The organism is Paenibacillus athensensis, from assembly GCF_004514475.2.
GTDB lineage: Bacteria > Bacillota > Bacilli > Paenibacillales > NBRC-103111 > Paenibacillus_AL > Paenibacillus_AL athensensis.
The window spans coordinates 1-57,671 of the sequence record NZ_MYFO02000019.1 but is presented as its reverse complement, the minus strand read 5'-3'; the positions used below and the strand labels follow the sequence as shown (position 1 = coordinate 57,671).

General features: G+C 58.4%; 38 protein-coding genes and 1 pseudogene (1 of these 39 running past the window's edge). 29 read left to right on the top strand and 10 right to left on the bottom strand.

From position 1 onward, the window contains the following. A protein-coding gene (locus tag B5M42_RS23490; RefSeq protein ID WP_230633164.1) for a SulP family inorganic anion transporter crosses the window boundary here: on the top strand, positions 1-253 show its 3' end. 1,493 nt of this gene lie to the left of the window's left edge; only the last 253 of its 1,746 coding nucleotides appear in the window; its start codon lies beyond the left edge, outside the window; the stop codon is at positions 251-253. A 674-nt stretch (positions 254-927) separates the two neighbouring features. On the opposite strand, the gene yicI is transcribed toward B5M42_RS23490, so the two are convergent. Then, entirely contained in the window at positions 928-3,252 is a 2,325-nt protein-coding gene (gene yicI, locus B5M42_RS23485; RefSeq protein WP_134756387.1) for an alpha-xylosidase, read from the bottom strand. A gap of 147 nt (positions 3,253-3,399) precedes the next feature. On the opposite strand from yicI, the gene B5M42_RS23480 reads away from it, so the two are divergent. From B5M42_RS23480 to B5M42_RS23410, 15 genes and pseudogenes are all read left to right on the top strand, one after another. Next, on the top strand, positions 3,400-4,299 hold the full coding sequence (locus B5M42_RS23480; RefSeq protein ID WP_134756385.1) for a helix-turn-helix transcriptional regulator: 900 nt from the start codon (positions 3,400-3,402) through the stop codon (positions 4,297-4,299). An 85-nt stretch (positions 4,300-4,384) separates the two neighbouring features. After that, positions 4,385-4,471: pseudogene (locus B5M42_RS25800) on the top strand (helix-turn-helix domain-containing protein); the annotation flags it as partial. A 176-nt stretch (positions 4,472-4,647) separates the two neighbouring features. After that, positions 4,648-5,517 carry a DUF2167 domain-containing protein gene (locus B5M42_RS23470; protein ID WP_134756383.1) on the top strand — a complete coding sequence of 290 codons (870 nt, stop codon included), beginning with the start codon at positions 4,648-4,650 and terminating at the stop codon, positions 5,515-5,517. A gap of 169 nt (positions 5,518-5,686) precedes the next feature. After that, positions 5,687-9,046: a glycoside hydrolase family 2 TIM barrel-domain containing protein gene (locus B5M42_RS23465; RefSeq protein WP_134756381.1), complete on the top strand. Its 3,360-nt coding sequence runs from the start codon at positions 5,687-5,689 to the stop codon at positions 9,044-9,046. Positions 9,047-9,186: 140 nt separating this feature from the next. Then, complete coding sequence (locus B5M42_RS23460; RefSeq protein WP_134756379.1) at positions 9,187-10,968, top strand: sensor histidine kinase; 1,782 nt, start codon at positions 9,187-9,189, stop codon at positions 10,966-10,968. Beyond that, positions 10,965-12,677, top strand: coding sequence for a response regulator (locus B5M42_RS23455; RefSeq protein ID WP_134756377.1), 1,713 nt, complete (start codon positions 10,965-10,967; stop codon positions 12,675-12,677). Before B5M42_RS23460 ends, B5M42_RS23455 begins: the two co-directional genes overlap by 4 nt. Positions 12,678-12,832: 155 nt before the next feature. Further along, positions 12,833-14,164 (top strand): ABC transporter substrate-binding protein, encoded by a 1,332-nt coding sequence (locus B5M42_RS23450; protein ID WP_134756375.1) that lies wholly within the window; start codon positions 12,833-12,835, stop codon positions 14,162-14,164. A 692-nt stretch (positions 14,165-14,856) separates the two neighbouring features. Continuing rightward, a complete protein-coding gene (locus tag B5M42_RS23445; RefSeq protein ID WP_134756370.1) occupies positions 14,857-15,753 on the top strand; it encodes a carbohydrate ABC transporter permease in 897 nt (298 codons plus the stop codon). Positions 15,754-15,770: 17 nt separating this feature from the next. Then, positions 15,771-16,598, top strand: coding sequence for a carbohydrate ABC transporter permease (locus B5M42_RS23440; RefSeq protein WP_134756368.1), 828 nt, complete (start codon positions 15,771-15,773; stop codon positions 16,596-16,598). A gap of 31 nt (positions 16,599-16,629) precedes the next feature. Next, the gene (locus B5M42_RS23435; protein WP_134756366.1) at positions 16,630-17,727 is read left to right on the top strand and encodes a Gfo/Idh/MocA family protein; all 1,098 of its coding nucleotides are present in this window, start codon (positions 16,630-16,632) and stop codon (positions 17,725-17,727) included. A gap of 5 nt (positions 17,728-17,732) precedes the next feature. Beyond that, the gene (locus B5M42_RS23430) at positions 17,733-18,818 is read left to right on the top strand and encodes a Gfo/Idh/MocA family protein (RefSeq protein WP_167690209.1); all 1,086 of its coding nucleotides are present in this window, start codon (positions 17,733-17,735) and stop codon (positions 18,816-18,818) included. Between the two features lie 18 nt (positions 18,819-18,836). Continuing rightward, positions 18,837-19,787, top strand: coding sequence for a dihydrodipicolinate synthase family protein (locus B5M42_RS23425; protein ID WP_134756362.1), 951 nt, complete (start codon positions 18,837-18,839; stop codon positions 19,785-19,787). Continuing rightward, positions 19,784-20,494 (top strand): N-acetylmannosamine-6-phosphate 2-epimerase, encoded by a 711-nt coding sequence (locus B5M42_RS23420; RefSeq protein ID WP_134756360.1) that lies wholly within the window; start codon positions 19,784-19,786, stop codon positions 20,492-20,494. The genes B5M42_RS23425 and B5M42_RS23420 overlap by 4 nt, the downstream gene beginning before the upstream one ends. After that, the gene (locus tag B5M42_RS23415) at positions 20,487-21,470 is read left to right on the top strand and encodes an ROK family protein (protein WP_167690207.1); all 984 of its coding nucleotides are present in this window, start codon (positions 20,487-20,489) and stop codon (positions 21,468-21,470) included. The genes B5M42_RS23420 and B5M42_RS23415 overlap by 8 nt, the downstream gene beginning before the upstream one ends. Further along, positions 21,467-21,952 carry a YhcH/YjgK/YiaL family protein gene (locus B5M42_RS23410; RefSeq protein WP_167690205.1) on the top strand — a complete coding sequence of 162 codons (486 nt, stop codon included), beginning with the start codon at positions 21,467-21,469 and terminating at the stop codon, positions 21,950-21,952. The genes B5M42_RS23415 and B5M42_RS23410 overlap by 4 nt, the downstream gene beginning before the upstream one ends. A gap of 284 nt (positions 21,953-22,236) precedes the next feature. On the opposite strand, the gene B5M42_RS23405 is transcribed toward B5M42_RS23410, so the two are convergent. The 4 genes from B5M42_RS23405 to B5M42_RS23390 all read right to left on the bottom strand — a co-directional run bounded on the left by B5M42_RS23405 (position 22,237) and on the right by B5M42_RS23390 (position 27,008). Beyond that, positions 22,237-23,862: a patatin-like phospholipase family protein gene (locus B5M42_RS23405; protein ID WP_167690203.1), complete on the bottom strand. Its 1,626-nt coding sequence runs from the start codon at positions 23,860-23,862 to the stop codon at positions 22,237-22,239. Positions 23,863-24,019: 157 nt separating this feature from the next. Continuing rightward, complete coding sequence (locus B5M42_RS23400; protein ID WP_134756353.1) at positions 24,020-25,027, bottom strand: FecCD family ABC transporter permease; 1,008 nt, start codon at positions 25,025-25,027, stop codon at positions 24,020-24,022. Further along, positions 25,024-26,040, bottom strand: coding sequence for a FecCD family ABC transporter permease (locus B5M42_RS23395; protein ID WP_407946143.1), 1,017 nt, complete (start codon positions 26,038-26,040; stop codon positions 25,024-25,026). The genes B5M42_RS23400 and B5M42_RS23395 overlap by 4 nt, the downstream gene beginning before the upstream one ends. Beyond that, complete coding sequence (locus B5M42_RS23390; protein WP_134756351.1) at positions 26,040-27,008, bottom strand: iron-hydroxamate ABC transporter substrate-binding protein; 969 nt, start codon at positions 27,006-27,008, stop codon at positions 26,040-26,042. Before B5M42_RS23390 ends, B5M42_RS23395 begins: the two co-directional genes overlap by 1 nt. Before the next feature lie 224 nt (positions 27,009-27,232). On the opposite strand from B5M42_RS23390, the gene hmpA reads away from it, so the two are divergent. Beyond that, the gene (gene hmpA / locus B5M42_RS23385; RefSeq protein ID WP_134756349.1) at positions 27,233-28,522 is read left to right on the top strand and encodes an NO-inducible flavohemoprotein; all 1,290 of its coding nucleotides are present in this window, start codon (positions 27,233-27,235) and stop codon (positions 28,520-28,522) included. A gap of 101 nt (positions 28,523-28,623) precedes the next feature. Here hmpA and B5M42_RS23380 read toward each other — a convergent pair whose 3' ends face one another. After that, positions 28,624-29,127, bottom strand: coding sequence for a Crp/Fnr family transcriptional regulator (locus tag B5M42_RS23380; protein ID WP_134756347.1), 504 nt, complete (start codon positions 29,125-29,127; stop codon positions 28,624-28,626). Positions 29,128-29,408: 281 nt separating this feature from the next. Here B5M42_RS23380 and B5M42_RS23375 point away from each other — a divergent pair, with 281 nt between their 5' ends. Together B5M42_RS23375 and B5M42_RS23370 are read left to right on the top strand one after the other, a co-directional pair. Beyond that, positions 29,409-29,888 (top strand): DUF6323 family protein, encoded by a 480-nt coding sequence (locus B5M42_RS23375; protein ID WP_134756345.1) that lies wholly within the window; start codon positions 29,409-29,411, stop codon positions 29,886-29,888. Beyond that, entirely contained in the window at positions 29,878-31,317 is a 1,440-nt protein-coding gene (locus B5M42_RS23370; protein WP_134756342.1) for a DUF6179 domain-containing protein, read from the top strand. The genes B5M42_RS23375 and B5M42_RS23370 overlap by 11 nt, the downstream gene beginning before the upstream one ends. Here the strand turns inward: B5M42_RS23370 and B5M42_RS23365 are convergent. After that, the gene (locus B5M42_RS23365; protein WP_134756340.1) at positions 31,304-32,167 is read right to left on the bottom strand and encodes a DUF2334 domain-containing protein; all 864 of its coding nucleotides are present in this window, start codon (positions 32,165-32,167) and stop codon (positions 31,304-31,306) included. The two genes, B5M42_RS23370 and B5M42_RS23365, sit on opposite strands and share 14 nt — an antisense overlap. A 176-nt stretch (positions 32,168-32,343) precedes the next feature. Between B5M42_RS23365 and B5M42_RS23360 the strand changes: the two genes are divergently transcribed. From B5M42_RS23360 to B5M42_RS23350, 3 genes are all read left to right on the top strand, one after another. Continuing rightward, positions 32,344-33,048 carry a thioesterase II family protein gene (locus B5M42_RS23360; protein WP_134756338.1) on the top strand — a complete coding sequence of 235 codons (705 nt, stop codon included), beginning with the start codon at positions 32,344-32,346 and terminating at the stop codon, positions 33,046-33,048. A 96-nt stretch (positions 33,049-33,144) separates the two neighbouring features. Then, positions 33,145-33,417 carry an alpha/beta hydrolase family protein gene (locus B5M42_RS23355; protein ID WP_134756336.1) on the top strand — a complete coding sequence of 91 codons (273 nt, stop codon included), beginning with the start codon at positions 33,145-33,147 and terminating at the stop codon, positions 33,415-33,417. A 93-nt stretch (positions 33,418-33,510) separates the two neighbouring features. Next, complete coding sequence (locus tag B5M42_RS23350) at positions 33,511-33,726, top strand: hypothetical protein (RefSeq protein WP_134756334.1); 216 nt, start codon at positions 33,511-33,513, stop codon at positions 33,724-33,726. Between the two features lie 351 nt (positions 33,727-34,077). On the opposite strand, the gene pdxR is transcribed toward B5M42_RS23350, so the two are convergent. Continuing rightward, positions 34,078-35,523: a MocR-like pyridoxine biosynthesis transcription factor PdxR gene (pdxR, locus tag B5M42_RS23345; RefSeq protein WP_134756332.1), complete on the bottom strand. Its 1,446-nt coding sequence runs from the start codon at positions 35,521-35,523 to the stop codon at positions 34,078-34,080. A 78-nt stretch (positions 35,524-35,601) separates the two neighbouring features. On the opposite strand from pdxR, the gene B5M42_RS23340 reads away from it, so the two are divergent. After that, positions 35,602-36,549, top strand: a complete 948-nt coding sequence (locus B5M42_RS23340) for a carbon-nitrogen hydrolase family protein (protein ID WP_134756331.1) — start codon at positions 35,602-35,604, stop codon at positions 36,547-36,549. Positions 36,550-36,603: 54 nt separating this feature from the next. Here B5M42_RS23340 and B5M42_RS23335 read toward each other — a convergent pair whose 3' ends face one another. Further along, the gene (locus tag B5M42_RS23335) at positions 36,604-38,160 is read right to left on the bottom strand and encodes a stalk domain-containing protein (protein ID WP_134756329.1); all 1,557 of its coding nucleotides are present in this window, start codon (positions 38,158-38,160) and stop codon (positions 36,604-36,606) included. Continuing rightward, a complete protein-coding gene (locus B5M42_RS23330) occupies positions 38,153-39,691 on the bottom strand; it encodes a stalk domain-containing protein (protein WP_167690201.1) in 1,539 nt (512 codons plus the stop codon). Before B5M42_RS23330 ends, B5M42_RS23335 begins: the two co-directional genes overlap by 8 nt. Positions 39,692-39,891: 200 nt before the next feature. Here B5M42_RS23330 and B5M42_RS23325 point away from each other — a divergent pair, with 200 nt between their 5' ends. The 6 genes from B5M42_RS23325 to B5M42_RS23300 all read left to right on the top strand — a co-directional run. Then, positions 39,892-40,827 carry an ADP-ribosylglycohydrolase family protein gene (locus B5M42_RS23325; RefSeq protein ID WP_209280777.1) on the top strand — a complete coding sequence of 312 codons (936 nt, stop codon included), beginning with the start codon at positions 39,892-39,894 and terminating at the stop codon, positions 40,825-40,827. Between the two features lie 469 nt (positions 40,828-41,296). Beyond that, positions 41,297-45,490 carry a glycosyl hydrolase gene (locus tag B5M42_RS23320; protein WP_230633163.1) on the top strand — a complete coding sequence of 1,398 codons (4,194 nt, stop codon included), beginning with the start codon at positions 41,297-41,299 and terminating at the stop codon, positions 45,488-45,490. Positions 45,491-45,776: 286 nt separating this feature from the next. Then, positions 45,777-47,240 (top strand): sensor histidine kinase, encoded by a 1,464-nt coding sequence (locus B5M42_RS23315; RefSeq protein WP_134757810.1) that lies wholly within the window; start codon positions 45,777-45,779, stop codon positions 47,238-47,240. Beyond that, complete coding sequence (locus B5M42_RS23310) at positions 47,237-47,869, top strand: response regulator transcription factor (protein WP_167690378.1); 633 nt, start codon at positions 47,237-47,239, stop codon at positions 47,867-47,869. Before B5M42_RS23315 ends, B5M42_RS23310 begins: the two co-directional genes overlap by 4 nt. 339 nt (positions 47,870-48,208) lie before the next feature. Continuing rightward, positions 48,209-56,374 carry a X2-like carbohydrate binding domain-containing protein gene (locus tag B5M42_RS23305; RefSeq protein ID WP_230633162.1) on the top strand — a complete coding sequence of 2,722 codons (8,166 nt, stop codon included), beginning with the start codon at positions 48,209-48,211 and terminating at the stop codon, positions 56,372-56,374. 324 nt (positions 56,375-56,698) lie between these two features. Beyond that, the coding region (locus B5M42_RS23300; protein ID WP_230633161.1) for a chitobiase/beta-hexosaminidase C-terminal domain-containing protein at positions 56,699-57,671 on the top strand (973 nt) is incomplete at its 3' end.

Sequence of the window (57,671 nt, the reverse complement as noted above, 5' to 3'; positions counted from 1 at the left end):
CCATTTCGGCAAGCTCGGCGGTATCGTGCTGCTGTCGGAGGTGCAGGCGCAGCCGCGCAGCCTGCTGCGCCGCACCGGGCTCGCCGCGCGGATCGGCGAGCAGCGGATTTTTGCGCAGACGGGCGAAGCGCTCGTCTATGCGCTGGGCTGCCTCGCGCCGGAACGCTGCGCGGGCTGCCGCCAGCTCGCCTTCCGCGAATGCGGCGAGCTGTCTGCGGGCGCGGCGGCTGCGGGGCAGACGCGCCAGGGGTAGCGCAGGCGGCGGTCGGCAGGCTGGGGCGGGGCAAGGCCCGGCAAGGCAGGAGCAGGAGTAGGAGCAGGTGTAGGGCAAGGTAGGGCAGAGCAAGGCAGGGTAAGGCAAGGCAAGGTAAGGTAAGGTAAGGCAAGGCAAGGCAAGGCAAGGTAGGAGCAAAAACTGGGCAGGGAAGGAGGAAGCGGGACAAGATCAAGATCAAGATCAAGATCAAGATCAAGATCAAGATCAAGATCAAGATCAAGAGCGGAGCGCAGATGCTCTGTGGCCTGGTCCGACCCAGCGGGCTTTTGCTCGCCGGCGGCGCAAAACAAACGGCCTTTCGCGCAGACGCTGATGCAGTCTGCACGAAAGGCCGTTTGTTGTTGGGCTGAAGCCGCTCGCTCGCGGAGGCGGCTTCAGCCTGGCAAGTTGCCCCTGCGGGCAGCCTGATTTCGGCACGGGCTTGCGTCCCGCCCAGTTCTGAGGTGCGTATGTGCTGCGCTTGCACGCTCTATGCGCTGGCGGCTACGCTGGGCCACTCGCGTAGCCCACCCGCGCTTGTCCTGGCCCTCAAGCTCCCTCGCTCAGCCCTTCCGCGTCTGTCCTAGCGCCTGCGTCCCGCGTACAGCCCGCGCCCGTCCCAGCGTCCGCGCGTCCTCGCAGAGCCCACCGCGCCCGGCATCTCCCGCGCGCTACAGCTCCACGAGCACGCGCCGCGCGCCACGCTCCGGCGTCACCGCCGCGCCGAGCTCGTGGCGCGCCCACGCGCCGCCGTGCACAGCGGCGAGCTGCGTTACGCCGCGCAGCAGCACGGTGAACGGGGCGTCGCCCCGTTCTACCGTAATCTCGATGCGGCGTCCCGAACGCGCCGCACGGACGGCGAGCGTCGCGACGCCGTCAGGATCATGGACGGCGGCTGCAGCCGTTGCGCCGTCCGCCAGCTCGAACAGCTGCAGCGTCACTCCGTCGGCGTAGTCGTAGTCCGGTCTCCGGTCGTTGGCGCCAACGGCAATCAGGCTGTTCGGACGCACCAGCAGCGGCAGCGTCATGTACCCATGCTGCTCGTCATACCAGCGCCCGCCCTCTACGATGCGGCCGGTCAGCAGCTCCGTCCAGCGTCCGGCCGGGACGTAGTAGCTGACAAGACCACGGTCGTTGAATATCGGAGCAACGAGCAGCCGCTCGCCCAGCATGTACTGCGTATCCAGCGGCAGGCAGGTGCGGTCCTCGGGGAACTCCAGCGCCATCGCCCGCAGCAGCGGCACGCCGCTTGCCGTCGCTTCCACGGCTCCCGCAAACAAATACGGCATCAGCGAGCATTTCAGCCGCGTAAAATGCCGCAGCACGTCCACCGCCTCCTCGTCAAACAGCCAAGGCACGCGATACGATTCATTGCCGTGCAGGCGGCTATGCGACGAGAGCAGGCCAAAGGCGACCCAGCGCTTGTAAATGTCCGGCGGCGCGGTCCGCTCAAACCCGCTGATGTCATGGCTCCAGAAGCCGAAGCCGGACAAGCCGAGCGACAAGCCGCCGCGCAGCGTTTCGGCCATAGAGGCATAGGTCGCCGAGCAGTCGCCGCCCCAGTGGACGGGGAACATTTGGCTGCCGGCGGTAGCAGAGCGGGCAAATACCATCGCCTTGTTTGGGCCGAGCGTCGCTTTCAGCGCTTCAAACACCGTTTGATTATATAAAAACGAATAATAATTGTGCATTTTCAGCGGATCGGAGCCGTCATGATAGACGACGTTGTCCGTAGGGATACGCTCGCCGAAATCGGTCTTGAAGCTGTCCACGCCCATTGCGATCAGCCGGCGCAAAAACGCCTGATACCAAGCGGCCGATTCGGGGTTGGTGAAGTCGACAATGCCCATGCCCGCTTGCCACTGGTCCCACTGCCAGACGTCGCCATCGGCCGTCTTGAGCAAATAACCGCGCTCCATTCCTTCGCGGAACAAGGGTGATTTTTGCCCGATATATGGGTTGATCCAGACGCATATGCGCAAGCCCCGTTCCTTCAAGCGCTGCAGCAAGCCCGCCGGATCGGGGAACACGGCCGGGTCCCACTCAAAATCGGTCCACTGATATTCCTTCATCCAGAAGCAGTCAAAATGGAACACATGCAGCGGCAAATCGCGCTCGGCCATCCCGTCGATAAAGCGGTTGACCGTCGCTTCATCGTAATCCGTCGTAAACGACGTCGTCAGCCACAGCCCGAACGACCACGGCGGGGGCAAAGCCGGCCGGCCGGTCAGCGCCGTATAGCCCTTCAGCACATCCTTGGGCGTCGCGCCTCCGATGATACAATAGTCCAGTGTTTCGCCCGGTACGCTGAACTGCACCTTGGATACGACCTCGGAGCCGATTTCGAACGAGACGCGCTCGGGATGGTTGACGAACACGCCGTAGCCGGCGCTTGACAAATAAAACGGCACGTTTTTGTACGCCTGCTCGCTGCTGGTGCCCGGATCTTCGTTCCAGATATCGACGACCTGACCGTTTTTGACGAACGGGGTAAAGCGCTCGCCGAGGCCGTAAATATGCTCGCCAACGCCCAGATCGAGCTGCTCGCGCATGTAGGTCAGCTTGTCCGCATCGGTGATGTGCGCCGGTCCTTTAACGCCCGAGCCGGTCAAACGGCGCCCGTCATAGCGAAATTCCGCCGACCAGGGGCCGGTTTTGGCGATCGTGACGCTCAGGCGTCCGCTTGTCAGCGTCACGCTGTTTGCGTCTTCGGTGACGGCTGCGGGCGAATTCGGCTCCAGATGAAGCGTAAAAGCAGGTCCGGCCGTTCGCCGACCGCTATGCCGCGTCCAGCGCACGCGGATGACGTCGGGCCGGGGCGCGCTGATTTCGGCTGTCAGCAGCGGACTGTTCAGCGTATCGCCCTTGTGGCGAACGGCGCGTGTAGCGCTGAATACGGTGAGGCTCTCGCTAGTGGTTTGCAACTCGCGGACCTCGATTGCCGGCTGAACGGTGAAGCCATCCTTCACCAGCCAGTAGCCATGAGAAAATTTCACGGGAACTACCTCCTTGTTCCGATCTATACTATAATCATATTGATACTTAGTGACGTTTTCTTTTATTATTTTGTGCAAAAATAACAGGATTTTGACATATGCGGCCATCTAAAATCAGGATGCTGTCGTACCGGGGAGAAAAGTCCGATGAACAAGGAATTGCTGCGTGAAAAAAGACAACATGGCAGCCCGCTGCACCCTGTAAGCGTCTACGATATCGCTTGTCCGCCGGATGTGCCGTTATTGCCCCTGCATTGGCACGACGAGCTGGAGCTGTTTATGCTGACGCAGGGGCGGGCGGTGCTGCGCGTCGGCTTGGCCGAATACGAGCTGAAGGCGGGCGAAGCGGTGTTCATCAACAGCGGCGAGCTGCATGCCGGATTCGCAACGGACGGGCAGGAATGCTCGTTTGTGGCCGTTGTGTTCCATTCCGGCCTACTGGGCGGTCCCGGTGATCCGCTTTATGAAACGTATCTGGACCCGCTGCTGCGCGGGCGTTATACCGTGCCCGTCCACTGGCGGCCGGGCGAACCGGAACATGCCGGGCTGCTCGCGCTGCTGCAGCAGGCAGCCGAAGCGCAGCGAGCCGCTGCGCCGGTGTTCGAGCTGCTGACCCGCGGTCTGCTGCAGCAGCTTGTTGCGAATCTGTTGCGGCTGGGCGGTCCCGCGCCGGGCGCGGCGGCGTCCGCTGCCGACCGTTTGAAGCTGGAAAGGCTGAAAACCGTCGCCCGTTATATGCAGGAGCATTACGCCGAGCCGATCCGCCTCGGGGAGCTGGCCGCGCTCGTGTCGGTGAACGAGTCGTATTTATGCCGTTTTTTCAAAGAGCTGACCCAGCAGACCCCGATGGAATATTTGCATCAGGTGCGAGTGCAGCAGGCGGCGCTGCTGCTGGCCGGAGGCTCGGCCAAGGTGATGGATGTGGCGCTGGATACCGGCTTCCATCATTTGAGCTATTTTATCGCCGTGTTCAAGCAGCATTTCGGCTGCACGCCGTCGGCGTATCGCAAGCGGGAGCAAGCGGCGCAGGGGAGCGGCCAAGGCTGAGCAGTGCCTGTAGCGCCTGTTTTTCAAGCTGTTTTATTACGAAAAACAATAATTATTTATTGTAAAACGATAAATGATTGGATATATTCATTTTTCCACGCTGGAAGCAATTTGCAAAGCTTTGGATTGGCAGCCGGGCGATATTCTGGAGTACGAGAGCGACGGGGAATGAAGTTGATAAAAGATCGCTGACCATTCGTTCAGCAGCACGCATGACGACAGAGCCGCCTGGGTATAGGCGGTTTTTTTTTGATATTTGAAAAAAGCTGGATTTTTATGGAGCCATGTACTATAGTGAGAGCATATTGTTTGATATATCATACAGAAGAAGATCAGGGGGATTTGAACATGAAGGTTTGGAAAGCAGCGGCAATAGCTTTGATCGGGGCCGTGGCGCTCAGCGGCAGCGCGGGAGCCGAGAGCGAAGCGCAGTATCAATGGACAGCGGGCGGTAAGACAGTATCGCTCGGCAAGATGGCGACGCTGGATTTGGGCAGCGAATTCGTATTTCTGGATGCGGACAATACCCGCAAGATGCTGACCGACAGCCACAATCAATCGTCCGGTCAAGAGATCGGCGCGGTATTTCCGCTTGACGAGCAGGCGGGCTGGGAGGTGCTGTTTGAATATGAGGACGCCGGTCATATCAGCGACGAAGAGAAGACGGAGATTGACGCCAAGGGCATTTTGAAGGCCTATCGCGAAGGGACGGAGAAAAGCAACAAGGAGCGGGCGGCCGAGGACCAACTGTTTGTTACAGGCTGGGATATTGCGCCGTTTTATGAGGAGCAGCACCATAATTTGACGTGGTCGATGCTGGGAGAAGATGCGCAGAAGCAAGAGCTTGTGAACTATAATGTGCGGCTGTTGACGCGCACGGGTTATATTTCGGCTGTGCTCGTGTCCGACCCGGCGCACCGGGCTGCGGATCAGAAGGTGCTGGCCGAGCAGATTTTGCCCAAGCTGAATGTTGTGCAGGGCCAGCGTTACGAGGATTTCAATCCAGCCAAGGACAAGGTGTCCAAATACGGCCTGACGGCATTGATTCTGGGGGGAGCGGGACTTGCTGTCGCCAAAAAGGTCGGGCTGCTCGCGGTGGTGGTGCTGCTGCTCAAAAAGCTGTGGATTGTGCTGATCATCGGCTTTGGCGTCATCGCCCGTTTCTCCAAAGGGCTGCTCGCCCGCTTCCGCAACCGTTCCTCGTCGCGCGGATTGTAACTCTATAGGCAAGAAGCCGCCTGCCGGCGGGAAGCTCGTTTCCACCCGTGCGGGCGGTTTGTCTTTGGACGCGTCCCCCGTTCATGCTACAATGTGGTAGAAGATCGGCCATTTCGAGCGACGGAGGAGCCGATTTCAGTTGAAATCGTTTCCAAGGGGGAAGCCGCATATGAACAACAACAACGACGATTTACTGGCTTGGCTTGGCGATACGGGCGTTTATCGGGTCCATCGGCTCGATGCGCATTCCGATCACCGCTATTACAGTACGCTGGCCGAGGCTGAAGCAGATGGCCCGATGCCGCTGCGCCACAGCTTGAACGGGGCGTGGCAGTTCAGCTATTCCGAGCATCCCGATCAACGACCGGCGGCGTTTTATCGGACCGACTACTCCTGCCGGGATTGGGCTGAGATTGAAGTGCCCGGTCATATTCAGCTGCAGGGCTGGGGCGCACCGCAATACGTCAACACCATGTATCCGTGGGATGGCACGGAGGATATCCGCCCGCCTGCGCTGCCGCGGGGACGCAATCCGGTCGGCAGCTATGTCAAGCATTTCGAAGTCCCGCCCGCGCTGGCCGGACAACCTTTATATATTTCGTTTCAAGGTGTGGAATCGGCTTTGTATGTGTGGCTGAACGGCGAATTCGTCGGCTACAGCGAAGACAGCTTTACCCCGTCCGAGTTTGAGCTGACACCGTTTATCTGCGAAGGCGAGAACAAGCTGGCTGTCGAGGTGTATCAATACAGCACGGGCAGTTGGCTGGAGGATCAGGATTTCTGGCGGTTTTCCGGCATTTTTCGCGAGGTGTATTTGTTTGCCGCCCCCCGTTTGCACGTATGGGACGTGCGGGTGCAGGCCGGTCTGGACGATACGTATGCCCGCGGGCTGCTGCGTCTGGAACTGGATATGCGTGATCCCGGCGCCGGTCCGGCCGCGGCGGAGCTGGAGCTGCGCGATGCTGCGGGCCGGGCGGTGGCCGCGGGGCGCGGCACGTTCGAGGGCGGCAAGCTGACGCTGACGGCGGAGCTGGATGGGGTGCGCACGTGGAGCGCAGAGGACCCGTATTTGTACCGCGCCTATGTAACGGTGCTTGATGGCGACGGCCGCACGGTCGAAGCGATCGGGCAGCCCGTCGGCTTCCGGCGTTTTGAAATGAAGGACAAGCTGATGCAAATCAACGGCAAGCGGATCGTGTTCAAGGGCGTTAACCGCCACGAATTTAACTGCCGCCGCGGGCGGGCCATTACGGAAGACGATATGCGCCGCGATATTGCGATGCTCAAGCGCCATAACATCAACGCCGTGCGCACGTCCCATTACCCGAATCAGACGCTGTGGTACGAGCTGTGCGACGAATACGGGCTGTATGTGATCGACGAGATGAATCTGGAGACGCACGGCTCCTGGCAGAAGCTGGGCGCGGTTGAACCGTCGTGGAACATTCCCGGCAGCAAGCCGGAATGGCGGGATATTGTGCTGGACCGGGCTGTGTCGATGCTGGAGCGGGACAAAAATCATCCGTCGATCGTGATCTGGTCGTGCGGCAATGAATCGTATGCGGGCGAGGTGCTGCTGGAGGTGTCGAATTATTTCCGCGTTGCCGATCCGGGCCGGCTCGTCCACTACGAGGGCGTGTTCCACAATCGGGCGTTCAACGACACCAGCGACATGGAGAGCCGGATGTACGCCAAGCCGGCCGATATTGAGGCGTATTTGGCGGCGGAGCCGGACAAGCCGTATATCAGCTGCGAGTACATGCATGCGATGGGCAATTCCGTCGGCGGCATTCACAAATATACGGAGCTTGCAGGCAAGTATCCGATGTATCAAGGCGGATTCATTTGGGACTACAGCGACCAGGCTCTGGTCAAAAAAGACCGCTACGGCCGCGAATTTCTCGCCTATGGCGGCGATTTCGGCGATCGGCCCTCCGATTACAGCTTTTGCGGCAACGGCATCGTCTATGCCGACCGGACGCCGACGCCCAAGCTGCAGGAGGTGAAATTCGTCTATCAGAATTTCCGGCTGGAGCCGCAGCAAGACAGCATTCGCATCGTGAACGACAGCCTGTTCACGAACGGCGACGGCCTGCTGCTGGAATACCGGCTCCTCCGCGACGGGCGGGAGCTGGGCGTCTGGCAGGCCGACGTGCGCGTCGAGCCGTTAAGCGAGACGCGCGTGACGATTGCGCTGCCGGAAGCGGCGGCGCGCGGCGGCGTTGCACCTGTGGGCCGCGGCGAAGACGGCGAGCTGGTGCTGCACGCGTCGCTCAAGCTGAAGGCAGCGTCGCCGTGGGCCGAAGCGGGCCACGAGGTGGCCTTCGGCGAAGCCGCTCTGGCTACGCCGCGGGCGGCGGGTGGCGCAGAGGGCGCAGCGGCGGGAGCGGCGGCGGCACGCGACTACGCGGGCGGTGGAGCAGGCAGCGCGGAGGGCGGTGCGGTCGGCGATGAGGCGGGCGATGCTGCCGGTCGTGATGCAGGCGATGCGGCCCCCATCCCGGCGGGCAGCGAAGCGGCGAACGATGCCGCGCCAGCCGGACGCAGCGGGGCCGAGACAACGCAAGTCGCCGCGGCAGCCGGCGCTTGGGCCCATGCAGACGGGACCGCGCCCTGCCCGCCTGCGCCCGATCCGGCCCCAACAGCGCTGGAGGTTGTCGAAGGCGACGTCAACATTGGCGTGAAGGGCAATGGCTTCACCGTTTTGTTCTCGCGTGCAGTCGGTTCGCTGGTTTCGCTACGCTACGGCGGGCGGGAAATGATCGAGGCTCCGCCTGTGCCGCTGTTCTGGCGGGCCACGACCGATAACGATAAGGGTGCGGGGCTTGGCTATACGGCCGGTCTGTGGTATGCGGCCAGTCTGGCCCGCCGCTGCGCGGGCATCGAGCTGAACCGCGAAGCGGCGGACCGCGTCAGCGTGGCGTTCGATTACCGCTTTGCGATCCATCCGGACATCCGCGTGCTGGTGATTTACATGGTTCACGGCGACGGTCGCGTCAAGGTAGAGAGCCGCTATCACGGCGCTGCCGGCTTGCCTGAGCTGCCGATTTTTGCGCTCTCGTTCAAGCTGTCGGCCGAATATAGCCAAACGGACTGGTACGCGCTCGGCCCGGAGGAGACTTACGCCGACCGGCAGCACGGCGCGCGTCTCGGGCTGTTCCGGCGCGACGTTGCCGAGCTTCCGGCACGTTATCTCGTGCCGCAGGAGTCCGGCAACCGCACAGGCGTACGCCGCGTGACGATTTCCCGGCCGGAGGACGGCAGCGGGTTGCGCATAGCGGCATCGCCGGGAGCGCCGGTCGAATGCAGCATCTCGCCGTATACGGCCTTCGAGCTGGAGCACGCCGCGCACGCCCATGAGCTGCCGCCGGTGCATTACACCGTCGTTACCGTGGCCGGCCGGCAGATGGGCGTCGGCGGCGACGACAGCTGGGGCGCCCCCGTGCATGCCGAATACCGCATTCCGTCCGACAGCGATCTGGCGTTTACGTTCTGGCTGTCCGCTGCCGGGCCGGAGGAGGCGGAGTAAACGACGATAACAGCGGCCCGAGATCAGCGTGCGCAGGCATGACTGCCCTCGGGCTTTTTGCCGTCGCGGCGGGCTAGTGAGTCGTAAACGGGGCAAGCTACAATCGACATTCTCATTCTGAAGCAAACGGGGCCATCATCATGAAGCTGCTGCAAGGCTGGAATTCCATACGCAACCGCATCTTTTTTTCCATATTGTTATTTCTGATTTTACCTTTTCTTGTGAGCTATTATTGGCTGGATCGTCCGCTGGAACGGGTGATTGAGCAAAAGATCGGCGACGCTTCCCAGGAAGCGCTGACCCAGGTGAATTTCGATATCGCGCTGTTTCTCGACGATATGCTGCGTCAGGCTGTAGCTATTTCCACGCACCCGGAGGTAACCGAGCTGCTGCAGCACCCGGAGCACTACAGCGATTACGAGCGGCTAAGGCTGCAGGACGTCGTAATCAATAAGCAGTTCAGCTCTTATTTTACGGAAACCTATGTGACATTGCTCGATTTGAACGGGCATTGGCTGAGCAACCGTTACATGACCGAGGATTTGTATAGCGCTTATGTTAACACTTCATGGTATCGGGAGGCGGCTGAAGCGCCTTTTCAATTACAGTGGAAGCTGCTTGGTGAGCCTTACGTGTATTCCGATAAAAAGCCGCTAATTACGCTGGTCAAAAGCATGACCGATCTGCAGACGAACCGCAACATCGGCGTGCTGCTGTTTGCTGTAGCCGAACCGGATTTGCGCAAATATTTGACGCCGCTCGACGGCGAGGTTGCGCTGCTGGATGCAAGCGGGCAGATGATTGCCGGGCCGTCCGCTGCCGGCGGCGAAAGCGGATCGGCCGGTAAGGCGTATTTGCAGGAGGCGCTCAAGCAGCGCAAGGGTCAGTCGATCGTCAGCGATGAGCGCGGCAAATGGATTGTCAACTATGATACGATTACCGAAACCGGCTGGAAGCTGGTGCAGCTGATTCCTTACGATACGGTTTTTCATGAAATTTTTGCGATTCGTCGCACGAATGTAGCGATTGTGCTCGGAATTTTCCTGCTGTTTATGGCGATTACGCTCAGTATTTCCTGGGGGATTACCAAGCCGCTCAAGCTGCTCAACAAGCGGATGGAGGATATTCAAGAGCGCGAATTCCGCAGCGTGATCGCTGTGTCAGGGCCCAGCGAGGTTGCCACGCTGATTCGCACCTACAACGAGATGGCAAGGCAAATCCGCGAGCTGATCCAACGGCTGAAGGAGCAGTATCAGCAGCGGGAGGACTTGCGTTTTCGTGCGCTGCAGGCGCAGATTCGGCCGCATTTTATTTTGAACACGCTCAATAACATCAAATGGATGGCCTATATTCGCAAAGAGTCGGACATCGGCGATATGCTGTCAAGCCTTGGCGGCATGCTGGAAGCCAGTATCGGACGGGGCGGCAATTTGATTTCGCTGGAGCAGGAAATGCAGTATATTGAAAACTATATCGCGCTGATGAAGCTGAAATACGACGACAAATTAACGCTCATCACCACTCTGCCGGCTGAGCTGCGCGCGCAGGAAATGCTGAAGTTTACCTTGCAGCCGCTGGTGGAAAACTGCATTCAGTACGGCATTGAGCCGTTGGACGGCGCAGGAATTATCGAAGTCGAAGCTGCTGTAGCGGATGACTGCGTGCTGCTGACGGTGCGCGATAACGGAGCGGGCATTTCGCCGGCACGGCTGGAGGAGCTCGAACGTCTGCTGGAGAGCGATCTGCACGGAGAATGGTCGACGCGAGTCGGGCTCAAAAATGTCCATGATCGCATTCGGCTGCACTTCGGCGAGAGCTTCGGGCTTTCGCTGCGCAGTGAACCGGGCGCAGGGACGGAAGTGCTCGTTCGGCTGCCGCAGAAGCTGATGGAAAAGGGGCTAAAAGGGGAGGCAAGCCGATGAAGGTTATGCTAGCTGATGATGAAATTTTGGTGCGGCTTGGCGTCAAAACGATGATCGATTGGAGCGCGCACGGGTTCGAATATGTCGGCGATGCGCCCGACGGCCGGCAGGCGCTGCAGCTGATCGAAGAGAAGCGGCCCGATATTTTGCTCACGGATATCGTCATGCCGCAAATGAACGGTCTGGAGCTGATCGAGCGGGTCCGGGAAGCATTCCCGCAGCTGCGGATCATTGTGTTGAGCAGTCATGACGAATATGATTATGTGCGCAAGGCGATGAAGCTGGGCGTCGACGATTACTTGCTCAAGGCGTCGATGAAGCCGGACGAGCTGCTGGAGCTGCTGCAGGAAACGGCGCACAAAATCAGGCAGAGTCAGCTTGCCCCGCCGCAAGCTGTGCAGCTGCCTGAAGCCGCCAGCGAAGAGGAGCGGGCTAGGCGTTGGCTGCGTACGCTGCTGGAAAGCGATCGCGCAGCAGCCGCTGCGGCGGTAAGCGCAGCTACAGGTAACGCACCTGCCGGCACGGACGCTGGGGCCGCTTCGACTGCGGCAACGGTGCCGCCAGGGGCGAATGCCGCCGCAGCCGCAACAGCTGCGGCGTTCGCTGCCGATGAAGCTGCCGCCGCTTGCCCGCTGCCGCTTGGCGCGATCAATAAAGCGATGCGGCTTATCGTGCATCCGGCCCCTGATAAAGCCGAAGGCTCGGTTCGGCCGGTCGTGCTCCAGCTTGTCGGGCAGGAGCTGGAGCGCGTGGCGGCGGCTGCGGTTGTGGCCGATTTGGGTCACGACGGGCTGGCCGTCTGGCTGCCTTTGGACGCCGCGGCGCAAGCCGACGGGCTTGAGATGGCGTGTCGGGCGATCGTGCAGGCGGTCAAGCGCTTCCTCAATTTGACCGTTAGCATCGGCATCTCGGATGTATGCTCCGGGTATCGGCAGCTGCGGCGGGCGTTCGAGCAAGCCGACGCAGCGGCTGGCCGCTCATTCTACGAAGGGATCGGGCGCGTCTATACCTGGAAGGGCGACATAACGCGGGCGGACGTTGAGTCCGTGCGGATCGGCAAAGCAGATGAGCTGGTCTTCAAGCGCGAGCTAGGCCAACTCCAGCTGCCGCAGCTCAAGCAGCGGCTGCACGAATGGTTTGAGCGCCTGGATCGCGCCCGGCTGCCCAAGGACGCCTGCATCCAGTGGTGCTTGCAGCTGTGGTCCATGATCCAGGCAGAGTGGGAAACCGCGTTTAGCGAAGAGCCCTGCGGGCAGCATGACGCCGCGGAACGTCCGGCGTATCGGCAGATCATCGAATTTCAGCAGCTGGCTGATGCGCTGGACTGGTTCGAGCGGCTGCTCGATAGCGTTGCGGACAGCGAAGGCTTGCGGCATCGCGAGTCGCATCGCGAGGATATCCGTGAGCTGCTGCGCTTTTTACAGGAGCATTACGCTGAAGAAATCAGCTTGAAGCTGGCCGCAGACAGGCTGAAGCTCAACGAAAGCTATTTGTCTTATTTGTTCAAAAAGGAAACCCAGATCGGTTTCTCGGAATATATCAACCAATTGCGTGTCGACAAAGCCGCCGAGCTACTGCTGCATACGGATTTGCCGGGCTATGCGATCGCCGAGCGGGTTGGATACGAAAACGTCAACTATTTCGGGCGGATTTTCAAAAAAATCAAAGGTTTAAGCCCCCAGCAATTTCGCGCTGCCTACCGCATCTAAAGAAAATGAACATGGATCTTTATTTTGTGAATATACGGGCACGGCAGCCAAGCAAAGTGAAGATTTCTCCAAGATCCGTTTCTTCTGAGGATGCAGCCGGCTCGGTATAATGAGGCATGTAAGAAGAAACTTTATCTAACAGGAGGGTCACTCAAATGAAGAAAACGCTTGCAGGTGGATTGGCGATGCTGCTTGCGCTCGGACTGCTCGCAGGCTGCGGCGACAAGCCGGCCGCAACCCCGAACGGTGCGGAGAACCAGCCGCCGACCGCAGCCGCAACGCCGGTGAATTTGACGTGGTGGGTTATTCAGGACGTTGAAGCTTACGGCAAGTTCTATGACGACATGGTTGCCAGCTTCCAGCAGGAATATCCGAACGTTACGATCAAACGCGAGATTGTTCCGGTGGACAAAATCAACGAGAAGCTGAGCATTGCCGCCAACACGGGGCAGCTGCCGGACGTGCAGCAGGGCTCGATTTTCTGGCCGTTGTCTTATGCCTACAAGGATCTGCTCGTGCCGCTGGACGATATCATCGACAAGGCGGATTTTGACGATGCGATTTTGAAAAGCGTTTCCGTAAACGACAAGGTCTATATTTATCCGAACAATACAACGGCGATCGGGCTCGTCGTCAACAAAGATTTATTCAAGGAAAAAGGCGCGCTCGATCTGTTACCGAAAAACATGGAGCCGTGGACGACAGACCAGTTCCTCAAGGCGGCTCAAGCGGTGACCGATCCGGCCAAAGGGACGTACGGCTATGCGATGTATGCCGCGGACACCGGCGGCGACCAAGGGCACCACGCGATGCTGTGGGGCTTCGGGGCGAAATCGTTCAGCGACGACAACAAGACGGCGGTGCTCAATTCGCCGGATGGTGTCGAGGGGCTGAAATTTTATACAAGCCTGGTCGATCAGAAGCTTGTGCCGCCCGGTGCGGCTGGCCTGAAGGCGACCGAGGTGATCAACAACATGTTCCCGCAGGGCAAAATCGGGATGACGATGGGCAATATCGGTCATATCGACGCTTTCCAGAAATCGTTCAAGGACGGTACGAACAAGCCGTTTGAGCTCGATCTGGTCCCTTATCCGACCAAGGACGGCAAAGGCACGAACTCTGTGCTGTTCGGATACGGCACCTGGGTATGGAAGACGAAAAACGATGTCAACATCGAATGGGCAAAAAAATTCGCGCAGTTTATCAACAGCAAGGAAAATATGGCCAAATTCGCCGAGCTGCCTTCGGTCGTGCCGACTCGCAAATCGCTGGCGACGCAGTATAAGGAAGATTCGTTCCAGGCCAAGACGATTAAGCTGTTCCAATACGCCGGCAACGTTGGCGTGAACGTTCCGGGCTATGCGGAAACGCGCGCGGCGTTTTATCCGGAGCTGCAAGCGGCGCTGACCAAGGCGAAAACGCCGGAGCAGGCGCTGAACGACTGGGTGAGCAAAGCGAACGAAATTATTAGCCGCAGCGCCAAGTAATTCGCAGCGATGATGCGAAGAGTAAGGGGTGGCAGGGACGCCGTAGGGCGCGCAGTTTTTTTGCATCGCGTATTCCGTGTACCGCAGGGAGCTCGGCGTGCATAACGTACCGCGTTGCGTGCCACGTACCGCGTCGCGTGCCACGTACCGCGTCGCGTGCCACGTACCGCGTACCGCATACTGCGTACCGCATACTGCGTACCGCATACTGCGTACCGCATACTGCGTACCGCATACTGCGTACCGCGTACCGCATACTGCGTACCGCATACTGCGTACCGCATACTGCGTACCGCATACTGCGTACCGCATACTGCGTACCGCATACTGCGTACTGCATACTGCGTACCGCATACTGCGTACCGCATACTGCGTACCGCATACTGCGTACCGCGTACTGCGCACCGCGCACCGCGCACCGTGTACAGCGTACAGCGTACAGCGTACCGCGCACCGCGTACAGCGTACTGCGTACTGCGCACCGCGTACCGCGTACTGCGTACCGCATACCGCATACCGCATACCGCGTACCGCATACTGCGTACCACGCACCACGCACATCCGGAGCGCTGCGCCTGCCACACCGCTGGCCGGCAGACCGTCAAGGCGGCCTTGTCGGCCTCATTTTATACAATACGGGGGTATAGTATTTGATCGTTTCAAAGAAAGCAATAGAAAGGAGGGGCTTTTGAATGGCTGCCATCAAATCGGCTTTGCCGGCCAAAGCCGCGCGGCGTTCTTGGCACGGACTGTTGTTTTTCGCACCCTTTGCTGTGTTTTTTCTCGGCTTTGAAATTTATCCGATGCTGCGGGCGTTTTATTTGAGCCTGTTCGATTACGGCCTCGGCCAGCAGTCGTGGGTCGGTTGGGGCAATTACACACAGCTGCTTCATGATCGCGTATTTATTCGTTCCGTCGTCAATACGCTTGGCTTTGTATTCGGCTCTGTGCCGCTGACGTTTATTTTTGCCATGTTTGCAGCAATGGTCATTTACAACAAAAGCAAGCATGTGGCGTCGTTTTTCCGCGGCGCATTTTATTTGCCGATCGTCGCATCACAGGTGATTTTATCGATCGTTTGGGCGTGGATTTACAATCCGGTCAGCGGCGTAGCCAACTATTTGTTGTCGTTTGCCCATTTGGGACCTTTTTCGTGGTTGTCCAGCGAGCATTTGGCGCTTCCGGCGCTCGTGCTGATCGTTGTGACGTTTAATGTCGGTCAGCCGATCATTTTGCTGCTGGCGGGCATGGGGAACATCTCGCCGGATTATTACGAGGCGGCCGATCTGGACGGAGCTTCCGTCTGGTCGAAATTCATACACATTACGGTGCCGCTGCTGAAGCCGACGTCGCTTTATATTTTGGTTATGACGACGATTTGGGCGTTCCAGACATTTATCGTGGTGCAGATGCTGACGGGCGGAGGTCCGAATTATGCGACCTCGACGATTATGTATTTGCTGTATAATACCGCGTTTGTGTACGGACAGCTGGGTCTGGCCTCGGCGATGGGGATCGTGATTACGGCGCTGATTTCCGTCGTTGCGCTGCTGCAATTCAAGCTGATGAAATCCGACGTGGAGTATTAAAGAAAGGAGGCTTTCATATGGGAATCGCTGTGAGGGCGGGCAAGCTGGCCGCCGATGCGATCTTGCTGGTTTTTGCCGTATTTTTTATATTTCCGTTGTATTGGATGATCACAGGCGCATTCAAGGACCAGACCTCTTCAATGAAATTTCCGCCGGAGCTGATTCCGTCGTCGCCGACGCTGGCGAATTTCCAAAAGCTGATTGCCGACGGCGAGATCTTTCGCTGGTTGTATAACAGCGTGGTCGTTTCGGCCGTATCGACGGCTGCTGTGCTGCTGGTTGCGGCGATGGCGGGCTATGCGCTGACCAAACGCAAGTTTCCCGGCGCCGGCTGGGCGTTTACCGTTATCGTCGTCGTGATGTTCATTCCGCGGCAGATCACGCTCGTGCCGCTGTTTACGATGATGCGCGACCTGCATCTGGTCGGCACGCTGGCCAGCGTCATTTTACCGACCGTGTGCTTGCCGTTTGGCGTATTTATGATGAAGCAGTTCAGCCATTCAATTCCGACGGAGCTATTGGAGGCGGGCAAAATCGACGGTTGCAGCGAATTAGGCTTGTTTTTCCGCATTTTTGTGCCTGTGGTCAAGCCGGCGCTGGCAGCGCTCGCGATTTTTACGTTTACGTATGCATGGAACGATTTTTTATGGCAGCTGGTGATGCTGAGCGATCACACTCGCATGACGATCAACGTCGGTATCGCCACGATGGTGACGGAGTATGTGGCCAATTACGGCCTGCAGATGGCTGCTGCCGCGTTCGGTTTTGTGCCGGTGTTCGTTGTGTTTGTCGCATTTCAGCAATATTTTGTGAAAGGGATTACGCTCGGCAGCGTGAAGGGCTGATCTGATCCGTAGATAAAAGGAGTGGAAGGCAATGAACATCATGGGTATTGGCGTCGTGGGTTGTGGCTATTTCGGCGCTGAGTTGGCCCGCGCGGCCAATGGAATAGCGGGGCTGCGTGTAGCGGCTGTATATGGAGGAAGCCGGGCCGCGAGTCTGGCGGAGGAGTTGGGCTGCGCCGAGGAGCAAGAGCTCGAAGCGCTGGTCAAGCGCGACGACATTCAAGCGGTGATAGTTGCCAGTCCCAGCCATTTGCATGCAGAGGCGGCGCTGCTTGCGGCCAGCTACGGCAAACATGTGTTTTGTGAAAAGCCCGTGGCGCTGACACTTCGCGATTGCGCGGCGATGACTCGCGCTTGCAAGGATGCCGGCGTCCTGTTGATGGCGGGACATATTATGCATTTTATGCATGGGGTGCGCCAGGCCAAGCTGTGGATCGAGAGCGGCGAAATCGGTCAACCGCTGGTGGCTCACGCCGAACGAACGGGCTGGGAGGACAAGCAGCTCAACGTAAGCTGGAAAAAAAATCAGGCGACCTCAGGCGGTCATCTGTTTCACCATATTCATGAGCTTGATCTGTTGCAATCGATCATGGGCCCGGCTGTGGCCGTCACGGCGGCAGGCGGCAATCTTGCTCATCAAGGCGAAGGCTACGGCGATGAAGACGATGTGCTGCTGCTGACGCTGGAGTTTCCGGACGGGGCGCTCGGGACGATGCAGTACGGATCGGGCTTCCGCTGGCCGGAGCATTACATCAAAATCGGCGGTACGGAGGGAGCGATCCTGCTCGATATGCAGCGGGCCAAGGTGCATTTGCGCAAGCCGGGTCAGCTGACGACTGTCAATCTGCACGCGAATGATGCCGAGGATCTGGAGCGCGCGTCGTCTTACGAAACGATGGACGGCGGCATCGCTTACGGAACGGCGGAGAAGCGCACGCCGGGCTGGCTGCGGACAGTCATCAGGCTGGAGCTGGAGGCGTTTGGCCGGGCGCTGCACGGCGAGACGCCGGAGCCGTCGGTTCGCGCCTTGTTTAACGGCAGCGCCGGACTTTCGTCGGTCGCTACGGCGGAAGCGGCGATGGCTGCGCTGCGGACGGGCTGCCGGATCGTCATTGCCGAAGGAGAGTGAGGTCTGTGGGAAGCAAGCGGCTGCGTGTAGGAGTAATCGGCTGCGGCAATTTCGGCAGCGAGCTGGCGCGGATCGCCTGCGAAACCGCGGGCGTGGAGCTGGCAGCCGTTGCCGGCGGCTCCGACGATACGGCGGCTCGGCTGGCTGCTGAGCTTGCGTGCGCCTGCGAGCCGGACGCGGAGGCCCTGATTCGCCGGACGGATGTCGATGCGGTAATTGTCGCCAGCCCTAACTATTTGCACAAGCAGCATGTCCTGCTGGCGGCGCAGCGAGGCAAGCATGTGTTTTGCGAGAAGCCGACAGCGCTCTCGTACGCCGATTGCTGCCAAATGGTCGAGGCGTGCCGGGAAGCGTCCGTTGTGCTGATGGCCGGGCATATCCTGCATTTTATGGACGGGATCGACAAGGCGAAACGGCTTGTGCGTGAGGGCGCGCTTGGCCGATTGTTAACCGCTGGCGTCGAGCGAACGGGCTGGATGAGCCAAGCGTCCGGCGCGGGCTGGAAATACCGCCCCGAGCTGACGGGCGGGTATGTGTTCCATTTTATTCATGAGCTGGATCTTGTGCAGTCGTTTTGTGGCCCGGCGCTTGGCGTATCGGCCGTTCGGGCGGCGCGGGACGGGCGCGAGGCGCTGCAGCTGCAGCTGGCTTTTGCCGGCGGTGGCGTCGGTGCGATGGAATACGGTTCGATGTTCCGTTGGGGTGAGCACCGGATGACGTTGAATGGCACGGCTGGAGCGCTGCAAATCGATTTCTCGCGTTCGCTGGTGACGTTGCGCCGACCTTCCGGGACGGAGAAGTTCGGGATTAACGGCAGTGAGAACGAAGACGCGGCCCGAGTCCGCAGCTATGCGGCTGCAGGTGGCGAGATTGCGTTTACCGGCGCTGCGGAGCGGCCGCCGCTGTTTTTGCGCGGTCCGCTCCGCAGGGAGCTGGACGCTTTCCGCGCTGCAGCGTTGGGGCTGCCTGCTGCTCCAAGCTGGCTGCCGCTGCTTGACGGCACTGCGGCGTTATCGTCCGTGGCGACAGCGGAAGCCGCTGTGAAGGCGCTGGAAACAGGCAAGCGTGAAATTATCCAAACTTTTAGATGAGAAAAAGGAGACATTTCGATGAAACCCTATGATTTGACCCGATTCCACGGAATTACAATTGCCATGTACGGCTGCTACGATTCGGAAGGACGAATCAGCCCGCAAGCAGTCAAACGCTTGGCCCGCACTTACGCCGACGCCGGCGTGAAGGGCTTGTACATCGGAGGCAGCAGCGGCGAGGGCATGCTGCAAAGCGTCGAGGAGCGCAAGCAGGTGCTCGAAGCCGTCATGGAGGAAATTCGCGGCGAATTGACGGTCATCGTTCATGTTGGCGCAGCGGCGACCCGAGACGGCATCGAGCTGGCGGTTCATGCCGAGCAATGCGGAGCGGACGCCGTGTCCGCTGTCCCTGCCATTTATTACCGGCTGTCGGAAGCAAGCGTTGAAGCGCACTGGCAAGCGATTATCGACAGTACGGAGCTGCCGTTTATCATCTATCATATTCCGCAAACGACGGGCTTCCAGCTGACCAGCGCGCTGCTCAGCAGGATGGCGAAGCAGGATAAAGTCATCGGGGTAAAAATTTCCGCCGACAGCGTCTTCGAGTTGCAGCAGTTCAAAGCGGCGGGCGGCGACAGCTTCCTCGTGCTGAACGGACCCGACGAGCAATACGTGGCTGGGCGTAGTATGGGCGCAGACGGCGGCATTGGCGGCACATACGGCGTGATGCCGGAGCTGTTTTTGCATCTGGAGCGTTGTTTTGCCGACAATCGGTTGGCGGATGCGCGTCGCTGGCAGTACCGGATCAACGAAATTATCGGCGAGCTGCTGAGCTTTCCATCGTTGTACGGGGCTTGTAAAGCAATCCTGAAGCAGCGTGGACTTCATATCGGTGAGCCGCGCTTGCCGCTGCTGCCGGTGGGAGAGAAGGATCTGGAGCGCATTGCCGAGCTGGAGCTGAAAATCGCCCGCTACACGGCCTTGGCCAGAGAAGAGGCCGGGACGGGAGCAAGCGGAGGCCGCCGATGAGCGCCGGCAGGCTGCCTGCGGTCCGGGGATTGATCGTGTCCTGTCAAGCGCTGGAGCACGAGCCGCTGTTCGGCGGCGGAACGATGGCGCAAATGGCCAGAGCAGCCGAGCAGGCCGGGGCAATCGCCATTCGCACGAATGGTGTTGATGACATTCGCCGCATCAAGAACGTCACGGCGCTGCCGGTGATTGGCCTGATTAAGCGCGACGTGCCCGGTTCCGCCATCTTCATCACCCCGACGCTGGACGAGGTGGAGGCCATTGTCGAGGCTGGAGCCGATATTGTTGCGCTCGATGTGACGCTGCGGGAGGAGCGGGACGTGACGGCCCGGGAGCTGATCCGCTACATTCACAGCTGCGGCAGGCTGGCGATGGCCGATGTCTCGACGCTGGAGGAAGGATGGGCTGCCGACCGGATGGGTGTCGACTACATCGGCACGACGTTGTCCGGGTACACGCCCTACAGCCTGCAGTCGGAGGAGCCCGATCTGGAGCTGGTCGCACAGCTGAAGCGGCGGGTCCGGGCCGGCGTTATCGCCGAAGGCCGCATCTGGACGCCGGCGCAGGCCGCGGCGGCGCTTGAGGCTGGAGCCGACTATGTTGTTGTCGGCAGTGCGATTACGCGTCCGCAGCTCATTGCCGCCCGATTCGTTGAGGCGGTTCGCGCAGCAGCCGATAGCACTGGGGGAGGCGAGTCTCATGGCTAAGCCGATGGCTGACGAGACGGCGGAGCTGGCGGTTGGCGTCGATGTCGGCGGCACGAAAATTCACGCTGCGCTGGTTGACCGGACCGGAGCGATCCGTCGGCGACTGCGGATAGCGACGCAAGCAGCCGACGGCCGCGCCGCCGAGCGGATCATGGAGGCGATTGCCCGGCTGCTTGCCGAGACGCCCGACGATAGCGTTCGCTTGCGCGGCATTGGCATCGGCACGGCCGGTCAGGTCGATTGGCAGCGAGGCGCAGTGCGCTTTGCCTCCGATCTGCTGCCGGGCTATACCGGCACGCCGCTGCGCGACATCGCGACCCGACGATTCGGCTTGCCCGTGTGGGTTGACAACGATGTCAACGTACTGGCGTTGGCCGAACAAAATCTTGGCGCCGGCCGCGGCAGCCGTCATATGGTCTGCTTAGCGATTGGCACCGGCATTGGCGGCGCCGTCGTCAGCGGCGGCAAGCTGCTGCGCGGCTGCTGGGGCGGCGCCGGCGAGCTCGGCCACTTGTCCGTGCGCTTCGACGGCCAGCCGTGCCGCTGCGGCGGAACCGGCTGTCTGGAGCTGTACGCTTCGGGTACGGGCATTGCCGAGCAGATGCAGCGCAAGCTGGCAGAAGCCGGGGTAACGGACCGTCCGGCCCGCATTGGCGCGCGCGAGGTGATCGCCGGCTGGAGGAGCGGCGAGCCGTTGGCGCAAGCCGTGCTGGAGCAGGCCTTCGCCGCGCTGGGAGCGGCTACGGCTTCGCTGATTCATACGTTCAACCCCGAGGTTGTTGTCGTCGGGGGCGGCGTAGCCGAGGCCGGGGCCGATTTCCTGCAGCGTATCCGCGAAGAGACGCTGCAGCGGACGATGCCTGCATTACATGAGCGCGTAAGCATCGTCGGGGCAGCTCACGGCAACGACGGCGCTGTCATTGGCGCTGCGCTTCTGGCATGGGAAGAGACGAAGAAAGAGGAGGAAGTCCGATGATCGTCGGTCAACTTGCAGGCCGCCAGCCTGAGCTGTACAGATTGCCCGCGGCGCTGGAAGAAGCGTTACGCGAGCTACTGACCCGGGACTGGGATTCGCTTGCGCCGGGGCAACACGCGCTGAATGGCGAGGAGCTATTCGCTGTCGTACTCGATAGCCGGACGCGCCCGGCAGAGGGAGCGCTGGCGGAGAACCATTTTGATTACGCGGATATTCATTATTTACTCGAAGGGACGGAGCGCATTGGCTGGACATCCAGCAGCGGGGGCAGGTCCCCCGTCAGCGTCAACCGTTCCGAGGATGTCGAGCTGTACGAACCGCCGGCTGCAGAAAGCGGCTTGCTGATGCTGCCGGGCATGTACGCGATTGTGTTTCCCGGTGAGCTGCATCGGCCGGGGCTGTGCGCTGACGAGCCCGAGCCTTTCAGGAAAGTGGTGCTCAAGCTGCACCGCTCGGCGCTCAGCAGAGAATCCACCGAATGACCCCGACTGCTGCAGATGCCCCAAAAACAAAACCCTTCTCTCGCCATAGCTGGTGAAAGAAGGGTTTTCCGCGTTGCGCCAATGGCCGGATAAAAGCGAGGGGGGTGCCCGTCTGAAGGCTGCCCGACGGTCGGCCCCGCGCTTAGGGTCGTGCTCGGCCCCCCTAAGCCAGAGGCCGCGCTCCCGCACCGCTCCTCAGGGCCGCACTCACCCCCCATGCCCAAAGACCGCGCTTCGTGCGGCAAGCGCCAGTCATCGGTTCCAACGGACTAACGGGCGTTGGCCTAGGCGGCGTTGTGGCCGCGCAGCTCCGCCATCGAGCCCTTGCCGTTGCCTCGCCGCGCCAGCCGCAGCAGCAGGATGACGCCGGCCACGGCTGCGACGGCGAGCGGAATGACGCCGAGGTAGAGCAGCGCCTGCAGCACGCCGCGTTCGACGCTGATGTAAACAAATAACGCAATGTACAAAAGCAGATACAGCAGGCTGATGGCGGCGGAAAAAGAGAATCCCCCAGCGGTTGGCGTCGGCTTGCTTTTGCTTCCCATCAGCGATAAATATTCGGCGGTCGGCTGCTGCATATACGGACGGATCTGACCGAATTCCCAATCGTCCGCGTCAGGCGCCGGCGCAGCGGCAGGGGTAGAAGCCCCGGACCCAGCGGTTGTTGATGTCCCGGTGCCTGTCGAAGCGCCCGCCGCAGCACCAACCGCAGCTTCAGTCCGAGCCGCAGCCGCCGCGCCCGCCGAGACCCCGGTGTCAGTAGCATTCCCAGCCGCGGCTCCAGCGCCCGTGTCAGCCCCCGCGGTGCCCGCACCCGCCGCCGCTCCGCTATCAGCTCCAGCCGCCGGCGCTGGCTGATGCAGCTCCGCAATCTGCCGGTTGCAGGCGCAATATCCGGCGTACATCAGCGAATACGCTTCGACTTCGCTGAACGCGTTCAAATCGGTGCGCAAGCCCGCCGTCAGCTGCCGGGCAACAGCATCGATGCCGGGAATGTCATCGCGCATACCAACGAGCGTTTCGACGCCGCTGGCGAGCCGCAGCTCGCGAATGGCATCCATAAACAAGTCCTGGATGCGGAAAAACGATTCCGCTCCATTCACCTGCGCATAGCTCTCTGTGCTGATCGGCTTCGATGCGTCGCTGAGCAGCAGCTTCATTTCGCTTTGTCCGAGCAGCTGCAGGGCATGACCGCCCAGATTGTCGAGCACGCCGCCATCTACGCCGTGCACGGCTTCACCGTCGCCGAACGACAGGGCAATCGGCGTGAACAAGCCCGGCACACAAGCCGAAGCAGCGGCCATCCGGGCAATCGGCATCGCGGCGGCATCGACGGACGTGACGCCGTGCTTGCGCTCGTTGTGACGCCACAGCGGGCTCGCAACGTCCGTTGAGAAAAACAGCTGCTGGCCGTTTTCGAGGATCGACGTATTCAGGATCAGCTCGGGCTTGCGGTTGGCGGGATGCGCCGGCGGTTCGAGCAGCTCGCTGAACGTGCCCGACGCAAACAGCAGCTTGTTCATCACCAGCTCCAGCTGCGATTCAAGGGCGATATTCAGCCTCCGGGCCAGCCCGCGCTTCAGCAGCATGCGGATCAGCTGTGCGGGGATGATCCGCGCAACGACGCCGCGATAAAGCACGCGGTCGCGCACGTCTTTTTGCACAAAAGGCAGAAATTCAGCGATCACCTCGCGCACGAGTCGGCGGTAATCGTTGTCGTCCAGCGGCGCTTCCCGTTGGAGCAGCTTGCACAGCTTCTGGTAATAAAAAGCCCCGACAATCGAGCCGCCCGACACGGTGGATATGGCGCCGACCTCCTTGAGCAGCCCTTCGTCGGCCAAGCGGGCGAGCACGCCCAGATGAAACAACGAGGCGCGATAACCTCCCCCAGATAAAGCCAAACCGATCATGTACATCACCTTTCGCACTGCAAGTTTTTTCTATTATTGTAATCAATGGATGCGGGGGCGACAATATGAATATCGTTGGCGGCACAAGCTCAAGCAACGGATCAAGCCAATTGCAGAAGCAAAAGCCCTACGGCCAAGGGCGCGAAGGGCTTGCGGTTTATTTTTTCATCATCAGGTACAAAAAGTAGGGCGCGCCGATAAAAGCAGCCATGCTCCCGGCGGCAATGCCTTCCGGCTCGGCAATGTTGCGGCCGATCGTGTCGGCAATCAGCAGCAGCAGACCGCCCAGCAGCAGGGCGACCGGAATCGCCAGCCGATGGCGCGGACCGACCAGCGCCTTGGCGATATGCGGAGCGAGCAGGCCGACGAAGGCGATGCCGCCGGTCACGGACACGGCCGCAGCCGCAAGCGCGACAGCCGTCAGCAGCAGCACGATTCGCTCGCGCTGGACGGCGACGCCAACGCCGACCGTGACCGGCTCGCTAAGCGTCAGCAGGTCAAGTCGGCTGGCTTTGTAGATCGCAAACGGCACCAGCACGATCAGCCAGGGCAGGAGCGCCAGCACGAACGGCCAATCCGCGCCCCAGATCGAGCCGGCCAGCCATTTGACGATGAAGGTCACTTTGACCCGCTCGGCCGAAGAGATCAGCACGACCATCAGACCTGAAAAGGCAGTTGCAAAGCCGATGCCCGTCAGCACCAGCCGCACCGGCTGCAAGCCGTCCCGACGACTGTACGAAAAGAAGTAGATCAGCATTGTCGTCAGCAGCGCGCCGGCAAAGGCGACGACCGGCAGCCAATAGATGAAGGCGCCCGCCTGAATCGGGAAGTAGAGGAAAAAAATCGCCACGGCGACGCCGGCTCCCGAATTGATGCCCATAATGCCCGGATCGGCCAGGTCGTTGCGGGTAATCCCCTGCAAAATCGCTCCCGAGAGCGCCAGCGCCATCCCGGCGAGCAACGTGATCGCAATGCGCGGCAGCCGGACCGAATACAGCACGAAATGCTCTTTGAACGTGCCGTGTCCGAGCAGCGTAGGCAGCAAGCGTTTGTAGGAAAGCGAAGAATAGCCAAGCCCCATGCCGATGACGACGGTGATCGCGATCAGCAGCAGCAGGATCAGCAGCACGAGGCGCTGCTTGCGGATAAGCGCTGGCAGGATCATGAGGTCGACGAGCCCCCTTTACGCAGGATCAGCAGAAAAAAGGGCAGGCCCAGCACCGCGATAATCGCCGTAACCGGCGTTTCATACGGCGCGTTGATCGTCCGCGCCAGCGTATCGGCCAGCAGCAGGAAGCTGGCTCCCGTCACCGCGCATAGCGGCAGCACGAAGCGGTAGTCGGCGCCGACGACGCCCCGCACGATGTGCGGAATCATCAGGCCGACGAACGCCAGATTGCCAACGAGGGCAACCGAAACTCCGGCCAGCAGGACGGTGACAAGGAACAGGATCGTTTTGATCAGCCGGGTCCGTTGGCCGAGGCCGACGGCGGCTTCTTCGCTGAGGCTGAGCATGGTCAACTGGCGCGCGTAGATCAGCGCAACGGTTATGCCGAGCACGACAACCGGAACGATCACCTGCAGCTGCTGCCACGAAACGCCCATCATGCCACCGGCGGTCCACAGCGAAACGTCTTTGGAGATTTTGAAAAAAATGCCGATCTGGTCGGCGAGCGCGTACAGGAACGCCGATACGGCGGCTCCGGCCAGCACGATGCGATAAGACGCTTGGCCGCCGCGCTTGAGCGAGCTGAGACCGAGCACGAGCAGCGAGCCGACGGCTGCGCCGACGAAGCAAACGAACGTGACGGCCAGATAGCCGGCTGCGGGCAGCAACGCCAGCGTCACGGCCAGTGCGGCGTCAGCGCCGGCCATGAGCCCGAACAGGCCGGGATCGGCCAGCGGATTGCGGGTCATCCCCTGCATGACTGCGCCGGAGACGGCGAGCGCTGCGCCTACGAAGATCGCGGCGACTTCCCGCGGCAAGCGAATCTCGCGGATCAGCGAAAGCTTCTCGCCGCTTTGCTGCGTAGTCAGAGCCAGCCAGACGTCGCCCCAGCTCGTATCGGCGGCGCCCAGCAGCATGGAAATGGCGAACGTGGCGATGAACAACGCCGCTGCGGCTGCACAGGTCAAACCGAAGCGGACGGAACGCTTGGCGAGCATCGTCGTGTTCATTATTGGCCGAGGAAGCTCTTGATGAAGAAATCCAACTGGAAGTCCAGCGTCAGCGGATCGTTGAAGTAAAACTCCTTGGCGTTGGCCGTGTATACGCGGTTGTTTTTGACGGCCGGCATGTTTTTATACGTATCGGTTTGTTCGTAGGCGTTGTCGGTATCTTTGTTGCGGCTGACGATCAGATAATCGCCGGCGTATTGCGGCAGCACTTCGGTCGACAGGGCGTAATAGCCGTCTTTATCGGTCATTTCCTTGACCTTGGCCGGCATTTTCAGCTTCATTTCCTGATACAAAATTTCCGTGCCGCGGCCCCAGTGGTCGCCGAAGACGTACAGCTGCTTGTCGAAATTCTCGACGACGGAAACGGTGGCGTCCTGGCCGATTTTTTCGCGAATCTGGTCACCGGCTTTTTGCGCGCGTTGTTTGAAAGAGTCGATCCATGCTTTGGCTTCCTGTTCCTTGTTGAGCAGCTTGCCGAGCTCCAGGTGCTGGGTCAGATAGTCGACCTTGCCGTATGTATAGACGACGGTTGGCGCGATTTGCTTGAGCTTGTCGAGGTTTTTGAGCCCGTCCAAGCCGATGATCAGATCGGGATTCAGCTCAATGATTTTCTCCAGATTTTCTTCGGACGCTTCCTGCACGTTTTGCAGCTGGCTTTCGAAGCGCGGGTTCATTTTCGACCAAGAATCGACGCCAACCAGCGGAACGCCGAGCGCCATGACGTTGCCGGCAAAGCTGGACAAGACGACGACGCGCTGCGGATGGGCCGGAACCTCAACAGGGCCTTGCTCCGATTGGTAGGTGCGTGTGGCCGAGGCGTCGGCGGCTGCAGTGGCGGACGGCGTAGCGGCGTTATCGGCGGGCGATGCCGCCGGGGATGCTTCCGGGCTCGGCGAAGCGGCTGGTGTGCCGCATGCGCTGAGCAGCAGCAGGCACAACAAAGTGAGGGGCAGGAAGAGCTTGTTCATGGTTGAGTAATCTCCTTTTGTATGATGTAGAGTTTTATTGATAATGATTATCAATATCATATAATAAGATAAAGCGAAAACGGCGGCTTGTCAACAGCAGTTTGTTGAAAAACAGGCCCCGTTCACAGATCGTTTTGTTTTGCTGTGAGCGCAGTCACACAGGGACGGGCGTTTTTTTCGTTATACTGAGCCCATTCCACATTGACGAAAGCGGGGAAATGAACATGCTGAACGAACAAACGATTCGCCTGATTCAATCGACGGTGCCGGTGCTGGAGCAGCGCGGGCAAGCGATCACACGGCGCTTTTACGAGCTACTGTTTGCCGAACATCCGGAGCTTTTGAACGTATTTAACCATGCGCATCAAAAAATGGGCCGGCAGCAAGCAGCGCTTGCCAACGCGGTGTACGCGGCGGCTCTGCATATCGACAAGCTGGAGACGATTTTGCCGGCGGTGCGGCAGATTGCCCACAAGCATCGCAGCCTGGGCGTCAAGGCGGAGCATTATCCGATTGTCGGGCAAACGCTGCTGGCTGCGATCAAGGATGTGCTGGGTGAGGCGGCGTCGGAGGAGGTGCTGGCGGCGTGGGCGGAAGCTTACGGCGTTATTGCCTGCGCCTTCATCGGCGTTGAGGCCGGCATGTACCGTGAAGCGGAGGAGCAGGCTGGCGGCTGGGCCGGTTTCCGGCCGTTCAAGGTGACCGCCAAGGTGCGGGAGACGGAAGCGATTACGTCGTTTTATTTGATGCCTGCGGACGGCGGCGCGTTGGCGGCGTTTGAACCAGGACAATACGTCAGTGTAAAAATGGCGCTGCCAGGGGACGCGTTTACGCATATCCGCCAATATAGCCTGTCCGACGCTCCCGGCCGGCCGTATTACCGGATTACCGTCAAGCGCGAGGATGCCGTCGACGACCGTCCTGCGGGTCGGGTATCGACGTATTTGCACGAGCGCGTCGCGGTGGGCGACGAGCTGCAGCTGTCCGCGCCGGCGGGCGCGTTTACGCTTGACCGGCAAGCCGCGGCGGTGAAGCCGGTCGTGCTGATCAGCGGCGGCGTCGGGCAAACGCCGCTGGTGAGCATGCTCGCCGCGCTGGCCGAGGACCGCACGCAGCAAGCGGTCACGTTCATTCACGCGGCGCATAACGGACGCCTGCACGCGCTGCGGCGGCAGGTGGAGGAGCTGGCCGGTGCGCTGCCGCGCGGCGCGGCGTTCTGGTGCTACGAGCAGCCGACGGAGCAGGATCGGGCGGACGGATCGTTCGATAAGGCGGGACGGATCGATTTGGCTTGGCTGGCGAGCGTGCTGGAGGACAATCAGGCGAGCTTTTATTTGTGCGGGCCGGAGCCGTTTATGCGGGCGACGTTCGGGTTTTTGCGGGAATGGGGCGTGGCGGAAAGCGATATCCATTACGAATTTTTCGGACCGACCGGCAGCTTGGCGGCATCGCCGACGGCTGGAGCGGATGAGGAGGCGGGACTGGCGTCCGGGAGGGCCGGACGCCGGGCGTAGCGGAGCTGGCGCGGTACCGGGAGCCGTTCGCTGTCCGATCTGCCAGCCGCCGTAAGGCCGGCACTTCGCTCTGGCGGCGCGTGGTGGGCGTAAACTTTGCTTCAGATTTTGCGCTCGGCGCGCAGCAGCCGGTTGATCGTTTCGCGGCGCAAGCCAAGCAGCTGGCCGATTTCATCCTGCGTCAGCACCTCGGTCAGCGAATCGGTCGAGATATACGCTTGAAACCAGCTTTGCAGCTTGCGCAGCTTTTCCGCTGGCGTCACCTCGGTCAAATGGTCGATTCTGCGCTGCATCGTGCGCAGCCTGTCCTGCAGCAGCAGCGCCACGTCGCGATACAATTCGGGGCAACGCTCCAGCTCCCGGTACCACTGCTCGGCGGGCAGCGTTGCGATTTTGCAAGTCGTCAACGCCACGGCCGTGCCGAAATAAGGGTTCGGGCTGATCAGGGAATGATGCGGCACGGTTTCGCCGGGCACGATCAGATTGACGACGAATTGCGCGCCGTCCTCGTGAACGCGGACGATTTTGAGCAGGCCGCTTTCCAGCCGGAAAAGCGGGCCGGTTTCGCCTTGGCGAAACAAAACTTCGCCCTTGTGCAGCAGCATGGGCTTACCTCCTATACGTACAGCGAGGCCTGGCGAATCTGCCGGCGCTTCGCTTTTTTTTGTTGTGCAAGCAGCAAAAAGCGCCTGCCGCGGCAGGCGCCGACCCGTCTGCCTCGACATGCAGGCCGATTCCGGTTTCAGTCATAACAAAAAGCCATAATCCCTTGACAATGGCTTGTAATTTCAATAAAATAGATGAACTATTAATTTTAAACGTATTTATACAATCATATCACAAATTCAATGAAATGTCAATATCTTTTTCGAGGAGGATGCTTGTCATGCTGTTACCGCGATTGCTGCACGCGCTCAGTCATTCCCTGGAGGATCAGGCGGTGTTCACGCTGCTGGAACAAAACCGCTATACGCAGCCCCACGGCTTGACGTTAAGTCCGGACGATGCCCATTTGCTGCTGGCTGTACGCGAGCAGGCGCTCGGTCATTACGACCGCGTTGAAATTGGCGTTGGCGCTGCTGCAGCGCTGATTGAGGTTTTCGCTGCGTCTGTCCACATGGAAGCGGACAGCTTTGCCGGGACGCTGGCAGAGCTGCTGGAGCTGTTTTACGCGATCAAGAGCGACACGGAGGACCGCATCGGCGACCTTGTATTGATTGAAGCGATGAAGGAACGCTTTGACGGGGAGTGCGGCGGTGCGATCGAGCTGCTGCGCGGCAGCATGGAGGAGTACGCTTCCCGGTTCAGAAGCGGCTTGACGCCAGGCGAAGAAAGCGAAGACGAGGAGGATGCGTATGAACGCTGATCAAACGGGGGCTTGGCCGGCTGTGCAGTCCGGCAAGCGGCTGCACCCGGAACGGCTTGCTCGGGGCAGTTATACCGTGGCGCTGCTGGCGGAAGGGCAGCGGGCCGGACGGCTCGGCCGCACTGAGGCGCTGGAAGCGCAGAGCGGGCTGATGAGGGTACTGGAACGGTTGATCCGCCAGCGCACAAAGGGGGAAAGCTCGTCGATTGCTGCAGAAACGGCGGAAAGCCTGCTGGCTTCCATCCTTTATGCGACGGATCTGGAGCTGCGGATGGCCGGAGAGCCGGAACGGGCATTGGAGCGCTTGCGGACGGAAGGCATCGTGCGGATTCATCATTGCGGCGTCGAACGGGTCGCCGGATTGTTTACCGATGCCAAGCGGCTGTACGGGGAGCTTCGGCGGAGCAAGCTGGCTTTGCCCGTAGATGCCTATCAGCTGACGATCGATGAGTCGCTGCCGGTTTTTATGAAGAAATACGATGTGGTATTCGAAGCGCACAATACGATGGCGAGCATCGATTATCCGTTGGCCGCAGACGATACGAGCCTGACAGGCATCACCTACATTCATCAGTATATGGAACGCTTGCTTCTGGAGACGCGCCTGGTCGGGCTATTTCCCCTGGAGGATGTGCTGGGACTGCTGGCGGACTATGGAGACGTATGCCGCTTCGACTACCGGATCGAGCTGTTTAATATATTTGAGCTTGTGTTGGAGATGGCGTTGTTTTCGCTGCTCAGCGGCGGTTCGGCCCGCGAATTGCGCCTTGCTCCCGAACGGCTGCCCGGTATCAAGCTCAGGCTGGCTGCTTGGGATTTGTCCACGATACGCGCATGGATTAACCGGGCGCAGGAAGAGCTGTGCCGTGAGTGGGCGTTGTCCGATCCACAATGGCTGGCGTATATGCGGCTGGGTGAAAGCAATCTGGCGCAGCGGCTGCATCACGCCGTCCGTCACGACAGTCTGGAGGCGGTTGTAATCACGACCAGAGCGCCGCGGTCCAAGCCGGAGACGATGTCTTTCGGGGCAGCGGACCGGATGAGCGATATGCAGCTGCGCAAGCGGCTCGAACAGCTGGCCGATTGCGCTTCGGCAGAGGCCAAAATCAAGCTGATTCAAGCCAATTTCCGATCACTGCATGACTATCTCGACATGCTGGAAGCAGACATCTTGTATGGCGCTGAATACGAAACGCTGTTTGCGGCGTTTGGCGATACGGAGCTGGCGGTTCTGGCCAAAATCACGCTCTACGAGGAGCTGCGCGGCTCCTCGTCCGATCTGCTCGCTGCCGTGCACGCCAAGCGGTCGGCAGAGGCGGAGTGGCAGCAGCGGCTGCTCGATTTCCTCAACGGCTTGAGCGCGCGCCGATTGGCAGCGATTGGCGAACGGCTTGAAACGCTCGATGTCGGCGAGTTCAGCTTCCGCTGAAGGCGCGTATCGTCACAAACTGTCGTCCTGCCGCTTTCAGTCCGGCAATAAGAGTGCGCAGCGGCGAACGCTCGTCATACACGGTCCGGCCGTTTACAGCTATGCGGATATACGGAAATTCGAGAAACGGATGAAAAAAGAACGAAGCCAGCTCGTCAGGCGCATACCGGGCCGCCTCCTCCACGATGCGCGCGGTGTCGCGTTCTGGGTCTGTGCCGTCCACGTAGCCCAGCGGCGTCGGCACATACCATGTACGGCCATAACGATTGGCAGAGGCCCGTGCCGTCACCTGACGGCTGCCCGGCGCATCGGGATTGTCTTCGTACATGAAGCGCGTACACGCTTCCAGGATGCGGCGCTGCGCGGGCGAAGCGGCGTAATGCGGCGTTTCGAACCAGTCGGGAGCGAGGCCGACCGCGCGGAATTCCGCGAACGCCAGCGCCAGCCGCCGGTAAGCGTAGGAATTCGCCAAACCCGCCGTCGTGCCGAGCGCTTGCGGCGAATCGTCCGGCGGGCAGTCCCCGCGGCAGCCAGCATAGGCGAATTCGAAGCCTTCGCCGCTAATCGAGCGGCCGTACTGGTGTGTGTAGCCGTGCAGGCCCAGCGAAACGCCGTCGTCGCGCCATTTGTGCAGATGGGCCGCCAGCTCGGCCGCGGCGGGAACGCCGGTGGCGCTTAGCGGGCAGTCGACGCCGCGAAGCGGATCAACAAACCGCGAGATGATCGCGGCGTGGAACGGCACCCCGAGCCGGTGCAGCATGTCGCCGACGGCGGCCAGCTTTTGCCGTGATTGCCCATCCCCATAGTACCCCCCGGGACCGATGTCCTCCAGACGCAGTAATGCTTTCATCGCAGCAGCTCCTTTCGCATCCGCATGGAATGAGAATCGCGGTTCAGCTCTATAGTATGACGGACGGCCTGCGGGACGACCCTAGCCAGCGGCTGTTGTTCGGGTTGTCAAAGCGCTTGGCAGGCAGTATTGTTAAGATGACTGACCGTACATGAGCGGGTAAAGGAGTGCAAAGCATGAATGTGATTTGTTTGCCGTATGCCGGGGGTTCGGCGCGGATTTTTCACGGCTGGGATCAGGCGCTGGGCCACGGTCTGGAGTGCCGGGCGGTGGAGCTGGCGGGGCGCGGCCGCAGGTACCAGCATCAGCCGTATGCCCATGTGCAAGAGGCTGTCGATGATTTGCTCAAGCTGATTGCTCCTTATATATCGGACGAGCCTTATGGCATTTTTGGCCACAGCATGGGCGCGCTTCTGGCGTTTGAGCTGATGCACCGGCTGCAGCAGTCCGGCGAGCAGCTGCCGGCTTGCGCGTTTGTATCGGGCCGCAACCCGCCGCATATGGCGATTCCCGAAATGTTTCATGCGCTGCCGCAGGCGGCTTTTATCGAGAAGCTGAAGGAGCTGGACGGCACGCCCGCCGAGGTGTTTGAGCATGAGGAGCTGCTGCAGCTGTTTTTGCCGATTATCCACAATGATTTCAAATTGGTGGAGACGTACAGCTACGTAGGGGGCCGGCCGCCGCTGCGTTGCCCGCTTGTCGTGTTCCACGGCTCGCGCGATTCGTTTACGACAGCGGAGACGGTGCAGGGCTGGGCGCTTCATACGAGCGCCGGCATCCAGACACACGAGTTGGACGGCGGACATTTCTTCCTTCACGACCGGCTGCCCGAGCTGGCTCAAGTAATCCGCGATACGCTGATTCGTTTGACGATTGCTTAGGCTGACAAAGGGTAATGGCAGGGCCGGGGCATAGGCAGAAGGCGGTCCTGCCGCTTTGCGGGGCGGGCGAGCGGAGGAAGGTCTGTGGAGGAACAAATGATGAGACTCACGGTTGCGGTCAAGGGCATGGCCCCGCGGCCACATCTGTTCATTCACGGCGACGCCGATCGCACGAATCCGCTTGAGGACAGCCGCGAGCTGCTGGCTGCGGCGAGGGGATGGAATGAGGATGAAGATGAAGATTCGCCCGCCGAGCTGTGGGTGGTTCCCGGCGCGGCGCATCTCCGCGCTTATGCACTGGAGCCGCATGCTTACCGCGACAAGGTCGTGGCTTTTTTTGGCCGGGAACTGGATGGGACGAACAAGTGAGCAAGTGGATGGCGATCTTCCGGTCCTTTTAGGGTAAGCTGAAGATAGACAGAACGCACGGGCGCGAGGGCCCGCAGGGAAGGGGAGCTTGCGATGAACGCAAACCTGTTTTATGTGATTTTTACGGTGATTTTATTGGCTGGCCTGGCAGGTACGCTGATGGTTGGCTTTTCGAAAAAAAATCGGGACGGCGACCAGACGTATTTTCAAAAAACAGGCGCCAAATGGGTTCGTCTGACCTCTTTGTACGTGGTGGCGATTGCGTGCGGCGTTGCTGCGCTGATCGCTTTTGTCAAAGGCTGGCTGTAGCCGTTGCACCGGCAGCCTGCGGCTGGCGACGGCGCGACGCGGCGGGTCTGACAGTCTCGGTGTGGCCGCGGAGGCGCTCCGGGCGGCGTATTCCGGCCGCGTCGGCGTTCGCTCTTAGCGGGTCTGCGGCGTGCCGCTGCAGGCATGCTGGCGTGGTCATGCTTTCACGCTGCGATGCTGCACTGTTAAACTGCTGCACCGTTACACTGTTATACAGTGCAAGTCGAGTGCCATCTGCATCAGCGCCAGCCACGTATAAGTTGTTTCGCCCCGCAGACGGCCTGGCGCTTTGCACACGGCGCTTGGCGTTGCTCGACGCGGCTGGGGCTGGCGCCAGCGTCAGGGCGCAAGCTATGCCTGCTCCAGCGCCTGCCATGCCGCGAGTAGCCGCTCGACGCCGTGCGGGATCTCCGCCAGCGTCGGGCGGGCGAAGCTCAGCCGTACATAGCGGCGCTCCGAGCCGTACACGCTGCCTGGCGTGAACACGACGCCGTGCCTGATCGCTTCGTCGAGCAGGCGCGCTTCGTCCGCCGGCCGCTCCATCCGGCACCAGAGCGTCAAGCCGCCGGCAGGCGGCTCGAAGCTGAGCAGCTCGCCCATATGTCGACTCAGCGCTTCGGTGAGCGCCGCTTTCTTGCGCGCCAGCTCGCCGCGCAGCCGCGCCAGCTGCCGATCCATGCGGCCGTCCGCCAGCAGATGTTGCGCGGCCCATTGCGGCAGGCTGCTGAGGCCAAAATCCATCTGCTGGCGCGCGTCGGTCAGTCGCTGGACGATGGTTTGCGGAGCCAGCAGCCAGCCGATGCGCAGGCCGGAAGCGGCGATTTTGGAGAGCGAGCCGACGTAGAGTACGTTGCCTGCCGTATCGAGCGATTTCAGCGTCGGCGGCGGGCTGCCGCTGGAAGCGGTCAACGTGAACGGGTCGTCTTCGACAATCGGGATGCCAAGCTCGGCTGCGATGTCCAGCAGCTCGCGACGCCGCTCGGGAGCCAGCACGCTTCCCGTCGGATTCTGAAAATTCGGATTCACGAAAATCATCCGAATGCGATGCTGCTTGTACAGCGGCACGATGTCCTGCGGGCGGATGCCGCTGCGGTCGACCGGCAGCCGGAACAAGCGTAGCCCGGCCGATTGAAACATCGGCAGCGAATAGCTGTAGGACGGGTCTTCAATGGCCACGGCGTCACCGGGGCTGAGCAGACATTGCGTGATCAAATACAGCGATTGCTGCGAACCTGAGGTAATCAGCATCGAAGATGCGGTTGTGCGGATGCCGAGTCCGCGTTCGAGGAACGCGACCAGCGACTCGCGCAACGGTAGGAAGCCTTGCGGATCGTCATAGCCAAGCGGCTCGTCGAAAGGCTGCTCGCGCAGCACCTGCTGCAGCTGCTCGCCAACGAACAGATCCGCCGACAGCTCGCCGCTGGCGAAATCGATCAGCGGCTGCGCCGACGATTGGCGCAAAGCTTCGCGAATGCGGCGGATGGCCGGCAGGTTCGGCAGGAAGGCGCCGCCTTCGGCGTATTGCTTCCAGTTCGGCGTTATTTTCGGGACGATGCCCCATTTGTGCGTGATGACCTTGGTGCCGCTGCCTTGCGAGCTTTCGACGAGGCCGGATGCGCGAAGCTCGTCATAGGCCTGCACGATTGTGCTGCGATTGACGTTCAATTGGCCGGCAAGCTTGCGCTCCGAGGGCAGCAGCGTGCCTGGCGGATATTCACCTCGCGCAATGCGTTGTTCGAGATCGGAGGCAATTTGATGATAGAGCGGGGTTTTGCTTGTTCGATCGAGATTCCACATGCGGGCCGTTCCCTTCAATGGCGTAAGATATGGCCCTAGTATATCATGTGCAAACGAGGTTTCAAGAGGAGGCGGAATATGCAGCAAAAGCAAGTCCGCGTCGCGGTTGTCCAAGCCGCGCCGCAGCTGTTTGATACCGGCGGCGCGCTCGCCCGCATCGCTGAGCTGACGCAAGCTGCCGCCCTTCAGGGCGCTCAACTCGTCGTATTTCCCGAGGCGTTCGTGCCGGGTTATCCGCGGGGACTCTCTTTCGGCACGCGTGTCGGCAGCCGTAGCGGCGAAGGTCGCAGCGATTGGCAGCGTTACGCCGATAGCGCGATCACCGTTCCGGGACCGGAGATCGCGCAAATGGCCGAAATTGCGAGAGAGGCGCAGGCGTATCTGGTCGTCGGCGTCGTCGAACGGGAAGGCGAGTTTGGGGGAACGACGTTGTACAATTCGCTCGTTTACTTGGGTCCCGACGGGGCGTATCTCGGCAAGCATCGCAAGCTGATGCCAACCGGCGCCGAACGGCTGCTCTGGGGGCAAGGTGACGGCAGCACGTTGACGGTGATTGATACGCCCTTTGGCCGGGTCGGCGGCTTGATTTGTTGGGAGAATTACATGCCGCTGGCGCGTATGGCGATGTATGCGAAGGGCGTCGATATCATGCTGACGCCAACTGCCGATGCGCGCGATACGTGGCAGTCGACGCTGCGGCATATTGCTTGCGAAGGGCGCTGCTACGTCGTGTCGAGCAATCAATACGTCACAAAAGCGTCGTATCCGGCCGATCTGGCCTGCTATGCCGACATCGCGGGCGATGACGACGTGTTGTGCCGCGGCGGCAGCGCAGTGGTTGATCCGCTTGGCGCGTATGTCGCCGAGCCGCTTTACGGCGCGGAAGGGCTGCTGTTTGCCGACCTCCATCTGCCGCTGATTAGGCAAAGTCGTTACGATCTCGATGTCGTCGGCCATTACAGCCGGCCCGATGTGTTCCAGCTTACAGTCAACGAGCAGCCGCAAGTCGGCGTCCGCTTCCGCTGAAGCGAAAAAAGCATTCCCTCCGTCATATCACGGACTGGAATGCTTTTTGCTTGTTTAAGGCTCAAACGTCAAGCTCTGCACAATGCCGTCAAAATCCGCTTGCGCGGCTTTGCGGTACTCGGGCTCGGTTCCGAAAACCACCTGATAAAACGAATGCTCCGTTTCGAAAACGGTGATCGTAAATTCGGTGTCGAGCTGATTGTCCATAAAGATGAATCGGCGGGCAGGGTAATCTTTGAAGCTCACATTTTCTTCGCTGAGCAGCCGATCCGTTTCACTGTTGACGTTCTGGGCTTTAACGGTTTCGTAATAGTCGTTCAAACTGCCGGCGCCGGGCGATTCCTTGGCTGCCGCCAGCAGGAAAAACAGATGGAAGTCGAAGGAACGCAAGCCGAACTTGTGCGTGGCGTCTCCGCCGCCTTCGTACATATCGTTCCACAGCCCGTACACCGTGACGTGCGCCGTACCGTCAGCCGACGTGAGCGCGTGTTTGGCTTTGATGATCACTTGACGTCGCCCGGCATCCCAATCGACGAGCGCTCCGGTCGCTTCCGCGACAAAACGGATGGGGACAAACGTGCTGTTATCAACCAGCTCTGGCGCTTCGGGAAGTTCGATGGCTGCGCCGTTGACTTCAGCGTTTCGGCTGCCGATTTGCAGCTTGATCGTGGTGTCCGGACTTTCGCCGACAATGGTTTGCGTTTCTTGCTGCCAGGTGATGTCGAGCCCAAGCTTTTCGAAAATCGCCCGGAACGGGACCAGGGTCGTTCCTTCACGGATGAACGGATTCTGGTCCAGATCAAGCGGGTTGGCATCGAACAATACCGTAATCGGTTTTTCGCCAGGTGGAGGATTCGTTGTGACGATGCGGACGCCTTTTTGCTTGAGTCTGGCGATGACGCCGGCTGCCTGATCGTTTAATGGATTGTTGTCCAGTGCAACGGACTGCAGGCGGGGTAATAGCTCTAGCGCCGAAATATCGGAAATGTGGTTATCGTTCACATATACGTTCTCCAGCGTTGGCATTTCTTCCAGAACGGAAATATCCGTCAATTGATTGTGCTCCAGAGACAACCATTTCAATGGCAAGTTTCGGAGCGGCGACAAGTCGCTGATCTGATTGTTGCCTGCGAGCAGGTCTGTCAGATGATTCAGATGTTCCAGCGCATCGAGATGTTCCAGCCGGTTGCCGCTAATCAGCAGGGTAGTCAGTTTGGCAAGGCCGGTTAGGGGCGTGAGGTCGGTAATCTCGTTGCGGTCCACAGCCAAGAAAGTCAGTTTATGCAAGCCGGAGATCGGCCCGATATCGCTTACCGCTTGACCGGATAACACCAGAGTGCCCAAGCCGGTAGCAAACTCCAGACCTTTGAGGGAAGCAATGCGTTCGGGCTGATTATAGGCGTATAACGAGGTGACGGTTTCCAGCTCGGCGGGGCTTAGCTCGCCCGACGGCTTGCCAAGCTTCTCGCGCAAGGCGGTTTCCAGCGTTGGGTCGGCAATGAGCTTGCTTTGCGCGAATATGGCGGACGGCCAGATGTTCATTAGCAGGACGAAGGCGAGCAGCAGGAGCAGGCTGCGGGCAGTCCATGATCGTGTGATTTGTTTATTCATGAGCGGTCTCCGTTTCTTTTCCGGATTCAATGCTTACCGTGTGCGTAGTGTTGTCCCAGCCGACTTTGGCTCCTAGTGATTCAGCGACAAATCTCACGGGAATAAGCGTAGTTCCATTTAGTAACACGGCAGGGGTATCCAGCTTGATGCTTTCCCCGTTTACTTCGGCGACATTGGCTCCAATCGCGATGCGCAGCGTCAAACCGTCCTTGCTGGCCGTAACCGCCGCGGCGTTGGGGTCCCAGGCAATTTGTGCACCCAGTTTTTCAAAGATTGCGCGCATCGGGACCATTGTCGTATCGTGGATCAGCTGTGGAAATTGCTCGAAGGTCAGCGCCCGGCCATCCACATCGACCTTGATGGTGTCAAACGCTTCATCGGGCTGCGCCGGGTCGCTTTTGATCAGCACGGGCACCGTGCGCCACCATTCGGTGCCGTCGCCGATATAGCCGTCGCCCCAGCCCCATAGCGTATGATCCTCGCGTAGCGCCATCACATTGTTGCCGGTTCCCGAGGCGGTGATATGGCGGATATGGGTCAGCCCCTTCACCTGCACGGGAACCTTGGAGTCCGCATAGGAGCCGATGCCGAGCTGACCGCCCAAATTGCTGCCGCCGGCCCACACGGTGCCGTCTTTTTTCAAATAAATCGGACCGCCCTGCGTCCCTTGAATTTCAGCCACGTCGCGAATGTACGGAGCCTGAATCGGCTCAGGCCGGTCTTCCGTTGTGCCGTCGCCCAATTGGCCAAAGGCATTGCTGCCCCATACCCATACGGTACCGTCGTCCTTGAGCGCAAAATAGCTGCCGATCGACGTCGCGACCGCAACGATATGATCGAGACCTGTCACTTGCTCGGGAACACCGCCCGCGCTTACTGTAAGCACGGTGCCGTCCTTACGCAGCGCGATCAGGCTGCCGGTATAGCCGGTGGCGACCGCTTGAATGTTGGTCCAATTTTTTAATTGGACCGGCTGGGTCGTGTAGGGGATGCTGACGAAGCCCCACGCCCACAACGAGCCGTCGTCCTGAACGGCGTACGTGGCGGCGAAATTGCCGGTAATCGATACGATGTGCGACAACTCCTTGAGCTGTATGGGCCGGGAAGCGTTATGCTGCTCGCTGACGTCGCCAGAGCCGATTTGCCGCCGGGTAACGGTTCCGTCGCCAAGCTGGCCGTCGGTATTGTCGCCCCAGGCCCAGACGGAACCGTCTCGCATTATGGCATACGAGTTCGCTTGTCCCGTACCCAATGCGGCGACATCGCGCAGCGCCGGGACCTGCACGGGCAGCTTCTCCGGCTCGCCGAATTGTCCTGTGCCCAGTTGGCCGTTGCGGTTGCTGCCCCAGGCCCACAGCGTTCCATCCAGCTTGAGTGCCAGACGGTGCGAGCCGCCGGAGGACATATCGGCCCAGCCCCCGGAAGCGGGCTCCTTCATGTTTGCAGTTGCAGCTCCGGCGGGAATAGCCATCCAGAGCAGCGCGGCAAGGGCGAACGCCCGGGCCGTGCGGATTGAACCTCTATATTTCAAATCAACACACCTCATTTTGCGGAAAATAATGGCTGCAAACATCCTCTCATTATAAAACGTATGGCGGCGTTTGTCAGTTTTATTTTCCGCGCAAAAAGGAATGTTCTTTCGGCTGTTGCGTTTATTCGCTGCGCCGCGGTAAGCTGGTTTCAATGTTGTGACGGCGCTGTTATCGGCGCATGAAGAGAGGAGAGATGAAGATGAACGGCAATCCGGTAAGGGATGCGATTCTGGGCGTCTGCGTCGGCGATGCGTTGGGTGTGCCTGTGGAATTTTCCATGCGGGAGGCGCTGCGCAGCAATCCTGTGACGGGGATGCGCAGCTATGGCGTCTGGAATCAGCCTAAAGGGACCTGGTCGGACGACAGCTCGCTGACGCTTTGTCTGGCCGAGAGCTTGTGCCACGGCTTCGATCCCGAGGATATCGGGCAGCGCTTCCTGCGCTGGTATCGCGAGGGCTACTGGGGCGCTCATTATGAGGTGTTCGATATCGGCAACGCTACCCGTACGGCTTTGGAGCGACTGGGCTCGGGGGCCGTAGCTGCGAGGGAAGCGGGACTGCGCGACGCCGGCAGCAACGGCAACGGCTCGCTGATGCGGATAGCGCCGATGGCATTTGTTGTGAGAAACCTGCCGAGGTCCGAGCGGGCCCGGCTGGTCGCGGAGTCGTCGTCGATTACGCACGGGCATGCCCGCTCGGTGCTGGCTTGCGACCTGTATATTGAATACGCGCTGCTGCTGCTGGAGGGAAGGCAGGTGCGCGACGCTTATGAGATGTGGCGGGTCTGGGCGCGGGCGGAGCTTGCCGATCACCCGGAATACACGCATTTCCAGCCGCTGATTGCCGGCGATATAGGGAGCTGCGAGGAAGCGGAAATCGGATCTTCCGGCTATGTTGTCGATACGCTGCAGGCCAGCATGTGGTGCTTGCTGACGAGTCGTTCCTTTGCGGAAGCTGTGCTAAAGGCCGTTAATCTCGGTGGCGATACGGACACGACGGCTGCGGTGACGGGCGGCTTGGCCGGGCTGGCCTACGGCGCTGCTGCCATCCCCTTAGAATGGGTAATGGCACTGGCCCGGTTGAACGATATCGAGAAGCTGTGCGAGCGGCTGTTCGCAGCACTGGAACGGGCTTAGACGGACGGAACGAATAGCAGAGTCCGGCGGCAAAGCCGTCTCGCAGCCAGCGCGGGAGGGCGGTTTTTGACGTCTTTACAGGGTGATCCAAAAAATATAACGAAAACACATTAAATTCCACTAAAAAATTTTCGTGCAATTTTCGTTCAAAGCCTCATTGACTAATCGAATTATGTCGATTATCATAGAAATATAGTGATTTTACGAAAATTTTAGAAAATTTCGAAACGAATAAACTAAAGTTTTCGTAATATTCTAACTGCTGTCTGAGGTAGGGTAAGGATCGGGAGGGAGCGATTTTTTTCAAAGTTTTGATGAAAGCGTATACAAAGTCTCGGTGACGCATTCGCCAGTCCTGCCGCCGGGAGGAAGCAGCCAACTGGATCACAGACGGCGTTCCGCCCTATGCACAAAGATCGTGATTTCCGTTATGAAGAGAATGACCCACAAATGAATGGGGAGTGAGTCTATGCGAATCAAGCTTTTTTCCAAGCAAGTTCTTTTATCCGCGTGTTTGACCGTTTCAATGGCAGCCGGTCCATTTGCCGCTTCGGTGTCTGCGGACAGCCCGATTGTTCCGGTTGGCGCGGGCAGCTACACGACGGCGCTGCCGACGGTTCAAGGTACGATTGCGCCGCAAGCGACGATTTACCGCACAGCCAACGTTACCGGACCGATGCCAACCAACAAATGGTGGAGCTCGGCGGCGTGGAACCCTTTTTCATATCAAATGTTTGCTGATCCGCTGCAATTGACGGCGGTTGCTGCCGGCATTCAGGTGAGCAACCCGGATGCATACGCCAGCGCCAATCTTTACGACTCAAACGGTACGTTGACCAAGGTGAGCGGTATTTATCGCCACGCTGTTTTCAACGGCAATCAGATTGCCGATTTCACCCTCGGCACCACAAGCACAACGACGTTCCCGCAAAAGCTGGTGGACGGCTACTCCGACTGGTCGGTGTCCATGCTGTGGCAAACCGGCGCGAACTCGATGCGCGTGACGGCCTCGATGGGCTCGCCTTACCTGTACGCCACGTATGCCGGCGGCAATCCGCAGCTGAAGTTCGATACGGCGCCAACGATTGTAAGCGGTTCCGCCAGCTCGAACGTGCTGCAAATTCAAAGCAACGGCCACACCTACGGCTTGTTCGGTCCAACCGGCGCTACATGGACAGGCATCGGCACGACGACACTGACTTGCGTGCTGCCTAGCGGCAAGACCTATTTCTCGGTCGCCGCGCTGCCTGACGCCTCCGCTTCCACCTTGGCGACGTACCAGCAGTATGCCTACAATTTCATTACGAACCAGGGCGCGTCCAAAACGACCGTCAGCTACTCCGTCGATCAAACGAGCTCCCAGGTACACACAACCTACACTGCAGCGACCCAGACGATGGAAGGCAGTCAATCCGGTACGATTATGGCGCTTTATCCGTCGCAGTGGAACAGCCTGGACAGCGGCGCGAACGTGTTGTCCCAGCAATTCGCCTCAGCGCACGGGATGATGAAAACGGTGGCGGGCAGCTCGTTCTCGACGACACTGACGTATCACGGCATTTTGCCTTATGTGCCTGCGGTCGGCAACTATGATGCTGCCAAATTGAGCACTTATGTCCAGAACGTGGCCAATGAGCCGAATCATCTTACTCAAGCGATCAAAAATACCTGTACGGACCGTCCAGGCGTCGTGGTCAGCTATACGAAAGGCTGTGCTTACGGCCGTGTGATGAACGTTGTGCCGCTCGCGCAGACGCTTGGCGACGCGACTTCGGCCGAAAGCCTTGAGAAGTGGCTGGAGCAGGATCTCGCCGATTACTTGACAGCTACGACTGCCAGCGGCGCGGCGAAGTCCGCCGATCTGTTCTATTATGACAAAAACTGGGGCACGATGATTGCTTATCCGGCCGGCTTCGGTACCGATGGCTCGATCAACGACCACTCGTTTACCTGGGGTTATCTGACTCACGCGGCTTCGCAGATTGCGCTTAACAATCCGGACTGGGCCACGCAAACGAAATACGGCGCGATGATCAATCAGCTGTTCGACGATGTCGCGAATACGGATCACAATAACACGATGTTCCCGTATATGCGCTCGTTCGATCCTTATGCCGGTCACTCCTGGACGGATGGTAAAGCCAACTTCGCCGACGGCAACAACGTGGAGTCTTCGTCCGAAGGTATTCAAATGTGGTCCTCGATGATTCAATGGGGACTGGCGACCAACCAGCAAAAATATGTTGATCTCGGCATCTATCTGTACACGACGGAAACGCATACCGCGCTTGACCAATGGTATCAAGTGAACGGCAACTACTTGCCGGACATTCCGACCGAGCACGGATATTCGCAAAGCTGGAGCAACGCCAGCAGCTCCTCCGCTACGCTGACGCTGACGCCAGGCCAAGCCATGAAGCTTTCGATCATGCATTATCAAGTCAACGGCGCTAACCACGATGAATTCATGGTGGCGGTTCCGGGAACAAATAAGCTCGCTTATACGATTACGGGCCTGAACGACGGCGACGTGATCAAATATTGGTTCACCAACGGCTTTGTCGGCGATCCGGGCAACACAGACGACAAAAACCCGTACACGTACACCTTCAAAGCAGCAGGAACCGGCCCGTCCACCAGCAGCGTGACGCCTAGCAACGGAACTCCGGGCACGACGGTCACGATCAATGGCAGCAACTTCGGCACAACGCCGGGGACCGTCAAATTCGGCAGCGCGACGCTGACGCCGCTGAGCTGGAGCAACACAGCCATTACCTTCAAGGTTCCGATGCAGGTGCCAAGCAATTTCATGGTGCAGGTCGTCACGCCGCAAGGCTCGACCAACTTCCAGAACTTTGCCGTGCTTGCCAACCAAACAGGCCAGCAATGGGGCGGACAATCGACCTATGGGGTATGGTGGACCGGAGACCCGCAGGAAAAACGCGGCATCAACATGCTGCCATTGACGGGCGCATCGATGTACCTTGGTTTGTATCCGGATGTCGACAAAGCTTCGATCGATCAGTTGAAAGCGGAAATGGGCAGCGACAGCTGGACCTGGTGGGCAGACCTGCTTTGGCTGTTCCAAGCGTTCTATGATCCGGACGGTGCGATCAGCTTGTACAACGCCAATCCGAATTACATGAACTCTGCCGGCATTCAGAACGAACAAGGCCTCAGCCAAGCGCAAACATACAGCTGGTTGTACTCCATGCAAGCGCTGGGCCGGGTGAACGGCAGCATTACAGCCAACACGCCGCTGTATTCCGTCATTACGAAAAACGGTGTGAACACGTATGTAGCCAATAACGTGACGAACGCTCCGCTGACCGTGACGTTCTCCGACGGTCAGACGTTGACTGTAGCCGCGCATTCGATGGCTTGGAAGGGCGGAGTAAACGGCTCGATGGACAACCGTTCGGGCATTTCACAAACCGGCACCAACAACACGCCAACGCCTACACCGACAGCAACGCCAACGCCGACACCAAGCGGAACGCCAACGGCTACGCCGACAGCGACGCCAACACCAACGCCAACAGGTACGCCGACACCAACGCCGACACCAACACCAACACCAACACCAACGCCGACGCCGACAACAGGCGCAGTGGTGATCTCCGATCTGGGCAACGGTTCGGTAAAGTTCTCGATTACTTTGACCGAGCCTAAAACATACGTCTATGTGTTCGCCAAGAAAAACGGTGCACAGGACTATGCCGATACGAATGCGGTAAGCAGTGAAGTCAACAACGGCAACGGAACATACACGTATTCGAGCACGCGTCCTGCCGGCACCTATGCAGCGGGCAATACGATTGAAGCGCGGTTCTATACGTTCAGCCAGGCAAGCGGTCAAAAGTTCTATCCAGGTCCTACGGACAATGTATTCAGCTCGCCGGTGACGTACGGTTCTTCGCCAACGCCGACGCCGACACCAACGCCAACGCCAACGCCAACGCCGACGCCGACACCAACGCCGACGCCGACACCAACGCCGACGCCAACACCGACGCCGACACCGACACCGACACCAACGCCAACGCCGACGCCAACACCGACGCCGACACCAACGCCAACGCCAACGCCAACGCCGACACCAACGCCAACACCGACACCAACGCCGACGCCGACGCCAACACCGACGCCGACACCGTCCGGTATGCCAAGTGTACTGTATGTGAAAAGCAGCGGGGTACTGAGCGGTACGGCTGGCAGCAGCGCAGCCAGCGATACGATCCAAAGCGCGGGTGGTGCAAACCGTGACGGCACGCCAACCAATGCGCAAGTTTACACGATTACCGGCTTGAACGGAACGTATCAATCCGGCGGAACGAGCAAGTTTAATCTGTATGTCGACGCTGCGACTGGTGTAGGTGACGGGGTGCAGGTACAAATCGTGTACGACTTCCACGGCGACGGCACACTTGTCAAAACGGAAACGTACAACTATTTCGCCACTGATCCGGTTACCGGCTGGGAGCTGTACAACGAAACGAGAAATATTTCGCCAGGCTTCTCTTCCGGCTCCTTCGCGAACATGGTAAACGGCAAGATTACCGTCAAAATATGGAACGCCATCGGCAACACGAGCACTTCGGTTCTGGTCAATGCGCCGTCCAATGCGGCTCAGGTTTCCAAGCTCACGGTTCCATTCCAGTAAACAAACAGTTTTCAAGACCGGTCAGGTTGATCTGGCCGGTCTTCTCCTATTCCGGCAGGTTTGGATAATGAAGAATACTGTTACACAAGATAGATGAAATCCCTGCCATATGTTCAACAGGCTCCTTCAGATCACGGCAATATCGCGGAGGGAACAAAGCGCCGTCCCAGGGCGCATCGGACGCCATCGTCGCACCGGAGGGCCAGTTTTGCCAGCTGAACAGCCCGGAGCGCGCTTTCCCCGACTACCAGGTCAGGGAGATCCATTTTCCTAAAGGGTGGGGCTTATGATCATTTCGATTGTACTTATCGTTTTTTTTCTGATCCTTTGTGTGCTTATTTTTGTTACAGACAGCAAAAGAGACGTTTATAAAATGACGTGCCGCTGGATCGGCGTTTCATCGATTGTCGGTGTGATCGGCAATATCGCGCACGCGTGGGCCGGATTGCTTCCACGGCTGGAGCAGCGCGGCCATGCCGGTCAAGCATTGCATGCTTGGCTGTTGGAATCCGCCAACTGGCTGTATCTGATTTTTACGATCATCGCCTATTATGCGCTCCCCTATGTTTTTTTCATGTTTGCAATTGCCTTTCATCCCGAGCTTTCCGCGAAATGGCACAGAAGAGGATTGTTCGTATTGCTGATTCCTGCCCTCGCGTCGCTGATCTACAGTTTGGCGAATGCTCAGGAGGAATTTCCGCGTCTATTTGTCATCTTGTGGATCGTGCCTTACTTTGCAGCGGGGGGCGTGCTGCTGATTCACGGATTCAGGGCGGAATGCAACCGCCTTGTGCGGGGGTACCGCTTATTTATTTGCTGCGCTTTTATTCCGGTTGTTTGTCTGGTCATGCTGAAGGATTATGTGTTTCCCGTGTTTGGAGTTGAGCAAGAGGCGCTTATTTCGTGGAGCATCGGCCTTTCAACGATCGTATTTGTCACCTACTTCTGCATTCGTTTCGGCATCCTTGGCGTCCAGATTAAATTTGAAAAAGAACGGATTATCGGCTCCGTGCGGGCCGTTGTGTCCAGTACGTCGATGTTGAATCACGCGATTAAAAATGAAATCGGCAAAATTGATTTTCAATTAACCAAATTAACGAAATTAGCATCACATCCGGACTCGCAAGCTATCCTCAATGAAATTGAAATTGCGCGCAATTCTACCATACATTTATTGGAAGTTGTTAAACGGATCGAATATCACTCCCGGGTTCTGGAAATCAAGGAGGAGCGCCACTCGTTGGTCGATATTCTGGAACGCAGCTTACTGATGAATGCGGCATCGATGGCCAGCGAGCATGTTGAAATCAGAAAAGATTACCAGCTGCGGCCGATATTGACGGTCGACAGCGTGCACATTCAGGAAGCGTTCAGCAATATTGTGATGAATGCGCTAGAGGCGTTGGATACCGACAAACGGATCGACATCTCGATTCGCAAAGCCGACAAGGAAATCTGCGTTGCGTTCAAGGATTACGGGAAAGGGATGCAAGAGGATCTGCTGCCTTTTGCGCTGGAGCCTTTTTTCAGTACCAAAAAGAATAGACAAAACTTCGGACTCGGATTATCCTATTGCTTGCACGTGATGGAAAAGCATCGGGGGCGTCTGCTATTCGCAAGTCGCCTCAACGAAGGTACGACCGTGACGTTATGCTTTCCTGTGACTAGATATGCGGGAGAAGAAGCGGATGCCGCGCTTGAATCGCCCGCGAAGCGGAATGCCTGGAGGGAAGGATGGGATTGCAAATGATCAAGGTGCTTCTGGTTGACGATGAAGAGTTTTGGCGAAACGCGTTGACCGAATATTTGCAAGCTGAACCGGATCTGGTTGTGATCGGAGCCGTGGCTACCAAGGAAGAAGCGCTGCAAATTGTCCAGTTGATTGATATCGATGTAGCCATTGTCGATGTGATGCTGACCGCTTATCAACACGACGGGCTAGAAGCAGCCGGAGACATGATTCGCTTGAAGCCGGCTACGAAAGTCATCGTTCTGACCTCGATGTCGGAAGGGGATATTATCATCGATACCTTTGCGCTGGGAGCTGTGAATTTTATCGAAAAGACTGCGTACAAGGATTTGCCTGAAGCCGTCCGTGCAGCTTATCAGAACCGGACCTCGATTCATGCGAGCGGCGCGGAGGTGCTGCTGCTGGAATTTTTGCGGTTGAAGCAGAAGGAACAGGCCGGTATGCTGACGCCAACGGAAAAAGAAATTTTACAACGAATCTATCAAGGGCAAACGCAGGAACAAATTCAACGGCAACTGAACGTATCGAGAAGTACGATCAAGAACCATGTTACGAATATTTTGAAAAAGTTAGGGGTTCGCAACAGCAAGGAAGCAGCGGTGCTTGCAGCCAAAAGGAAATGGCTGTAGTGACCGATAATCGAACGTGATCTGGAGGATGGGCCGCAGTAAGCGGCTGTCGCCGGTCGCGTTTTTTTTGTGCGGTGAAGCTTGCTCCTAGATGAAAATAGGACATTCAAGCGGGTTGCTCCCAGATGAATTCAGGCCTTATGAGCGGGTTGTGAACCGTATTAAAATGAATTACACATTCGATGTAGGTCTAAATATGCCATATCCAACGGGGCGTGAGCTTCGATTGAGTAAGCGGTTTCATCGAAAGGGCCGGTTCCCGAATTTTGGCGTTCTCGATCACTTCGCGGTTTTCGCGAGACTTCCACACACCATCCATTCATTCCACGAGGTGAGAGCATGAGGAGAAGCAAATTTTTCCGATTCGTCATACTGGGCTTGGTCGTCCTGTTATGCATACCGCTATCGGGTCAGCAAGCCGAAGCAGCTGATTACACGCATGGCGTTGACGTCGCGGGAACGGCAGCCACCATTTGGTTACAACCGGAGGTGAGCATGCTCTGGGTCGATGTGCATTACAATCTCAATTCGGGCGCCCAGCAAAACATCAGAATGACTTACAACTCCAGTTTGACCCGATATGAGCAACCCCTAACCGTTGCGGACCACGATGTAGTCAATTACAGCTTTACGTATTTTGACGGCGCCAATGCGATTGATACGCCTTGGTATCAGGCTACGGCTTCGAGCAGCGTTTCCAAGCCTGTGATCTGGCCTGGCTCAAGCGGAACGTATAACGGGTCAGCTACAGTGGCGATCACCACATCAACCAGCGGCGCGGAGCTTTACTATACGACGGATGGAAGCACGCCGACCTCGTCTTCGACGCGATACTGGGGGCCGTTCACCATTACGCAGTCCACTACCATTCAAGCCATCGGGGTGAAAACAGGACTGAATCCTTCGGCAGTAGCCAGCGCTGCCTATACCATTTGTACAAGCAGCTGCTTGACGGACCACGGTGTGGAAATGGCCGGAACGACGGCCACCGTCTGGTTCCAATACAGCCAATCGCTGATTTGGACAGACCTGCATTACAACATCAACTCAGGCGGGCAGCAAAACGTCAGAATGACCTATAATTCCTCGAAAGCCAGGTACGAGCAGGATGTCAGTCTTACGGCGGGCGATGTGCTCGATTTCAAGTTTACTTATTTCGATGGGGCTTCGGCAACAGATACCGCTGGATATGTCTATACTTTTGCGTCCGATAGCCAGATCAGTCCGGCGAATGCGGCATTTGACAAAATGACCGCTGCGCAAGCGGATATCGGGGTAACGCTGACGTTAAATGGCAATACGTTTACGGGGATTGGCAACGGCGCTTCGGTACTGACTGCCGGCAGCGACTATGCCGTGGACGCAACGGGTACAATGGTAACCGTTCGTAAGGCGTATTTGGCCACCTTGGCCAATGGCACGGCGACGCTGGTCTTCAAGTTCAGTGGCGGAGCGGACCAGAGCTTGTCGGTGACGATCACGGATACGACGCCACTGGACAGCCAGATCAGTCCAACTACGGCTGCATTCGATAAAAAGGTGAGCGCGCAAGCAGACGTTCCCGTGACGCTGACGTTAAACGGCAATACGTTCTCAGGTGTGTGGAACGGGGCTGCGGCCTTGACTGCTGGAACGGACTATACCGTAGCAGGTAACGTTGTGACGGTTCAAAAAGCGTACCTCGCCAGCTTGGCGAATGGCACAGCAACGCTAGTATTCAAGTTCAGCGCGGGAACGGATCAAAGCTTGTCGGTGACGATCACGGATACGACACCACTGGACAGCCAAATCAGTCCAACGACAGCTGCGTTCGATAAAAAGGTGAGCGCGCAAGCGGACGTACCCGTGACGCTGACGTTAAATGGGAATACGTTCTCAGGCGTGTGGAACGGGGCTGCGGCCTTGACTGCGGGGACCGATTATACCGTAGCAGGAAACGTTGTGACGCTTCAAAAGGCGTATTTGGCCACGTTGGCCAATGGCACAGCGACGCTGGTATTCAAGTTCAACGCGGGAGCGGACCAAAGCTTGTCGGTGACGATCACGGACACGACGCCGTCTGACAGCCAGATCAGTCCAACAACAGCTGCGTTCGATAAAAAGGTGAGCGCGCAAGCGGACGTGCCCGTGACGCTGACGTTAAACGGGAATACATTCTCAGGCGTGTGGAACGGGGCTGCGGCATTAACTGCGGGAACGGACTATACGGTGGCAGGAAACGTTGTGACGCTTCAAAAAGCGTACCTCGCCAGCTTGGCGAATGGCACAGCGACGCTAGTATTAAAGTTCAGCGCGGGAGCGGACCAAAGCTTGTCGGTGACGATCACGGATACAACACCACTGGATAGCCAAATCAGTCCAACTACGGCTGCGTTTGATAAGAAAGTGAGCGCGCAAGCGGACGTACCCGTAACGCTGACGTTAAATGGGAATACGTTCTCTGGTGTGTGGAACGGGGCTGCGGCATTAACTGCGGGAACGGACTATACGGTGGCAGGAAACGTTGTGACGCTTCAAAAGGCGTATTTAGCTACGTTGGCCAATGGCACAGCGACGCTGGTCTTCAAGTTCAGTGGCGGAGCGGACCAGAGCTTGTCGGTGACGATCACGGATACGACGCCACTGGACAGCCAGATCAGTCCAACGACAGCTGCGTTCGATAAGAAGGTGAGCGCGCAAGCGAACGTTCCCGTGACGCTGACGTTAAATGGCAATACGTTCTCAGGTGTCTGGAACGGGGCTGCGTCCTTAACTGCCGGGACCGATTATACCGTAGCAGGTAATGTTGTGACGCTTCAAAAAGCGTACCTCGCCAGCTTGGCGAACGGCTCTGTGACGCTAGTATTCAAGTTCAGCGCGGGAGCGGACCAAAGCTTGTCTGTGACGATCACGGACACAACACCACTGGATAGCCAAATCAGTCCAACGACAGCTGCGTTTGATAAAAAGGTGAGCGCGCAAGCGGACGTGCCCGTGACGCTGACGTTAAATGGGAATACGTTCTCAGGTGTGTGGAACGGGGCCTCGGCCTTGACTGCTGGAACGGACTATACCGTATCAGGTAACGTTGTGACGCTTCAAAAAGCGTACCTCGCCACCTTGTCCAATGGCACAGCAACGCTAGTATTCAAGTTCAGCGCGGGAGCGGATCAAAGCTTGTCGGTGACGATCACGGACACGACGCCGTCTGACAGCCAGATCAGTCCAACAACAGCTGCGTTCGATAAAAAGGTGAGTGCGCAAGCTGACGTACCCATTACGCTGACGTTAAACGGGAATACATTTTCCGGTGTGTGGAACGGAGCCGCGGCTCTGACCGCGGGAACCGATTATACCGTAGCAGGAAACGTTGTGACGCTTCAAAAAGCGTACCTGGCCACCTTGGCCAATGGCACAGCTACGCTGGTCTTCAAGTTCAGTGGCGGAGCGGATCAGAGCTTGTCGGTGACGATCACGGATACGACGCCACTGGACAGCCAGATCAGTCCAACGACAGCTGCGTTTGATAAAAAGGTGAGCGCGCAAGCGGACGTACCCGTCACTCTGACGTTAAACGGGAATACATTTTCCGGCGTGTGGAACGGGGCTGCGGCTTTGACCGCGGGAACCGATTATACGGTAGCAGGAAACGTTGTGACGCTTCAAAAAGCGTACCTCGCTGGCTTGGGGAACGGCTCTGTGACGCTAGTATTCAAGTTCAACGCGGGAGCGGACCAAAACTTGTCGGTGACGATCACGGATACGACGCCGTCTGACAGTCAGATCAGTCCAACGACAGCTGCGTTTGATAAGAAAGCGAGCGCGCAGGCGGACGTGCCGGTCACGCTGACGTTAAACGGGAATACGTTCTCAGGTGTCTGGAACGGAGCCTCTCCCTTGACTGCCGGGACCGATTATTCCGTAGCGGGCAACGTTGTGACGCTTCAAAAAACGTATCTCGCCAGCTTGGCCAATGGCACAGCGACGCTAGTATTCAAGTTCAACGCGGGAGCGGACCAAAGCTTGTCGATGACGATCACGGACACGACGCCGTCTGACAGTCAGATCAGTCCAACGACAGCTGCGTTTGATAAGAAAGCGAGCGCGCAAGCGGACGTGCCCGTGACGCTGACGTTAAACGGGAATACATTTTCCGGCGTGTGGAATGGGGCTGCGTCCTTAACTGCGGGAACGGACTATACCGTAGCAGGAAACGTTGTGACGCTTCAAAAAGCGTACCTCGCTGGCTTGGCGAATGGCACAGCCACGCTGGCATTCAAGTTCAGCGCGGGAGCGGACCAAAGCTTGTCGATGACGATCACGGATACAACGCCACTGGATAGCCAGATCAGTCCAACAACAGCTGCGTTTGATAAAAAGGTGAGCGCGCAAGCGGACGTGCCCGTGACGCTGACGTTAAACGGGAATACATTTTCCGGCGTGTGGAACGGGGCTGCGGCCTTAACTGCCGGGACCGATTATACCGTAGCAGGTAACGTTGTGACGCTTCAAAAAGCGTATCTTGCCAGCTTAGCTAATGGCACAATCACACTGGCATTCAGGTTCAGCGCGGGAGCGGACCAAAGCTTATCGGTGACGATCACGGATACGACCCCGTCTAACAGCCAAATCAGTCCAACGACAGCTGCGTTTGATAAAAAGGTGAGCGCGCAAGCGGACGTACCCGTCACGCTGACGTTAAACGGGAATACATTTTCCGGCGTGTGGAATGGGGCCTCGACCTTGGCTGCCGGGACCGATTATACCCTAGCAGGAAACGTTGTGACGCTTCAAAAAGCGTACCTGGCCACCTTGGCCAATGGCACAGCTACGCTGGTCTTCAAGTTCAGTGGCGGAGCGGATCAGAGCTTGTCGGTGACGATCACGGATACGACACCACTGGACAGCCAGATTAGTCCAACGACAGCTGCGTTCGATAAAAAGGTGAGCGCGCAAGCGGACGTGCCCGTGACGCTGACTTTAAACGGGAATACGTTCTCGGGTGTGTGGAACGGGGCTGCGGCTCTGACCGCGGGAACCGATTATGACGTAGCGGGCAACGTTGTGACGCTTCAAAAAGCATATTTGGCTACATTAGCCAACGGTTCGGCAACGCTAGTATTCAAGTTCAGCGCGGGGGCGGACCAAAGCTTGTCCGTGACGATCACGGACACAACACCACTGGACAGCCAAATCAGTCCAACCACGGCTGCGTTCGATAAAAAGGTGAGTGCGCAAGCGGACGTGCCCGTGACGCTGACGTTAAACGGGAATACGTTCTCAGGTGTGTGGAACGGAGCCGCGGCTTTGATCGCGGGAACCGATTATACCGTAGCAGGTAACGTTGTGACGCTTCAAAAAGCGTACCTCGCCAGCTTGGCGAACGGCTCTGTGACGCTAGTATTCAAGTTCAGCGCGGGAGCGGACCAAAGCTTGTCGGTGACGATCACGGACACGACGCCGTCTGACAGCCAGATTAGTCCAACGACAGCTGCGTTCGATAAAAAGGTGAGCGCGCAAGCGGACGTGCCGGTCACGCTGACGTTAAATGGGAATACATTTTCCGGCGTGTGGAACGGGTCTGCGGCCTTGACTGCCGGGACCGATTATACAGTAGCGGGCAACGTTGTGACGCTTCAAAAAGCATACCTCGCCAACTTGGCGAACGGCTCTGTGACGCTAGTATTCAAGTTCAGCGCGGGAGTGGACCAAAGCTTGTCGGTGACGATCACGGATACAACACCACTAGATAGCCAAATCAGTCCAACCACGGCTGCGTTCGATAAAAAGGTGAGCGCGCAAGCAGACGTACCCGTCACGCTTACATTAAATGGGAATACGTTCTCAGGTGTGTGGAACGGGGCTGCGTCCTTAACTGCGGGAACGGACTATACGGTGGCAGGCAACGTTGTGACGCTTCAAAAAGCGTATCTTGCCAGCTTAGCTAATGGCACAGCGACGCTGGTCTTCAAGTTCAGCGCGGGAGCGGATCAAAGCTTGTCGATGACGATCACGGATACAACGCCACTGGATAGCCAAATCAGTCCAACGACAGCAGCATTCGATAAAAAGGTGAGCGCGCAAGCGGACGTGCCCGTGACGCTGACGTTAAATGGGAATACATTTTCCGGCGTGTGGAACGGGTCTGCGTCCTTAACTGCTGGAACGGACTATACGGTGGCAGGTAATGTCGTCACGCTTCAAAAGGCGTATTTGGCTACATTAGGGAATGGTTCGGCAACGCTAGTATTCAAGTTCAGCGCGGGAGCGGATCAAAGCTTGTCGGTGACGATCACGGACACGACGCCGTCTGACAGCCAGATCAGTCCAACGACAGCTGCGTTCGATAAAAAGGTGAGCGCGCAAGCGGACGTACCCGTTACGCTGACGTTAAACGGGAATACATTTTCCGGTGTGTGGAACGGGGCTGCGGCTCTGACCGCGGGAACCGATTATGACGTAGCGGGCAACGTTGTGACGCTTCAAAAAGCGTACCTCGCCAGCTTAGCGAATGGCACAGCGACGCTGGTATTCAAGTTCAGTGCGGGATTGGATCAAAGCTTGTCGGTGACGATCACGGATACGACGCCACTGGACAGCCAGATCAGTCCAACGACAGCTGCGTTCGATAAAAAGGTGAGCGCGCAAGCAGACGTACCCGTTACGCTGACGTTAAATGGGAATACATTTTCCGGCGTGTGGAACGGGGCTGCGTCCTTGACGGCGGGAACGGACTATACCGTAGCGGGCAACGTTGTGACGCTTCAAAAAGCGTATCTCGCCAGCTTGGCGAACGGCTCTGTGACGCTGGTATTCAAGTTCAGCGCGGGAGCGGATCAAAGCTTGTCCGTGACGATCACGGACACTACCACATCGCTGGACAGCCAGCTCAGTCCGACGATAGCTTTTTTTGATAAAAAACCCAATATGCAGACTGATGTCAGGGTGACATTGACGTTAAATGGCCATACGCTCACGAATATCCGGCAAGGGCCCGTTGTATTAACTGCCGGGGTGGACTACATCGTAGCAGGCAACGTCGTGATGCTCCAAAAAACGTATTTGGCCAGCCTTCCCATCGGGGCCATAACGCTAACATTCAGCTTCAGCGGAGGGGCTGACCAGCGCTTCACGCTTCGGATCAGCAATACAAGCTTTGCCGTCGTTCCTTCCTTCCCGCAATTACTGGAGCCTGCTTCATTGATAACCGTACCTGTCACCGGGTATGTGGAAAGCGGGAAGCCGGGTGAAGCGGTCGGTACCATTACGATCACGCGCACAACCGATCCGAATGGTGCCATTCATGATCAATATGTATTAACGCCGGATCAACTGGAAGACGTGCTCCCGCTCCTTCTAACGGCAGGGCAATCGACGGTGCGGATCGTCATTCCGGACGTCAAAGATGAGGTGTCCCTTACAGATGTTATTATTCCTGCAGCAGTCATCCAGCTATTGAGCAAGTCGCAAATGGATCTGGAAATCTGCACAGAGAACGTCATCGTGCGAGTTCCGCATACTTCATTAAGCGGTGTGAAGGATGACGTATATTTCCGTCTGGTTCCCATTAAAGAAGAACAGCGACGGCGCGAGTTGGAACGACGTGCGCGGGCTGAGCAGTCCGTGATCCTTTTGGCGCAAGGTAAAGAGGTAGAGATTATCGCTCGTCCAATGACGATTGAAACGAATCTGCAAAATCATCGGGTTACCTTGATCTTGCCTGTGCGCGATGTGCGTCTGCCGACAGATGCCGGAGAAAGAGCGGATTTCCTGGCCAAGCTCCCGGTCTATATTGAACATAGCGATGGAGAAAAGCGAGTCGAACAGCCACGCGTGGTTGACTATCGGCCGGGTTTGTATGGCCTACAGTTTGACGTTAACAAATTCAGCACTTTTGCCATCCTGAACATGAAACAATATCATTCAGCGTACATGCAAGGCTTTGCGGACGGGACCTTCAGGCCCGAGCAAACGACGACGCGCGCAGAAATCGCTGCTATTCTGGCACGAATTCTGGGTGGGCAGGACAAAGAAGCAGGCGTTCCCTCTTACCCGGACGTACCGTCTACGCATTGGGCATTTTCCATGATCGAATTTGTCAAACGTACGGGACTGATGATTGGAGATGAGAACGGCAATTTCAGACCGGATGTCCCGCTGACACGGGGGGAAATGGCAGTCATTGCAGCGAGATTAAAGCAATTGGCCAGCCCTGTCCCCGAGCAATCCAGCTTTGTCGATGTCGCCGCGAGCCATTGGGCCTCACCCGCCATTGAAGCGGCGCATCGCGCGCAAATTGTGGACGGCTACCCGGACGGAACCTATAAGCCGAACGGCCAACTGACAAGAGCAGAGGCAGTGGCCATCGTCAATCGTTTGCTGAATCGCGGCCCGCTATATGGCGTGTTTTCGCCGCATTGGCCCGATGTTCCAGCCAGCCATTGGGCGTATGGCCAAATTGAAGAAGCATCTGAAAATCACGATTATACCGCTCGTCTAGAGGGCGGAGAGAGCATAGTTGATTAACAAGATGGGCTGTCGCAAGTCACCTGGGGGTGGCGGGACAGCTCTTTTTTTATTGTCCGGCGCCGGACTACGGATGCGAAAGGACAGGGCGCCGGACATGCTGGCCGCGAGTCGCAGACCGCTCATGTCCTAGCTTCGAATAGGACTTTTTTGCAACAATTCCCAGTAAAACTTTGGCCTTATGCATGAAAAAAAAGTATATTAAAATTTATTTAGAAAGCGCTTTCTCGATTGTGCTGGAGCGCTTTTCCGATCCATGCGAGGTTGGTGCGCAGCCGGGCAGCAGTATTACACACTAATTTTGAAGCAAGAGGTGAACGAACGATGAAAAGCAAGTTTACAAGACTGGTTTTACTTTGCATGGTTGTTATTCTCAGTATGCCCCTTTTTGCATTAAGTGCGGGAGCGACCGACTATACGCACGGAGTTGATGTTTCCGGAACGAATGCGGCGGTTTGGTTCAAGCCAAGCGCAGGCATGTCGTGGGTGGACATCCACTACAATATCAACGGGGGAGCGCAACAGAACGTAAGGACAACCTACAACGCGGCTCAAACCAGATTTGAGCAGCCAGTGACGGTTGCCGCGGGCAATGTGATCAACTACAGCTTTACGTATTTCAACGGAGCGGCAGCCGACACGGCCTGGTACAGCTACACAGTAGGCAGTCAAGCCAGCGTAGCGACGCCAACGTTCTCGCCGGACCCTAGCGCGACGTATACGAGCGCCGTCACGGTGACGATTTCCACAGCGACAAGCGGCGCGGACATTTACTACACGACCGACGGCAGCGCGCCGACCACATCCTCGACGAAGTACACAAGCGGTTTCGCGCTTTCGCAGTCCGCTACGGTTAAAGCGATTGCCGTCAAAGCCGGCATGACCCCGTCGGCGGTAGCCAGCGCCGCCTACGCGATTTGCAGCAGCAACTGCACACCGCCTCCGACAGATCCGGGACAGGATCACGGCGTAGACGTATCGGGAACGACGGCAGTCGCTTGGTACAAGCCAAGCTCGGGCATGTCGTGGGTAGACATTCACTACAACATTAATTCAGGCGCACAGCAAAACGTCAGAACGACGTACAATGCCGCGCAGTCCCGTTACGAGCAAACGATGACGGTTGCTGCGGGCAATGTGATTAACTACAGCTTTACGTATTTCAACGGAGCGGCAGCCGACACGGCCTGGTACAGCTACACAGTAGGCAGTCAAGCCAGCGTAGCGACGCCAACGTTCTCGCCGGACCCTAGCGCGACGTATACGAGCGCCGTCACAGTGACGATTTCCACAGCGA

Coding starts and splice junctions, on each gene's coding strand:
- B5M42_RS23480 (WP_134756385.1), top strand. CDS start 3,400: ATGAACAAGGAATTGCTGCGTGAAAAAAGACAACATGGCAGCCCGCTG.
- B5M42_RS23470 (WP_134756383.1), top strand. CDS start 4,648: ATGAAGGTTTGGAAAGCAGCGGCAATAGCTTTGATCGGGGCCGTGGCG.
- B5M42_RS23465 (WP_134756381.1), top strand. CDS start 5,687: ATGAACAACAACAACGACGATTTACTGGCTTGGCTTGGCGATACGGGC.
- B5M42_RS23460 (WP_134756379.1), top strand. CDS start 9,187: ATGAAGCTGCTGCAAGGCTGGAATTCCATACGCAACCGCATCTTTTTT.
- B5M42_RS23455 (WP_134756377.1), top strand. CDS start 10,965: ATGAAGGTTATGCTAGCTGATGATGAAATTTTGGTGCGGCTTGGCGTC.
- B5M42_RS23450 (WP_134756375.1), top strand. CDS start 12,833: ATGAAGAAAACGCTTGCAGGTGGATTGGCGATGCTGCTTGCGCTCGGA.
- B5M42_RS23445 (WP_134756370.1), top strand. CDS start 14,857: ATGGCTGCCATCAAATCGGCTTTGCCGGCCAAAGCCGCGCGGCGTTCT.
- B5M42_RS23440 (WP_134756368.1), top strand. CDS start 15,771: ATGGGAATCGCTGTGAGGGCGGGCAAGCTGGCCGCCGATGCGATCTTG.
- B5M42_RS23435 (WP_134756366.1), top strand. CDS start 16,630: ATGAACATCATGGGTATTGGCGTCGTGGGTTGTGGCTATTTCGGCGCT.
- B5M42_RS23425 (WP_134756362.1), top strand. CDS start 18,837: ATGAAACCCTATGATTTGACCCGATTCCACGGAATTACAATTGCCATG.
- B5M42_RS23420 (WP_134756360.1), top strand. CDS start 19,784: ATGAGCGCCGGCAGGCTGCCTGCGGTCCGGGGATTGATCGTGTCCTGT.
- B5M42_RS23415 (WP_167690207.1), top strand. CDS start 20,487: ATGGCTAAGCCGATGGCTGACGAGACGGCGGAGCTGGCGGTTGGCGTC.
- B5M42_RS23410 (WP_167690205.1), top strand. CDS start 21,467: ATGATCGTCGGTCAACTTGCAGGCCGCCAGCCTGAGCTGTACAGATTG.
- B5M42_RS23405 (WP_167690203.1), bottom strand. CDS start 23,862: ATGATCGGTTTGGCTTTATCTGGGGGAGGTTATCGCGCCTCGTTGTTT.
- B5M42_RS23400 (WP_134756353.1), bottom strand. CDS start 25,027: ATGATCCTGCCAGCGCTTATCCGCAAGCAGCGCCTCGTGCTGCTGATC.
- B5M42_RS23395 (WP_407946143.1), bottom strand. CDS start 26,040: ATGAACACGACGATGCTCGCCAAGCGTTCCGTCCGCTTCGGTTTGACC.
- B5M42_RS23390 (WP_134756351.1), bottom strand. CDS start 27,008: ATGAACAAGCTCTTCCTGCCCCTCACTTTGTTGTGCCTGCTGCTGCTC.
- hmpA (WP_134756349.1), top strand. CDS start 27,233: ATGCTGAACGAACAAACGATTCGCCTGATTCAATCGACGGTGCCGGTG.
- B5M42_RS23380 (WP_134756347.1), bottom strand. CDS start 29,127: ATGCTGCTGCACAAGGGCGAAGTTTTGTTTCGCCAAGGCGAAACCGGC.
- B5M42_RS23375 (WP_134756345.1), top strand. CDS start 29,409: ATGCTGTTACCGCGATTGCTGCACGCGCTCAGTCATTCCCTGGAGGAT.
- B5M42_RS23370 (WP_134756342.1), top strand. CDS start 29,878: ATGAACGCTGATCAAACGGGGGCTTGGCCGGCTGTGCAGTCCGGCAAG.
- B5M42_RS23365 (WP_134756340.1), bottom strand. CDS start 32,167: ATGAAAGCATTACTGCGTCTGGAGGACATCGGTCCCGGGGGGTACTAT.
- B5M42_RS23360 (WP_134756338.1), top strand. CDS start 32,344: ATGAATGTGATTTGTTTGCCGTATGCCGGGGGTTCGGCGCGGATTTTT.
- B5M42_RS23355 (WP_134756336.1), top strand. CDS start 33,145: ATGATGAGACTCACGGTTGCGGTCAAGGGCATGGCCCCGCGGCCACAT.
- B5M42_RS23350 (WP_134756334.1), top strand. CDS start 33,511: ATGAACGCAAACCTGTTTTATGTGATTTTTACGGTGATTTTATTGGCT.
- pdxR (WP_134756332.1), bottom strand. CDS start 35,523: ATGTGGAATCTCGATCGAACAAGCAAAACCCCGCTCTATCATCAAATT.
- B5M42_RS23340 (WP_134756331.1), top strand. CDS start 35,602: ATGCAGCAAAAGCAAGTCCGCGTCGCGGTTGTCCAAGCCGCGCCGCAG.
- B5M42_RS23335 (WP_134756329.1), bottom strand. CDS start 38,160: ATGAATAAACAAATCACACGATCATGGACTGCCCGCAGCCTGCTCCTG.
- B5M42_RS23325 (WP_209280777.1), top strand. CDS start 39,892: ATGAACGGCAATCCGGTAAGGGATGCGATTCTGGGCGTCTGCGTCGGC.
- B5M42_RS23320 (WP_230633163.1), top strand. CDS start 41,297: ATGCGAATCAAGCTTTTTTCCAAGCAAGTTCTTTTATCCGCGTGTTTG.
- B5M42_RS23315 (WP_134757810.1), top strand. CDS start 45,777: ATGATCATTTCGATTGTACTTATCGTTTTTTTTCTGATCCTTTGTGTG.
- B5M42_RS23310 (WP_167690378.1), top strand. CDS start 47,237: ATGATCAAGGTGCTTCTGGTTGACGATGAAGAGTTTTGGCGAAACGCG.
- B5M42_RS23305 (WP_230633162.1), top strand. CDS start 48,209: ATGAGGAGAAGCAAATTTTTCCGATTCGTCATACTGGGCTTGGTCGTC.